This window comes from Ensifer sp. Root278 (genome assembly GCF_001429285.1).
Classification (GTDB): Bacteria; Pseudomonadota; Alphaproteobacteria; order Rhizobiales; family Rhizobiaceae; genus Ensifer.
Window position 1 is genome coordinate 112,595 of the sequence record NZ_LMJJ01000004.1, and the last position, 55,802, is coordinate 168,396.

At 61.8% G+C, this 55,802-nt stretch carries 53 protein-coding genes (1 of these 53 cut by a window edge); 27 read left to right on the plus strand and 26 right to left on the minus strand.

Annotation, left to right across the window (positions count from 1 at the left end):
- Positions 1-314 carry the 3' portion of a 2Fe-2S iron-sulfur cluster-binding protein gene (locus ASE60_RS06370; RefSeq protein WP_057248905.1) on the plus strand. Its footprint begins 7 nt before the window's first position, so the window shows 314 of its 321 coding nt (coding positions 8-321); its start codon lies beyond the left edge, outside the window; the stop codon is at positions 312-314.
- Positions 315-846: 532 nt separating this feature from the next.
- Here the strand turns inward: ASE60_RS06370 and ASE60_RS06375 are convergent.
- Positions 847-1,476: a DUF922 domain-containing protein gene (locus ASE60_RS06375; RefSeq protein ID WP_057248906.1), complete on the minus strand. Its 630-nt coding sequence runs from the start codon at positions 1,474-1,476 to the stop codon at positions 847-849.
- A gap of 107 nt (positions 1,477-1,583) precedes the next feature.
- On the opposite strand from ASE60_RS06375, the gene folP reads away from it, so the two are divergent.
- From folP to folK, 3 genes are all read left to right on the plus strand, one after another.
- Positions 1,584-2,435, plus strand: a complete 852-nt coding sequence (gene folP, locus ASE60_RS06380) for a dihydropteroate synthase (protein ID WP_057248907.1) — start codon at positions 1,584-1,586, stop codon at positions 2,433-2,435.
- Positions 2,436-2,560: 125 nt separating this feature from the next.
- Positions 2,561-2,929, plus strand: coding sequence for a dihydroneopterin aldolase (gene folB / locus ASE60_RS06385; protein ID WP_057248908.1), 369 nt, complete (start codon positions 2,561-2,563; stop codon positions 2,927-2,929).
- On the plus strand, positions 2,919-3,443 hold the full coding sequence (gene folK / locus ASE60_RS06390) for a 2-amino-4-hydroxy-6-hydroxymethyldihydropteridine diphosphokinase (RefSeq protein ID WP_057248909.1): 525 nt from the start codon (positions 2,919-2,921) through the stop codon (positions 3,441-3,443). The genes folB and folK overlap by 11 nt, the downstream gene beginning before the upstream one ends.
- A gap of 89 nt (positions 3,444-3,532) precedes the next feature.
- Here folK and ASE60_RS06395 read toward each other — a convergent pair whose 3' ends face one another.
- Positions 3,533-4,084: a hypothetical protein gene (locus tag ASE60_RS06395; RefSeq protein WP_057248910.1), complete on the minus strand. Its 552-nt coding sequence runs from the start codon at positions 4,082-4,084 to the stop codon at positions 3,533-3,535.
- A 237-nt stretch (positions 4,085-4,321) separates the two neighbouring features.
- Here ASE60_RS06395 and ASE60_RS06400 point away from each other — a divergent pair, with 237 nt between their 5' ends.
- Together ASE60_RS06400 and ASE60_RS06405 are read left to right on the plus strand one after the other, a co-directional pair.
- Entirely contained in the window at positions 4,322-5,185 is an 864-nt protein-coding gene (locus ASE60_RS06400; RefSeq protein WP_057248911.1) for a cytochrome b/b6 domain-containing protein, read from the plus strand.
- On the plus strand, positions 5,182-5,973 hold the full coding sequence (locus ASE60_RS06405; RefSeq protein ID WP_057248912.1) for a molybdopterin-binding protein: 792 nt from the start codon (positions 5,182-5,184) through the stop codon (positions 5,971-5,973). The genes ASE60_RS06400 and ASE60_RS06405 overlap by 4 nt, the downstream gene beginning before the upstream one ends.
- A gap of 120 nt (positions 5,974-6,093) precedes the next feature.
- Here the strand turns inward: ASE60_RS06405 and ASE60_RS06410 are convergent, their stop codons facing one another.
- The 3 genes from ASE60_RS06410 to ASE60_RS06420 all read right to left on the minus strand — a co-directional run bounded on the left by ASE60_RS06410 (position 6,094) and on the right by ASE60_RS06420 (position 9,322).
- Positions 6,094-7,179: a TIGR01620 family protein gene (locus ASE60_RS06410; RefSeq protein WP_057248913.1), complete on the minus strand. Its 1,086-nt coding sequence runs from the start codon at positions 7,177-7,179 to the stop codon at positions 6,094-6,096.
- Positions 7,176-8,672 (minus strand): YcjX family protein, encoded by a 1,497-nt coding sequence (locus ASE60_RS06415; protein WP_057248914.1) that lies wholly within the window; start codon positions 8,670-8,672, stop codon positions 7,176-7,178. Before ASE60_RS06415 ends, ASE60_RS06410 begins: the two co-directional genes overlap by 4 nt.
- A gap of 131 nt (positions 8,673-8,803) precedes the next feature.
- Positions 8,804-9,322 (minus strand): histidine phosphatase family protein, encoded by a 519-nt coding sequence (locus tag ASE60_RS06420; protein ID WP_057248915.1) that lies wholly within the window; start codon positions 9,320-9,322, stop codon positions 8,804-8,806.
- A 416-nt stretch (positions 9,323-9,738) separates the two neighbouring features.
- Between ASE60_RS06420 and dksA the strand changes: the two genes are divergently transcribed.
- Positions 9,739-10,158, plus strand: coding sequence for an RNA polymerase-binding protein DksA (gene dksA, locus ASE60_RS06430; RefSeq protein WP_034794589.1), 420 nt, complete (start codon positions 9,739-9,741; stop codon positions 10,156-10,158).
- A gap of 126 nt (positions 10,159-10,284) precedes the next feature.
- Here dksA and ASE60_RS06435 read toward each other — a convergent pair whose 3' ends face one another.
- Positions 10,285-11,286, minus strand: coding sequence for a flagellar biosynthetic protein FliO (locus ASE60_RS06435; protein WP_057248917.1), 1,002 nt, complete (start codon positions 11,284-11,286; stop codon positions 10,285-10,287).
- A gap of 264 nt (positions 11,287-11,550) precedes the next feature.
- Between ASE60_RS06435 and ASE60_RS06440 the strand changes: the two genes are divergently transcribed.
- A complete protein-coding gene (locus ASE60_RS06440; RefSeq protein WP_057248918.1) occupies positions 11,551-14,178 on the plus strand; it encodes a PAS domain-containing sensor histidine kinase in 2,628 nt (875 codons plus the stop codon).
- A gap of 99 nt (positions 14,179-14,277) precedes the next feature.
- Here ASE60_RS06440 and ASE60_RS06445 read toward each other — a convergent pair whose 3' ends face one another.
- Both ASE60_RS06445 and ASE60_RS06450 read right to left on the minus strand, forming a co-directional pair.
- Positions 14,278-15,207, minus strand: coding sequence for a pseudouridine-5'-phosphate glycosidase (locus ASE60_RS06445; protein WP_057248919.1), 930 nt, complete (start codon positions 15,205-15,207; stop codon positions 14,278-14,280).
- Between the two features lie 31 nt (positions 15,208-15,238).
- Entirely contained in the window at positions 15,239-16,186 is a 948-nt protein-coding gene (locus tag ASE60_RS06450) for a carbohydrate kinase family protein (protein WP_057248920.1), read from the minus strand.
- Positions 16,187-16,507: 321 nt separating this feature from the next.
- Between ASE60_RS06450 and recA the strand changes: the two genes are divergently transcribed.
- Positions 16,508-17,599, plus strand: a complete 1,092-nt coding sequence (gene recA / locus ASE60_RS06455; RefSeq protein ID WP_057248921.1) for a recombinase RecA — start codon at positions 16,508-16,510, stop codon at positions 17,597-17,599.
- A 228-nt stretch (positions 17,600-17,827) separates the two neighbouring features.
- Complete coding sequence (gene alaS / locus ASE60_RS06460; RefSeq protein ID WP_057248922.1) at positions 17,828-20,491, plus strand: alanine--tRNA ligase; 2,664 nt, start codon at positions 17,828-17,830, stop codon at positions 20,489-20,491.
- Positions 20,492-20,587: 96 nt separating this feature from the next.
- On the opposite strand, the gene ASE60_RS06465 is transcribed toward alaS, so the two are convergent.
- Entirely contained in the window at positions 20,588-22,246 is a 1,659-nt protein-coding gene (locus tag ASE60_RS06465) for a SulP family inorganic anion transporter (RefSeq protein ID WP_057248923.1), read from the minus strand.
- A 191-nt stretch (positions 22,247-22,437) separates the two neighbouring features.
- On the opposite strand from ASE60_RS06465, the gene ASE60_RS06470 reads away from it, so the two are divergent.
- Positions 22,438-23,289 carry a GyrI-like domain-containing protein gene (locus ASE60_RS06470; protein ID WP_057248924.1) on the plus strand — a complete coding sequence of 284 codons (852 nt, stop codon included), beginning with the start codon at positions 22,438-22,440 and terminating at the stop codon, positions 23,287-23,289.
- A gap of 237 nt (positions 23,290-23,526) precedes the next feature.
- On the opposite strand, the gene ASE60_RS06475 is transcribed toward ASE60_RS06470, so the two are convergent.
- Entirely contained in the window at positions 23,527-24,006 is a 480-nt protein-coding gene (locus ASE60_RS06475) for a GNAT family N-acetyltransferase (protein ID WP_057248925.1), read from the minus strand.
- Between the two features lie 128 nt (positions 24,007-24,134).
- Entirely contained in the window at positions 24,135-25,349 is a 1,215-nt protein-coding gene (locus tag ASE60_RS06480; protein WP_057248926.1) for an NADP-dependent isocitrate dehydrogenase, read from the minus strand.
- A gap of 275 nt (positions 25,350-25,624) precedes the next feature.
- On the opposite strand from ASE60_RS06480, the gene ASE60_RS06485 reads away from it, so the two are divergent.
- The 3 genes from ASE60_RS06485 (at position 25,625) to murI (ending at position 29,344) form a co-directional block, all read left to right on the plus strand.
- Positions 25,625-27,601: an FUSC family protein gene (locus tag ASE60_RS06485; protein ID WP_057248927.1), complete on the plus strand. Its 1,977-nt coding sequence runs from the start codon at positions 25,625-25,627 to the stop codon at positions 27,599-27,601.
- A gap of 65 nt (positions 27,602-27,666) precedes the next feature.
- Positions 27,667-28,512, plus strand: coding sequence for an RNA methyltransferase (locus ASE60_RS06490; RefSeq protein WP_057248928.1), 846 nt, complete (start codon positions 27,667-27,669; stop codon positions 28,510-28,512).
- Positions 28,499-29,344 (plus strand): glutamate racemase, encoded by an 846-nt coding sequence (murI, locus tag ASE60_RS06495; RefSeq protein WP_057248929.1) that lies wholly within the window; start codon positions 28,499-28,501, stop codon positions 29,342-29,344. The genes ASE60_RS06490 and murI overlap by 14 nt, the downstream gene beginning before the upstream one ends.
- Here the strand turns inward: murI and ASE60_RS34450 are convergent.
- Positions 29,341-29,526 (minus strand): hypothetical protein, encoded by a 186-nt coding sequence (locus tag ASE60_RS34450; RefSeq protein WP_156414594.1) that lies wholly within the window; start codon positions 29,524-29,526, stop codon positions 29,341-29,343. The genes murI and ASE60_RS34450 overlap by 4 nt on opposite strands.
- Positions 29,527-29,783: 257 nt before the next feature.
- On the opposite strand from ASE60_RS34450, the gene ASE60_RS06500 reads away from it, so the two are divergent.
- Positions 29,784-31,301: an ATP-binding protein gene (locus tag ASE60_RS06500; RefSeq protein ID WP_057248930.1), complete on the plus strand. Its 1,518-nt coding sequence runs from the start codon at positions 29,784-29,786 to the stop codon at positions 31,299-31,301.
- A gap of 62 nt (positions 31,302-31,363) precedes the next feature.
- On the opposite strand, the gene ASE60_RS06505 is transcribed toward ASE60_RS06500, so the two are convergent.
- Complete coding sequence (locus tag ASE60_RS06505; protein ID WP_057248969.1) at positions 31,364-31,699, minus strand: cupin domain-containing protein; 336 nt, start codon at positions 31,697-31,699, stop codon at positions 31,364-31,366.
- Positions 31,700-31,814: 115 nt separating this feature from the next.
- On the opposite strand from ASE60_RS06505, the gene ASE60_RS06510 reads away from it, so the two are divergent.
- From ASE60_RS06510 to ASE60_RS06530, 5 genes are all read left to right on the plus strand, one after another.
- Positions 31,815-32,342, plus strand: a complete 528-nt coding sequence (locus ASE60_RS06510; RefSeq protein ID WP_057248931.1) for a MarR family transcriptional regulator — start codon at positions 31,815-31,817, stop codon at positions 32,340-32,342.
- 227 nt (positions 32,343-32,569) lie between these two features.
- Positions 32,570-33,187, plus strand: a complete 618-nt coding sequence (gene rpsD / locus ASE60_RS06515; protein ID WP_057248932.1) for a 30S ribosomal protein S4 — start codon at positions 32,570-32,572, stop codon at positions 33,185-33,187.
- Positions 33,188-33,322: 135 nt separating this feature from the next.
- Positions 33,323-34,270, plus strand: a complete 948-nt coding sequence (locus ASE60_RS06520) for a glutaminase (protein WP_057248933.1) — start codon at positions 33,323-33,325, stop codon at positions 34,268-34,270.
- Positions 34,271-34,401: 131 nt separating this feature from the next.
- Complete coding sequence (gene ttcA / locus ASE60_RS06525; protein ID WP_057248934.1) at positions 34,402-35,286, plus strand: tRNA 2-thiocytidine(32) synthetase TtcA; 885 nt, start codon at positions 34,402-34,404, stop codon at positions 35,284-35,286.
- Positions 35,283-36,107 (plus strand): inositol monophosphatase family protein, encoded by an 825-nt coding sequence (locus ASE60_RS06530; RefSeq protein ID WP_057248935.1) that lies wholly within the window; start codon positions 35,283-35,285, stop codon positions 36,105-36,107. The genes ttcA and ASE60_RS06530 overlap by 4 nt, the downstream gene beginning before the upstream one ends.
- Before the next feature lie 79 nt (positions 36,108-36,186).
- Here the strand turns inward: ASE60_RS06530 and ASE60_RS06535 are convergent, their stop codons facing one another.
- The 8 genes from ASE60_RS06535 to ASE60_RS06570 all read right to left on the minus strand — a co-directional run bounded on the left by ASE60_RS06535 (position 36,187) and on the right by ASE60_RS06570 (position 45,040).
- Complete coding sequence (locus ASE60_RS06535; RefSeq protein WP_057248936.1) at positions 36,187-37,479, minus strand: multidrug effflux MFS transporter; 1,293 nt, start codon at positions 37,477-37,479, stop codon at positions 36,187-36,189.
- 49 nt (positions 37,480-37,528) lie between these two features.
- Positions 37,529-38,767: a multidrug effflux MFS transporter gene (locus ASE60_RS06540; RefSeq protein WP_057248937.1), complete on the minus strand. Its 1,239-nt coding sequence runs from the start codon at positions 38,765-38,767 to the stop codon at positions 37,529-37,531.
- Positions 38,768-39,228: 461 nt separating this feature from the next.
- Positions 39,229-39,567 (minus strand): Grx4 family monothiol glutaredoxin, encoded by a 339-nt coding sequence (grxD, locus tag ASE60_RS06545; protein WP_057248938.1) that lies wholly within the window; start codon positions 39,565-39,567, stop codon positions 39,229-39,231.
- 234 nt (positions 39,568-39,801) lie between these two features.
- A complete protein-coding gene (locus ASE60_RS06550) occupies positions 39,802-40,047 on the minus strand; it encodes a hypothetical protein (RefSeq protein ID WP_057248939.1) in 246 nt (81 codons plus the stop codon).
- A 6-nt stretch (positions 40,048-40,053) separates the two neighbouring features.
- Positions 40,054-40,287: a BolA family transcriptional regulator gene (locus ASE60_RS06555; protein WP_057248940.1), complete on the minus strand. Its 234-nt coding sequence runs from the start codon at positions 40,285-40,287 to the stop codon at positions 40,054-40,056.
- Between the two features lie 234 nt (positions 40,288-40,521).
- Positions 40,522-42,753, minus strand: coding sequence for a phosphoribosylformylglycinamidine synthase subunit PurL (purL, locus tag ASE60_RS06560; protein ID WP_057248941.1), 2,232 nt, complete (start codon positions 42,751-42,753; stop codon positions 40,522-40,524).
- Positions 42,754-42,948: 195 nt separating this feature from the next.
- Positions 42,949-43,530 (minus strand): acyloxyacyl hydrolase, encoded by a 582-nt coding sequence (locus tag ASE60_RS06565; protein WP_057248942.1) that lies wholly within the window; start codon positions 43,528-43,530, stop codon positions 42,949-42,951.
- Positions 43,531-43,621: 91 nt separating this feature from the next.
- Positions 43,622-45,040: a PLP-dependent aminotransferase family protein gene (locus tag ASE60_RS06570; RefSeq protein ID WP_057248943.1), complete on the minus strand. Its 1,419-nt coding sequence runs from the start codon at positions 45,038-45,040 to the stop codon at positions 43,622-43,624.
- Between the two features lie 103 nt (positions 45,041-45,143).
- Here ASE60_RS06570 and ASE60_RS06575 point away from each other — a divergent pair, with 103 nt between their 5' ends.
- Both ASE60_RS06575 and ASE60_RS06580 read left to right on the plus strand, forming a co-directional pair.
- The gene (locus tag ASE60_RS06575) at positions 45,144-46,526 is read left to right on the plus strand and encodes a hypothetical protein (protein ID WP_057248944.1); all 1,383 of its coding nucleotides are present in this window, start codon (positions 45,144-45,146) and stop codon (positions 46,524-46,526) included.
- A 772-nt stretch (positions 46,527-47,298) separates the two neighbouring features.
- A complete protein-coding gene (locus ASE60_RS06580) occupies positions 47,299-48,114 on the plus strand; it encodes a hypothetical protein (protein ID WP_057248945.1) in 816 nt (271 codons plus the stop codon).
- A gap of 827 nt (positions 48,115-48,941) precedes the next feature.
- Here the strand turns inward: ASE60_RS06580 and ASE60_RS06590 are convergent.
- From ASE60_RS06590 to ASE60_RS06605, 4 genes are read right to left on the minus strand one after another with little or no spacing between them, the layout of a single operon-like run.
- Complete coding sequence (locus tag ASE60_RS06590; protein ID WP_057248947.1) at positions 48,942-49,142, minus strand: hypothetical protein; 201 nt, start codon at positions 49,140-49,142, stop codon at positions 48,942-48,944.
- Positions 49,143-49,144: 2 nt separating this feature from the next.
- Positions 49,145-49,582 (minus strand): hypothetical protein, encoded by a 438-nt coding sequence (locus ASE60_RS06595; RefSeq protein WP_057248948.1) that lies wholly within the window; start codon positions 49,580-49,582, stop codon positions 49,145-49,147.
- 5 nt (positions 49,583-49,587) lie between these two features.
- Positions 49,588-50,520, minus strand: coding sequence for a hypothetical protein (locus tag ASE60_RS06600; protein ID WP_057248949.1), 933 nt, complete (start codon positions 50,518-50,520; stop codon positions 49,588-49,590).
- A gap of 5 nt (positions 50,521-50,525) precedes the next feature.
- Positions 50,526-51,320 (minus strand): hypothetical protein, encoded by a 795-nt coding sequence (locus tag ASE60_RS06605; protein WP_057248950.1) that lies wholly within the window; start codon positions 51,318-51,320, stop codon positions 50,526-50,528.
- 135 nt (positions 51,321-51,455) lie between these two features.
- Here ASE60_RS06605 and ASE60_RS06610 point away from each other — a divergent pair, with 135 nt between their 5' ends.
- From ASE60_RS06610 to ASE60_RS35125, 5 genes are all read left to right on the plus strand, one after another.
- Entirely contained in the window at positions 51,456-51,740 is a 285-nt protein-coding gene (locus tag ASE60_RS06610) for a hypothetical protein (protein WP_057248951.1), read from the plus strand.
- Between the two features lie 217 nt (positions 51,741-51,957).
- Positions 51,958-52,182 (plus strand): hypothetical protein, encoded by a 225-nt coding sequence (locus tag ASE60_RS06615; RefSeq protein WP_156414595.1) that lies wholly within the window; start codon positions 51,958-51,960, stop codon positions 52,180-52,182.
- A 156-nt stretch (positions 52,183-52,338) separates the two neighbouring features.
- On the plus strand, positions 52,339-53,121 hold the full coding sequence (locus tag ASE60_RS06620) for an AAA family ATPase (protein WP_057248953.1): 783 nt from the start codon (positions 52,339-52,341) through the stop codon (positions 53,119-53,121).
- Positions 53,112-53,474 carry a helix-turn-helix domain-containing protein gene (locus tag ASE60_RS06625; protein WP_057248954.1) on the plus strand — a complete coding sequence of 121 codons (363 nt, stop codon included), beginning with the start codon at positions 53,112-53,114 and terminating at the stop codon, positions 53,472-53,474. The genes ASE60_RS06620 and ASE60_RS06625 overlap by 10 nt, the downstream gene beginning before the upstream one ends.
- A gap of 1,572 nt (positions 53,475-55,046) precedes the next feature.
- Positions 55,047-55,301, plus strand: a complete 255-nt coding sequence (locus tag ASE60_RS35125; protein ID WP_192494708.1) for a DUF1127 domain-containing protein — start codon at positions 55,047-55,049, stop codon at positions 55,299-55,301.
- Positions 55,302-55,391: 90 nt separating this feature from the next.
- Here the strand turns inward: ASE60_RS35125 and ASE60_RS06645 are convergent, their stop codons facing one another.
- The gene (locus ASE60_RS06645; RefSeq protein WP_057248958.1) at positions 55,392-55,799 is read right to left on the minus strand and encodes a hypothetical protein; all 408 of its coding nucleotides are present in this window, start codon (positions 55,797-55,799) and stop codon (positions 55,392-55,394) included.
- Positions 55,800-55,802: the final 3 nt, after the last annotated feature.

A 55,802-nucleotide genomic window follows, 5' to 3' on the forward strand; every position in this document is an offset into this window, starting at 1 on the left:
AACTTACGATCGTTGCCTTTGATGGCGCGCGCCATGAACTTGATGTCGAAAACGGCTCGACGGTCATGGAAAATGCCGTTCGCAATTCGGTTCCCGGCATCGAAGCCGAATGCGGCGGAGCCTGCGCCTGTGCGACCTGTCATGTCTATGTCGACGACGCCTGGTCGGCTGTCGTTGGCGCGCCGGAAGCCATGGAAGAAGACATGCTGGACTTTGCCTACGATGTCCGGCCGACGTCGCGGCTTTCCTGTCAGATCAAGATGAGCGACGCACTCGACGGTCTCGTCGTGCATGTGCCGGAGCGTCAGGCCTAAAGCGCGCCGCGATCTTTTTTGTTTCGCTCCTCGCGCTTTCTCATGTCGTTGGCGCAAAACCGCTGCGCAGTTTTGCGCGACATGTCTTAGCCCTCCGCGCCGTACTGCGGCGCCTTGCCAATTTGTAGCTGACGCACAAAAAAAGCGCCTCGCCAGTCGTTGGACAAGCGAGGCGAGGAGGGCGCATCGCTGACAGATGAGGGAGGGGACATCTGCAGCACCAAGACACGCCAGGAGAACCCACGTTGGCCTCGCTGTTCAGTTTCTTCTTTTTAATATTGAACAACGCCGCCTAAACTAAAGTAACGGCAACATTTAAGCTCTTCGCAAAACTACTGCGCCGCGCTTAACCCGCTCATTCGGCGGAGGCTAGTCTTTATCCCGGCCCCTCGCTCCATGGTTTCAATATAGATGAGTCGGCGGCAGCCAGCCATCGTTATATTTCACCAATAAAATACTGTGGGTATTGCCGCTGAAATCGCGGCGAGCCCGACTATAGTCAGGCTCTTCTTCAGGGTATGGGCGCCGCTACCTATTGTTGCACTTTCTTCAGCGCTTCGAGCCGGTATTGCAAAAGCCGGATCATGCGCTTGTCGAAATTGGCGGCTTCGGTGCGATCAAAGCGCGCCTGATCCTTGTCGTGCGCTTCGATTGCCGTGATGCTGACCCGCGCGACGCTTGCCTGCATGCGTTCGCAATCCGCTTCCGGCTTCAGGGCGAGGAACATCTTTTCCATGCGGCGGGCGTGGTTGCGGGCAATTTCGGCGTGCCGCTCCTCATGGCGCTTGATGTCGCTCGAGAGTGTGTCCCAGACCAGAGCCAGGTCACGACCGGCCTGACGGCGGTATTTCCAGCGCGGCAGAATGATGCGGGTGCTGAGCGTTACGCGCGCCGAGCCGACCGCGCAGCGGCCGCCACGGTTGACGTAGGTGATGGAGCCGCCGAACTTTATCCGGGTGGCGCCCGGGTGGCGCGCGCCGGTGGATTTCATCATCGGGCCGCCGGCAGAAAGCGCCTTGTCGAGTTCCTCCGCAGTCCGTCCACCGATCGTGAAATAGGAAAAGCTCTTGTTGATCACGGTTTCGCCCGACGCAGCGCTCAAGGGGGCGGCGACCAGGAGAGCGAGGAGGGCGGCTTTGAACGGGACGAGTACTCGGGACATCAATGCGTGGTTCTCTTCAGTTGAACTTCGATCAAGCTTGGGGCATAGCCACGACCGGCGCAACAGCAAATCGAGGGCTCTCGGCCGAATGCGGATCGTGAGGGAAAATGACTTACAATCCATTTCAGAAAATTAGCTGGAAGCTGGCGCATGGGCGCAGCCTGGAACTCGGGCCGCGTGGCGTTTTGATGGCGATCGTCAATGTTACCCCGGATTCTTTTTCCGATGGCGGACGTTTCATCGATGCTGTTGCAGCGGCAGCGCAGGGCGTGCGGTGCCTTGAGGAGGGCGCATTGATCCTCGATATCGGCGGTGAATCGACCCGGCCGGATGCGGCGACAGTGAGCGCCGAGGAGGAGCAGGCGCGCATCCTGCCGGTGATCTCCGCGCTCAGCCGCGACACCGATGCGTTGATCTCGGTCGATACCTACAGGGCCTCGACGGCTCGGCTGGCGGTCGAGGCAGGCGCGCACATCGTCAATGACGTGCACGGCCTGCAGCGCGAGCCGGATATCGCGACCGTTGCCGCGGATACCGGAGCAGGGCTCTGCATCATGCATACGGGCCGCGACCGGCAAAAGCTCGCCGACGTGATCGACGATCAGTTCCATTTCCTCGAACGGTCCCTCGAAATTGCCGAAGCCGCTGGTGTCACGAGCGACCATATCGTCTTGGATCCGGGCTTCGGCTTTGCCAAGGATACGGATGAAAACCTCGAACTCATGGCGCGATTTGCCGAGTTGCACCGTTTCGAGCTTCCGTTCCTGGTCGGAACGTCCCGGAAGCGTTTCGTTGGGGCGGTGAGCGGCCGCGAGGCGGGCGACAGGGATGTGGCGACGGCGGCGACCACCGCGCTGCTGCGTGCTGCCGGCGCCTCGATTTTCCGCGTACACGATGTCGCAAACAGCAGGGATGCGCTGGCCATGGCCGATGCTATGCTCAAGGCCAGGGCGGAATGAGGAAAAGCGCGTGCGGCTCTTTTCCCGCATCCGACTGCAACTGACCAGAATCGATCACGTGATGAATTAGGTCGGCCTGACCCAATATCAGCGTGATCCCAGAAAAGCCGACGGGACGGAGAAGCATGAGCCCGACTTACACAATCACTCTCAAGAACTGTGCCTTCTTCGCGCGCCATGGCGTCTTCGACGAAGAAGAGCTCCTCGGGCAGCGCTTTTTTGTGGATGCCGAGCTCGAAGTCGAGCAGGGAACGGCGCTCGTCGATGATTCGATCGAAGACACCGTCCACTACGGTATTGCCTTTCAGGAGATCGAGCGCATCGTCACGGGGCGCCGCCGCTATCTGATCGAGGCGCTGGCGCTGGAAGTCGCCAAGACTCTCTGCGTGCGGTTTCCGCAGATCAAGCGCGCCAAGGTCTCGATCCGCAAGCCGAACGCGCCCGTGCCCGGCGTGCTCGACTATGTCGAAGTGACGGTCGAGCATGTCGTCTGAGGCGGGCTGGCGGGTCGCTACACTCGGCCTCGGCGGCAACCTCGGCGATCCGCGCAGGGCCATGGCCGAGGCGCTGCGGGCTCTCGATGCGCGCGACGACTGCGTCGTCGAGGCCGTGTCGCGGCTTTATCGCACACCGCCGTGGGGAAAGACCGATCAGGCCTGGTTCTTCAACGCCTGCGCTCAGGTCAGGACGACTTTGAAGCCCGAGGCTTTGCTCGATACGTGTCTCGACATCGAACGTTCGATGAAGCGGGTGCGTGACGAGCGCTGGGGACCGCGCACGCTGGATATCGACGTTCTGACCTATGAAGCGGTGGCCCAGGCTGAAACACGGCTGGAACTGCCGCACCCGAGAATGACGGACCGGGGTTTCGTGCTGATGCCGCTTGCCGACATCGCCGCCGACTTGCCGGTGCGCGGACGCACGGTCGGCGACTGGTTGGGTGGGGCGGACGTGGCAGGCATCGAGGTTGCCGATGGCGATATGACCTGGTGGCGCGCAGACACCTGACCGATCCCATCAAGTCGACGAGACCTTTTTAAAACGATAAAGCCCCGGCAAATACTGCCGGGGCTTTATTGTTTGACTGTGCTTTGGAGTTACTTGATCGAGCCGACGGCAATCGCATCGAGCTGGCGGTTGAGGCTGACGCCGATGACCGGCACCATCGTCTCCTCGACCTTGACCGAAATGGTGATGTTCATTGTCTGATCGTCCTGAAGGCGGGCGATCATGGCGCCGTTCAGCTTCTTGCGGTTGATGCCGACGACGACCTTGTCCTTGGCGACATTGCCGGAAACGACATCGAGACCCTTGCCTTCGGCGCCGTCGAGGAACTTGCCGCTGTAGCTGTTGCCCTTGCGGGTGATCACCGCCGACATAGGCTGCTTGAACACGCCGACGCGGCAGAAGCCGTCGAGCTTAATGCCCGTGTCGTCACCGGCAACCGGTTCGCCGGAGAGATCGCAGGTGAACTTGGTGCCCTTGTATTTGCCGGCGACGATCTCGCCCGGGCCTTTCCACTGGCCGGCAACCTTCTCGAAGAAGGCCTTGTCCTTGGCGCCGGAAAGGGCTGGCGTCGCAACGCCGACGGTAGCCGCAAGCGCGATGGCGGCTGTGCCGCGAGCGATCAAAGAGGGGCGCGAGAACATAAACGATCCTTGATGGGTCAACGTCCGAAACTGGAAGCCACATTTGCGCGAAAATGGTTAACGGACGGTTTCCGGGCACCTGATGTTGCGGCTTCTTTGTGGCCGTTGGAGCGATTGCTCACAGGGTTTGCGGCGTGTCGGATTGACCGGACGGAAGTGCTCTCGCGGGCGCAGCGGACGCGCGTGAAACTTGTCCCGACCGCCCTACGTATAGTCATGGGAAACGGGAGATTTCCCATGAACACGACGGAATATGATCCCCAGACGATCACGACACGCGCGCAGGCAAGACTGACGATCCGGCGGCACCGACTTGTCACGCGTCTTACCCATTGGGCGTGGGCGGTGGCCCTGTTCTTGCTGCTGCTCAGCGGCCTGCAAATCTTCAACGCGCATCCGGCGCTCTATATTGGCCAGCAATCCGGCTTCGCTTTCGACAACGGCGTCTTTTCAATCCAGCCGAGTCGCGACCGGAATGGCGAGGTCCGGGGTATAACGACCGTGTTGGGGCGAAACTTCGATACCACCGGCGTCCTCGGCGTCAGCGGGGCCAAGCAGGTACGCGCCTACAGGGCCTTTCCCGCCTGGCTGACTGTGCCATCTTACCAGGACCTTGCTACGGGACGGGTCGTGCATTTCTTCTTCGCCTGGGTCTTTGCGACGGTCTACGCCATCTGGTTCATGGCAAGCGTGATCAATGGGCACCTGAGGCGCGATATCCTTCCCGGCTGGGGCGATATCCGCGCGTTGCCGCACACCTTGACCGAGCACATTCGCTTTCACTTCGACCACGATGGGCGCTACAACAGCTTGCAGAAACTCTCCTACGCGCTTGTTCTCCTGTTGTTTTTCCCGCTGATGATCCTGACGGGCCTGACGATGTCACCTGGCATGAACGCTGCCTGGCCGTGGCTGCTCGACCTCTTCGGCGGGAGGCAGACGGCCCGCACGATCCACTTCGTCGTTATGCTCCTTCTCGTCGGGTTCTTCGTCGTGCACCTGTTCATGGTGTTTGCCGCCGGGCCGATCAACGAGATGCGGTCGATGATTACCGGCCGCTACCGTCTCGACGATCGACACAAGGGAGGGAATGCGAGATGACGCGCTTGTTCGTCAGTCGCCGTCGTTTCATGGGCATCGCCGGGGTGGCTGCATCCACCGTTCCGCTTGCCGGCTGCGATATGCTCGATGGGTTGCTTGCGGGCGACGATCCGGTGCGTGGCTTTCTCGCATCGGCCAACACACTGACCTACCGGTTGCAGCGACTTTTGATCCCCGTGGATCGGCTCGCACCGGAGTTCTCGGAAAGCGAGATCCGTCAGGGGCAGCGGCCGAACGGCTCGACGGACCCGACCGACCCGGCTTATCTCGCGCTGAAGGACGCGGAGTTTGCTGCCTATCGGCTCAATGTCTCGGGGCTAGTGGAGCGACCGATGCAACTGACGCTCGACGAACTCCGCAACATGCCGTCACGCACGCAGATCACACGGCATGACTGCGTCGAAGGTTGGAGTTGCGTCGCCAAGTGGACGGGCGTGCCGCTGGCCCGCGTGCTGGATGAGGCAGGCGTGAAGAGCGACGCACGTTACGTTGTCTTCCATTGCTTCGACAGCATGTCGCTCGGGCTTGCGGGCTCGGCAGCCTACTATGAATCGATCGACATGATCGACGCCCGCCATCCGCAGACGATCCTGGCCTATGGCCTGAACGGCTCTGCGCTGCCGGTCGCCAACGGCGCGCCGTTGCGCGTGCGCATCGAGCGCCAGCTCGGCTACAAGATGGCGAAGTACATCCGGGCGATCGAAGTCGTCTCCGATCTCTCGACGATTGGCGGAGGACGCGGCGGCTATTGGGAAGATCTCGGCTACGACTGGTATGCCGGTATCTAGAGCGCCGCGCGTTCAGATGAACGCACTAAGGTCGCCCTGGCACTTTGTTTCTGGAGCATCTTTCCGCTTTCACGTGATTCGACTTGAAAGCGGGATGCTCCAGTGTCAACCGAACATGCCCTATTTCTCGCCGCCTTCGCTGCCGGCGCGCCCGGCACCCGGACTTAAGTCGGCCAGAAAATCGCCGATACCCGGGCGTTTCAAGGCGCGGAACGGCATCGGACGGCAAAGGTCCATGGCCGCGATGCCGATGCGCGCTGTCATCAGGCCGTTGATCACGCCTTCGCCAAGACGCGCCGAGAGCTTCGAGGCGAGGCCGTGGCCAAGCACCTGCTGGATGAGGCTGTCGCCGGCGGCGATCGAGCCGGTGACGGCAAGGTGGGCGATGACGTCGCGCATGAGCCGCAGCAGACCGAGCGTGCCGGGGCGGCCGCCGTAGAGTTCGGCCATGGCGCGGATCAGGCGAGCGGATTCGTAAAGCACATAGCCGAGGTCGACCAAGGCACGCGGGCTGACGGCTGTGACGATCGATACGCGCTTCGAGGCGGCAAGAATGAGGCGGCGGGCCTCGCGGTCGAGCGGGCTCAGGAGTTCGCGTTCGGTGAGTTCGATCAGATGCGGCCCATCGATGATCTCGCCCTCGGTTTCCTTCAGCCGCGTGCGGCCGCGTGCCGTTCGTGGATTGCTGGCCAGCAGATGGACTAGCTTCGTCTGCGCCGACCGCGCGCGCTTGGTGTTGCCCGAGGTCGCTGCAGCCTCCGTTTCCGATTTCAGCTTCTGGATGGCGGTAAGCTGCATCATCCCGGAGAGCTCGCGGGCAACGACGATCAGCAGCGCCAGCAGTCCGATCGCGACGACGGCAAGGGCGGTGTAACCGAGCCAATCGGCGCGGGTGAAGAGATCGCGCAGCAGGCGGTCGACCCAAAGGCCGGCGGCCAGCGAGAGAATGATGCCGAGAGCGCCGATCGCGATCTTGCCGACCGACAGGCGACGCTTGCGCGGGCTTGCTTCCGGCAACGCGAGCGCCTCGACCGCCAGCGTGGTCTCGCGGAACGGATCTTCCGCATCCGGCGTCAGCACCACATTGTCATCGAAGCTCGCGGGCGAACGCGGGACGCGCGACTGTGGGGCGGCCTGGACAGGCTTCTCCTCTCCAACCGAAAAGGCGCCGGGTCGGCGGCTGCGGCCGTTACTATCGTCACTCATGCGAGCCGGTCTCCGAACAGAAATTGCATGGCTCGGTCGAGACGGATATGCGGTACCGACAGTTTTAAGCCGCCGCCGGTTTCTTCGAGATGCGGCGGGCGGAAGCGGACGAAGCTGAGCTCTGGCCGAGGGTGGGCGCTTTCGACGAAGGTCGTTCCGCCCGACTGCATCTCGATCGCCTTGAAGAGCACTTCAGGATCTTCCGGCAAGTCACCGGGAAATATTGCGGTTTTCTTCTCGCCGTCAAAGATTTCGCCGTTGATCTCCTCGCCGGCGATCGGGGTGCCGACGATCACCGGCAGCGCATGGCCGTCGTGGTTGACGGTCGCTTCGCGGGTCGCCCTGACGGATGCAAGCGCCATGACCTCGAGGCCGGCGCCGCTCATGCCGATGCTCTGCGCGGCGCGATCGACCAGGCGCGCGGCGATGCGCTCCAACCGGTCGTGGCTTTCGTGATGCAGATGATCCGCCTTCGTCGCGGCGATCAGCACCTTGTCGATCCGGCGTGTCAGGAAGGAGGAGAGCCAGCTGTTGGTTCCCGGGCGGAAGCAGGCGAGCACGTCGGCAAGCGCCTGCTCGAGATCGAGCAGCGCTTCCGGACCGTTGTTGATCGCCTGAAGCGCATCGACCAGTACGATCTGGCGGTCGAGCCGTGCGAAGTGTTCGCGAAAGAACGGGCTCACCACATGCTTCTTGTAGGCCTCGTAGCGCCGCTCCATCATCGCCCAGAGCGAACCTTTCGGTGCGCGGCCATCCGGGAGATCGGGAAGCGGCGAGAAGGTGAGTGCCGGTGACCCCTCGAGATCGCCCGGCATCAGGAAGCGGCCAGGCGGGAGGGTCGAAGGAGAGCGTTCGTCCGCCTTGCAGGCCCTCAGATAGCCCGTGAAACTTTCGGCAAGCCTGCGGGCGCTCGCCTCGTCGGCAACGGCCGTCGGTCCGGCCGAAGCGGCCAGCGTCAGCCACTCCGCCGAAAAGGTGCTCCGGCTGGCGGCATGGGCGCGTGCCACGGCGTTGTTGCTGAACGCGCGGAAATCCTGTGCCAGCAGGGGCAGATCGAGCAACCACTCACCGGGGTAATCGACGATATCGAGCGACAGGCGGCCGGGAGAGAACAGCCGGTTCCAGCCGCTGGCACTCTCATAGTCGATCGTGATGCGCAGTTGCGAAATGGCGCGGGTCGAATCCGGCCAGATGCGATCGCGCACCAGGGCAGCGATGTGGTCCTCGTATTGGAAGCGCGGTACGGCATCGTCCGGCTGCGGTTGAAGCCTGACCTTCGAGACCCGCCCGGAACGCACCGGCTCGAACACCGGCAGGCGTCCGCCGTTCAGGAGATTGTGCACCAGCGACGAGATGAAAACCGTCTTGCCGGAGCGCGACAGGCCGGTGACACCGAGGCGGATGGAGGGATTGACGAGGCCGGAAGCTCGGTCGGTCAGATTGTCGAGCGCAATCAGGGCGTCGTCTTTGAAGCTGGTCAGGTTGGGCGCCAAATCTTGCTCTTTCTTGCGGCGTAGTTCCGTGGGGCGTTCTGCTGGCGTCGTCCGGCAGAACTGTCGCACGCAGGCAGCCACCGCGATATAGGCAATATTTCCCCGGTCGCAACGAGGACCCGGCAATTCTTCTATTGGTTGGGCAGCAGGATCGAGACCAATGTCGCGACCGCTGCGCCATCTTTCGGCGCGACGGCGGGCAGGTCGAGGATCGAAAGCCCCGCCGGCGGATAACCGTAGGCAAACGCCTCACGCGCGGCGTCGTCTCCGACCAGCCGGTGAAGCAATTGCTCGATCATCGGGTTGTGCCCGACCAGCATCAGCGAATTCAGATGCCGATGGGCGTCGATGAGGTCGAAGTAGACCGTTGCCGGTCCCGAATAGAGTGCATCGATGTAACGAATATCGAGACTTTCGCTGACGGTGCGAAAGAACGGTTCGGCGGTTTCGCGGCAGCGCACGGCGGTGGAACAGAGGATGCGCTCGGGGCGGATGCCGCGGTCGACAGCCATCTGCGCGAGCCGTTCCGCATCGACATAACCGACCTCGTCCAGCGCCCGGTCGAAGTCGCGTTGCCCGGGCAACGCCCAGCCGGAACGCGCGTGCCGCAGAAGGTAAAGGCGAAGGGCCTTGGGGGCGCTGTCTTGCATCGAGCGGTTTCCGGTGGCTGCCTGTCGCTTGTGGCGGCAGGGTCGAATGGTGTTGTCCGGGCACAGCTTGCGCGTCGCCCGGCAGACCTCCACCTTTTCCCTCGGGAACCGCAAAGATCAAGCTGCCGGCTGCTTTTTTCCGGGGATCGGCAAGCTGCTGCGCTTTGCCGCGGTCGCGATCAGGCGATCCAATGACGCAAACACATCAGTCTCACTTTTCAGCGAGGACGGCCGGACGCAGCGGTACGTACAAGCAGGAATTCAAGTTCCAATGTGTAATTTTGATGAAATATTCGTCAGTTAGCCTGAATCGCGAGCAATATTAAAATACGGTTGAGTGCCTGTTCCGAGGCTTGAATCGAGGCTTCCATAGGTCTATACAGCGCCGCAATGAGATGTTCTTCAGGAGAATCGCGTTGAGTGAGAAGATCGATCTTAGTACCTTCGTCCTGTCCGAGGACGATGAATTCATGAATGCCAACCACCGGGCGTATTTCCGGGCCAAGTTGAATGCTTGGAAAAATGACATCCTTCGTGAGGCACGCGAGACACTGGATCACTTGGCAGAGGAGAGCGCCAATCATCCCGATCTCGCAGACAGGGCTTCTTCCGAAACGGATCGGGCAATTGAGCTCAGAGCCCGGGACCGTCAGCGCAAGCTGATCTCCAAGATCGACGCGGCGCTGCAACGGCTCGATGAAGGCACCTACGGCTACTGCGAAGAGACCGGTGAGCCAATCGGCCTGAAGCGGCTGGACGCACGGCCAATCGCAACCCTGTCGATCGAGGCGCAAGAGCGTCACGAGCGTCGGGAAAAGGTCTACCGGGACGAATAGGATATCCGACTATCGGAACTGTCTGAAAAAAGGCGCGGCTCAAACCGCGCCTTTTTCTTTTGGACCGATTGCTTACCAAGGGTGGACCGCTTCGCGATGCCCAGCGGCGTCACCCGCGAGGGGAAGCTATGGCTTCCGGCCGGCGGAGATATCGGCCAGCATACGGTTCATTTCTTCTTCGATGGTCGGCTCCTTGCGGCCGCCTTCGGCGCCGGGGGCGCCAAGCGTCGGCTCCTGACGGCCGGATGGCGCCAGGGAGCGGCTCTCCGGTGCCACCATGTTCGTGGAGGCAACGGTGCCTGGGTTCGGTACCGTGGCCGGGCCAAGACGCTGCAGGTCGCCGCTGATCTCCGCATCGAGCAGGCGCTCGAAATCCGTGAGGGCAGTGGCCGGCGCCGGCTGGGGCTGCTGGATGGTGGGGGCCGGGCGCTGCAACTGCACGGGTTGTACGGGGATTGGCTGCGCCTGGACTTGCTGGACCGCCGGTGCGGACCTGTTTATGGCGATTTCGAAGTTCGACTGGGGCGCCGAAGCGGCCGTGACAGCCGGGATTTCCGGAGCCTGCTGCACGGACGGACGGACAGGCGGACGTTGTTCGGCCGCAAGGACGGGTGCGGCGACCGGGCGCTGCTCCACGACAACGCGCGGCGGCGCGGCCGGCTCGATACGGGTGACCGGTTGTTCCCCCGGTTGGGCAACGGGGCGGACCGGCGTTACGGCGGCGACGGTTTCAGCTTCAAACGAAGGTGCGGCTTGTTGCGGAAGCTCTCGCGTTGCCGGCCGGCTGTCCACTGCCAGCGGTTCCGCTACCTTGCGCTCCGCGACGGCCGCACGCTCCTCGGGCGCACCGATCCGGCTCTCGATGACGATATCCGTCGGGCCGCCGATCATGATCAGATGCTCGACATCATCGCGGCGCACGAGCACCAGGCGGCGACGGGTGTCGACGGCAGCGGCATCGAGCACGGCAAGGCGCGGCTGGCGGTTCTTGCCGCCGCGAATGAAGGGCGAGGAGGGGCGATTGCGCATGATCCAGAGCACGGCCACGAGGCAGAGAAGTCCGATCGCGACGGCTGCGGCGGCGATGACGAACCGGCTGCCATTGTCTGCGATGATCGTTTCCATCATAGGCTGAACTCCTTCTGCCTTTCGAGTGCCAGTATTTGACGGCTTTTTTCGGGCCCGGACAAGGACTTCGCCGACATTCCCTGTGAATTGGCTGCAATGCTTCCGCAGAGGTGCTTTTTGCTGTTATCTCTGATTGTTAAAGATGATTCTTGTCCGAATGATCGAGGGCCTATCGGGAATGACCGATTTCGCCCGGCGGATTACGCGGATACCGGCCGGAAGTGCCGGCCCGCGCGCGCGGTGCCGGCCGCATAAGAGGATCCGATGACGAAATTGCGGCAGTCAGGCGACTACCAGATGCCGGTTGTTGACCGTGGCGTCAGGCCAGGCACCGTGCTGCGGATCGTTCTGCTCGCGATCGTCCTCACCGTGTCAGCCATCGCCTTCGTGATCTTCAAGAACGAGATGGAAAACGAGATCGTTCTCGGCATCCTCGGCGTTCTTGCCATGGTCGGCATCTTCTTCCTCGTCTCCTCCGTCATCGGCTTCATCGAGGTCATGCCGCAGTCGCGCCCGGACGAACTGGCGCGCGCCTTTCTCGATGCCCATGAGGACGGCACGATCGTCACCGACCGCAAGGGCCGGATCATCTACGCCAACGCCGCCTATGGCGCGCTGACGGGTGCCAAGAGCGCCGCCGGCATCCAGTCGCTGGAAACCATCCTATCGCGCAATCGCGAGGCGACGGAAGCGATCTATCGGCTGACGAACGGTCTACACGAGGGCAAGCAGGGGCATGAGGAATTCCGCCTGCTGAAGCCGCTCGCGACCAGCACCTCCAGCGGCTCCGGCGCCCATTGGTTCCGGCTGAAGGCGCGGGTGCTGCCGCTCGAAGACAGCGAGCGCAATCCGCTTTATCTCTGGCAGATTGCCGACATTACGGCGGAGCGCGACGACCAGGAGCGCTTCTTCAAGGAACTGCAGAACGCGATCGACTATCTCGACCACGCGCCGGCCGGCTTCTTCTCTGCCGGGCGCAAGGGCGAGATCTTCTACATTAATGCCACGCTCGCCGATTGGCTCGGCATCGACCTGACCAAGTTCCAGCCGGGGTCGATCAGCATCGGCGACCTGGTGGCCGGCGAGGGGCTGACGCTGGTTCAGGCCGTGCAGGCGGAGCCTGGCCTGAAGAAAACCAAGATGCTCGACCTCGATCTGCGCAAGCTGAACGGCCAGAGCCTGCCGGTGCGCATGATCCACCGGGTCTCCTCGACGCGCGACGGGGCACCCGGCGAAAGCCGCACCATCGTCATGTCGCGCGAAGGCGGCGAGGACAACGAGCAATCGGCGTCGAGCGCGGCAATGCGCTTTACCCGCTTCTTCAACAATACGCCGATGGCGATCGCCTCCGTCGATGGCAATGGCCGGATTCTGCGCACCAACGCGCCGTTCCTGAAGCTCTTCTCCGGCCTCGTCTCGCAGGACGACGTCGAGCGCGGGGCGCTGATCGAAGCCGTGGTGCACGAAACCGAAAAGGGCCGACTGCACGAGGCGTTGGCGGCAGCCAAGGACCGGCAGGGTGACATCGCGCCGATCGATGCGCTGCACCCGAAGGATGGCGAGCGCCACTTCCGCTTCTATATCAACGCCGTGATCGACCAGAGCGATCAGTCGCCAGAGGAAGCGGCAATCATCCATGCGCTTGAAATCACCGAGCAGAAGGCGCTCGAGAACCAGATGGCGCAGACCCAGAAGATGAACGCCGTGGGCACGCTCGCCGGCGGCATCGCGCACGACTTCAACAACGTGCTGACGGCGATCCTGCTGTCGTCCGACCACCTGCTTCTGTCGGCCCGTACGGCAGATCCGAGCTTTGCCGATCTCATGGAGATCAAGCGCAACGCCAACCGCGCTGCGGTGCTTGTGCGCCAATTGCTCGCTTTCTCGCGCAAGCAGACGATGCGGCCGACGGTGCTCAATATGACGGATGTGATCGGCGACCTGCGCATGCTGGTCGACCGCATGACCGGAACCAACGTCAAGGTCGAGGTGGACTACGGCCGCGATCTTTGGCCGGTCAAGACCGATCTCGGCCAGTTCGAACAGGTGCTGCTGAACCTGGCGGTCAATGCCCGCGACGCAATGCCCGAGGGCGGCACGATCACGCTTCGGACGCGCAACCTGCCCGCTGCCGAGGTTGCGTCCTTCGGACGACGCGAGTTGCCGGACGACGATTTCGTGATGGTCGAGGTCGCCGACCAGGGGACCGGCATACCGCCGGAGATCCTCGACAAGATTTTCGAACCGTTCTTCACCACCAAGGAAGTCGGCAAGGGCACTGGTCTCGGCCTGTCGATGGTCTATGGCATCGTCAAGCAGTCGGGCGGTTACATCTATCCGGAATCGGAAGTCGGCAAGGGCACCACCTTCCGCATCCTGCTGCCGCGCCACATCGAGGTGCCGGTAGTGGCCGAAGAGACCAATCTGGCGGCGACAACAACGGCGGAGGCGGCTCCGGCGCGGGTAGCGCAGGCGATTGCAGCACCGGCGGCAAAGACCGAGGAGCCGGCCGATCTCACCGGGGATTCAGCCGTCGTCCTGCTTGTCGAGGATGAGGAGGCGGTACGCCGCGGCGGCAAGCGCATGCTGGAAACGCGCGGCTACACAGTCTACGAGGCGGGCTCCGGCGTCGAGGCGCTCGATATCATGGACGAGCTCGACGGTGCGGTCGATATCGTCGTTTCGGACGTGGTGATGCCGGAGATGGACGGACCGACGCTGCTGACCGAGCTGCGCAAAAAGTACCCGGACCTGAAGTTCATCTTCGTTTCCGGCTATGCCGAAGACGCCTTTGCCCGCAACCTGCCGGCCGACGCGAAGTTCGGCTTCCTGCCGAAGCCGTTCTCGCTGAAGCAGCTCGCAGTCTCCGTGCGCGAAATGCTCGACTCCTAGATCAGCGATCTGACACTGAAATCATCAGCCGGTGGAAGTCGGACATGAAAAAGCCCGGCGCTTGCGTGCCGGGCTTTTTCGTCTGTTATCCTATAGGAATTACTTGGCGTTGAGCGCGACCGCGATCTCGCCGGCAAGGCGCGCATTGTTCTCGACCAGCGCGATGTTGGTCTCGAGGCTGCGGCCTTCGGTCATGTGGAAGAGATTGTCGAGCAGGTAAGGCGTGACGGCCTTGCCGGTGATCTCGTCGCTCTCGGCATTGTCGAGCGCGCGGGTGATGTAGATTTCCATCTCTTCGCGCGGGATTTCGCTTTCTTCCGGCACCGGATTGGCTACCAGCATGCCGCCGTCGACGCCGAGCAGTTCGCGCATGTTCTGGAAGTTGGCGATCGCCGCCGGGCTGTTCAGCATCAGCGGGCTCTTGAGGCCGCTGTCGCGCGACCAGAAGGCCGGGAAGACTTCGCTGTCGTAGGTGACGACAGGGACACCGCGGGTTTCGAGCACTTCGAGCGTCTTCGGAATGTCGAGGATCGCCTTGGCGCCGGCGCAGACGACGATGACGCCGGTGCGGGCAAGTTCGTCGAGGTCGGCGGAGACGTCGAAGCTGAGTTCGGCGCCGCGGTGCACGCCACCGATGCCGCCGGTCGCAAAGACGCGAATGCCGGCGCGGGCAGCGGCAATCATCGTCGCGGCAACGGTCGTTGCGCCCGTGCGGCGCTCGGCGATCGCGAACGCGAGGTCGGCGCGCGAGACCTTCATCGCACCTTCCGTCTTCGCCAACTCCTCGAGCTTGGCGTCATCAAGGCCGATATGCAGCACGCCATGGATGACGGCGATCGTTGCCGGCACGGCACCCTGTTCGCGGATGATCGCTTCGACGCTGCGGGCCATGTTCAGATTGCCGGGATAGGGCATGCCATGGGTGATGATGGTCGATTCCAGCGCCACGATCGGCGCGCCACGCGCCTTGGCGGCTGCGACCTCGTCGGAATATGCCATCGGCAGGGAGGGAGAAGCGGGTTTGGTCATGGTCTTTCCTTGGGAGTTCTGCTGGCAATTGTCATGACAGCATTTGGGGCGTGGGCACAAGAGCCAGCGCCTGTTCGAGATTGGCCGCGGACATCTCTTCGGATGCGGCCAAGGGAGAGCGCAATGTGATTCCGGCGGCTGCGATGCCGTGCCGCAGGCACTCGGTCAGATTGCAGCCGGCGAGGCGCGCGGAGAGGAAGCCGGAGGCAAGCGCATCACCGGCGCCGGTGACGTCGGCCAGTGCCGGGAGCGCCGGCGGAACGGCAACGCAGATGCTGTCGCCATCGAAGGCGACGACCGCGCGGCCGCCGCGTGTGACCACGCCGCCATTGAGGCCCGCGCTTCTCAAAAGCGCCGGCCATGCTTCCGCCTCGGCCGCGTCCTTGCCGGTCAGCGCCCGTGCCTCGGATTCATTCATGAACAGGAAGGAGAGATGCTGGAGGCACGGCCGGTAGCGGATGACCTTGGCGGGCGAAACGGCAATGCCGGCGACGAGGCGCCCGTTGCCCGCGGCCGACTGGACCAGCGCGGCGATCGTTTCCTCCGGCAGGTTGGCGTCCGTCAGCACGAGCCTGCTCGTGGCGACGACATCGCGGAGCGCCCGGCGTTGCAATTGTCGCGGCGAGAACAGCCGGTAGAGTTGCATGTCGGCGAGCGCGATCACCAGATTGCCGTCGTTTTCAAGGATCGCGGTGTAGCTCGGCGTCTGGCGATCGAGAAAAGTGAGGGGGCTGTCGATGACCCCTGCTGCGGCCGCCGCCGCCGTCACCATCTCGCCGGCGGCATCGCCGCCGCGAGTGCTGATCATGCGCACGCCATGGCCAAGGCGCGCAAGGTTGCGGGCCGCGTTGAAGCCGCCACCGCCAGCCTCTTCGAACCAGGTGCCGGGATTGCTGGAACCCGGTGCGGTCGTCCCCGATATGCGGCCGCGCCTGTCGATATGCGCTCCGCCGAAGACGGCGATTTCAGCTTCCGTCATGAATGTTCCTCTGCTTGGCCCATCGGCCGAAATATCTGTTGGCTTTCTGCAATGGCCGAGGTCCAAATTCCAAGGACCCATGCGCCCGATCTCTTCGTCTCAGGCGAATCGGCCAAGCCCTGAGGGGCAGGTTTGAAGACGTACTGCGCGCATTTGAGAACCTATGGTTTCAATCCCGTGAACATGAAAAGAACGAAACCAAGATAATCATTGTTTTTCAATATATTGTCCTGCTCTTGCAAATACGGAACAAAACATGTACAAAAACTCCTGCGGCGGCTTCATTGCCTCGGTAGCTTCAATAACCTAAAGGTGGACCAAATGGCACAAAACTCTTTGCGGCTCGTAGAGGACAAATCGGTGGATAAAAGCAAGGCACTTGAAGCGGCACTTTCCCAGATCGAACGGTCGTTCGGCAAGGGATCGATCATGAAGCTCGGTGGGAAGGACAGCATCATCGAGATCGAAACCGTCTCGACGGGTTCTCTCAGCCTCGACATCGCGCTCGGCATCGGCGGCCTGCCGAAGGGCCGCATCGTTGAAATTTACGGCCCGGAAAGCTCGGGTAAGACGACGCTGGCGCTGCAGACGATCGCCGAAGCACAGAAGAAGGGCGGCATCTGCGCCTTCGTCGACGCCGAACACGCGCTCGATCCGATCTATGCGCGCAAGCTCGGTGTCGATCTCGAAAACCTCCTGATCTCGCAGCCGGACACCGGCGAGCAGGCGCTTGAGATCACCGACACGCTGGTGCGCTCCGGTGCGATCGACGTTCTCGTCGTCGACTCCGTCGCAGCGCTTGTGCCGCGCGCCGAAATCGAAGGCGAAATGGGCGACAGCCTGCCGGGCATGCAGGCACGCCTGATGAGCCAGGCGCTGCGCAAGCTGACCGCGTCGATCTCCAAGTCGAACTGCATGGTCATCTTCATCAACCAGATCCGCATGAAGATCGGCGTCATGTTCGGTTCGCCGGAAACCACCACCGGCGGCAACGCGCTGAAGTTCTACGCCTCGGTCCGCCTCGACATCCGCCGCATCGGTTCGGTCAAGGAGCGCGAAGAGGTCGTCGGCAACCAGACCCGTGTCAAGGTCGTCAAGAACAAGATGGCGCCGCCCTTCAAGCAGGTCGAGTTCGACATCATGTATGGCGAAGGCGTTTCCAAGACCGGCGAACTCGTCGATCTCGGCGTCAAGGCCGGCATCGTCGAGAAATCCGGTGCCTGGTTCTCCTATAACAGCCAGCGCCTCGGCCAGGGCCGCGAGAACGCCAAGACGTTCCTGCGCGACAACCCGGACCTGGCGCGTGAGATCGAGACGGCGCTGCGCCAGAACGCCGGCCTGATCGCCGACCGGTTCCTCGAAAACGGCGGCCCGGAACCCGACGACGGCAGCGACGACGCCGCCGAGGCGTGAAACACCAGGAACTGAAGCTTCCGGAGAACCGGTCGTCCTATGACGGCCGGTTTTTTGCTGCCGTCTGGACAGTATGATACGTGAACGATAAAAGCCTTTGGTTCCGGCGACCGAGGGCGTTGGAGGGCGTGGCCATCATGGATGGCCACGGGGTTTAAGGACAATGGCTTAGTGGCGCGGCAGATGCCGGATCCGGGCCGGAATCGGTGCTTTAGAATAGGACGCAAGATGAGCGGCGTGAATGAAATCCGGTCGACCTTTCTCGACTATTTCCGCAGGAACGGTCATGAGGTCGTGTCGTCGAGCCCGTTGGTGCCGCGCAACGACCCGACATTGATGTTCACCAATGCCGGCATGGTGCAGTTCAAGAACGTCTTCACCGGCCTGGAACAGCGTCCCTATTCGACGGCCGTGACCGCGCAGAAATGCGTGCGCGCCGGCGGCAAGCACAACGACCTCGACAATGTCGGCTACACCGCGCGCCATCACACCTTCTTCGAAATGCTCGGCAACTTCTCCTTTGGCGATTACTTCAAGGAGAACGCCATCGAGCTTGCCTGGAACCTGATCACTAGGGAATACGGCCTCGACGCCAAGCGCCTGCTGGTCACGGTCTACCACACCGACGACGAAGCCTTCGATCTCTGGAAGAAGATCGCCGGCTTCTCCGACGACCGCATCATCCGCATTCCGACGAGCGACAACTTCTGGGCCATGGGCGATACCGGGCCCTGCGGCCCATGCTCGGAAATCTTCTACGACCATGGCGACCATATCTGGGGTGGACCGCCCGGCTCGGCCGACGAGGACGGTGACCGTTTCATCGAGATCTGGAACCTCGTCTTCATGCAGTACGAGCAGATCACCAAGGAAGAGCGGGTCAACCTGCCGCGTCCGTCGATCGACACCGGCATGGGCCTCGAGCGCCTGGCAGCGGTGCTGCAGGGCCAGCACGACAACTACGACATCGACCTTTTCCGCGCCCTGATCGCAGCTTCCGAGGAAGCAACCGGCGTCAAGGCCGAGGGCGACCAGCGCGCCAGCCATCGTGTCATTGCCGACCATCTGCGTTCGTCCGCTTTCCTGATTGCCGACGGCGTGCTGCCGTCGAACGAAGGCCGCGGTTACGTGCTGCGCCGCATCATGCGCCGCGCCATGCGCCACGCGCAATTGCTCGGTGCCCGGGATCCGTTGATGTGGAAGCTCTTGCCGGCGCTGGTCGGCCAGATGGGCCGCGCCTATCCGGAACTGATGCGCGCAGAAGCGCTGATCTCCGAGACGCTGAAGCTTGAGGAAACCCGCTTCCGCAAGACGCTGGAGCGCGGTCTGAACTTGCTTTCGGACGCATCTGCCGATCTCTCGGAAGGCGACCAGTTCAACGGCGAAACCGCCTTCAAGCTCTACGACACCTACGGCTTCCCGCTCGACCTGACCCAGGACGCCCTGCGCGCCAAGGGCATCACCGTCGATACCGACGCCTTCTCTGTCGCCATGGAGCGCCAGAAGGCCGAAGCCCGCGCCAACTGGGCCGGCTCGGGCGAAGCGGCGACCGAGACGATCTGGTTCGAGCTCAAGGAAAAGCACGGCGCCACCGACTTCCTCGGCTATGACACCGAGACCGCCGAAGGCGTGATCCAGGCGATCGTGCGCGACGGCGCCGTCGTCGCTTCGGCAGCCAAGGGCGACACGGTCCAGGTGGTGCTCAACCAGACGCCGTTCTACGGCGAATCGGGCGGCCAGATGGGCGACACCGGCACGATCACCACCGAAACCGGCAAGCTTGTCGTGACCGACACGCAGAAGCGCGGCGAGGGGCTCTTCGTTCATTTCGCGACCGTTGCTGAAGGTACGGTGAAGACCGGCGACGCCGCGCAGCTCGACGTCGACCATGCGCGCCGCTCGCGCCTGCGCGCCAACCACTCGGCAACCCACCTGCTGCATGAGGCGCTGCGCGAAGTGCTCGGCACCCATGTCGCCCAGAAGGGCTCGCTGGTAGCCCCGGAACGCCTGCGCTTCGACGTTTCGCATCCGAAGCCGATGACGGCGGAAGAGCTGAAGATCGTGGAGGAAATGGCCAACGAGATCATCGTGCAGAACACGCCGGTGACCACGCGCCTGATGAGCGTCGACGATGCGATCGCCGAAGGCGCGATGGCACTCTTTGGCGAGAAGTATGGCGACGAAGTGCGCGTCGTCTCGATGGGCCGCGGCATTCACGGTTCCAAGGCCAACCGCGCCTATTCCGTCGAGCTTTGCGGCGGTACCCACGTGTCGGCCACCGGTGACATCGGTCTCGTCCGTGTCGTTTCGGAAAGCGCAGTCGGCGCCGGCGTTCGCCGCATCGAGGCGCTGACCGGCGAAGCCGCACGCGCCTATCTCAACGAGCAGGACGAGCGCGTGAAGACACTCGCCAACACGCTGAAGGTTCAGCCGGGCGACGTGCTCGGCCGCGTCGAGGCGCTGCTCGACGAACGCCGCAAGCTGGAACGCGAACTGACCGAAGCCAAGAAGAAGCTGGCGCTCGGCGGTGGCGGCGAGGCGGGTTCCGCCGACGCAGCCCGCGACATCGCTGGCGTTCGTTTCCTCGGCAAGGTCGTCTCGGGCGTCGAGCCCAAGGATCTGAAGAGCCTTGCCGATGACGGCAAGAAGAGCCTCGGCTCTGGCGTCGTCGCTTTCGTCGGCGTGTCCGGCGATGGCAAGGCGAGTGCGGTCGTGGCCGTCACCGACGATCTGACCTCGAAGCTCAGCGCCGTCGACCTCGTTCGCGTCGCATCAGCCGCGCTCGGCGGCAAGGGTGGCGGCGGACGTCCTGACATGGCCCAGGCCGGTGGTCCGGATGGTGAGAAGGCGGCCGAAGCCATCGAGGCCGTGGCCGTTGCACTGGCCGGGTAACCGTCAAAGACAGAAACTAGAAGGGCGCCACTTCGGCGCCCTTTTTTGTTCGATGTCCTCAAATTGTTAGAAAACGTCGGCATCGCTCTGAATTCTCTATTCTTTCGTCGCACCGCGGATGTTGTCGAGAGCAAGTTCGATGGACGCAAACGTTGCGACACGTGGCTCGTGCACGTCGTGGCTCGCCAGCATGCGCCGGACTTGGTGCGAGGCGCCGGTAACGATGAAGCGCACGCCGGTCCGTTCGGCCTTTCGGACGGTGCCTTCGATCACGTTAGCCGCGGTTGAATCCATGAAAGGCACGTCGCTGCAATCAAGAATGAAGTTGCGGCGCTGGTCGGCAATCCGGTCCAGCACCGAGCCAACAGTTGCCGCGGAGCCGAAGAAGAAGACGCCGGAAATGTGATAGATCACCGTATCCGGGTCGTCGGCGGCAACGGGATGTTCCTCGGCGCCATTTTCTTCCGCGCTGGATCCTGGGCGCTTCGCTTTGCCGATGGCGATGCTCTTGGCCATACGGTCGATGAAGAGAACGGCTCCAAGCGCGAAGCCGACGACGATACCTTCGGTCAGATCGCGAAAGACGACGATGGCAAAGGTGGCGAGCAGCACCACGGCATCGCCGCCTGACGATCGCAACAACGCCATGAAGGCCGGCTTCTCGACCATGTTCCAGGCGACGATCGCAAGCATGCCGGCAAGGGCTGCAAGCGGGATATAGCTTGCAAGTGGAGCAGCCACGAGCATGAAAGCGAGAAGGAAAGCCGCGTGCAGCATGCCCGACACCGGACTGGTGCCGCCGGCCCGCACATTCGTCGCCGTGCGTGCGATGGTGCCGGTGACGCAGATGCCGCCGAAGAGTGCCGAGCCGATGTTGGCAATGCCCTGGCCGATCAGTTCGACGCTGGAGCGATGACGCCGGCCGGTCATGCCGTCAGCGACGACGGCGGAAAGCAGGGATTCGATGGCTCCGAGCAGCGCGAACGAAACTGCATCCGGGAAGACCGCAGCGACCCGGTCGAAGGATAACGGCGGCAGCGCCGGCCTCGGCAGGCCGCCGGGGATGCCGCCAAAGCGGGTGCCGATCGTTTCGGTCGGCAGGTGTAACAGGGCGACGGCGACAGACGCGACGGCGATCGCGATCAGCATGCCCGGCCAATGCGGCCTCAGCTTGCGCAGGGCGAAGATAACAGCAATCGTCAGTGCCGCGGTTGCCACGGTCGCCGGGTTGATCGTGTCGATCGCGGCAGCGAGGGCGGTGATCTTGTCGAGGAAGGGGCCGGGCTCATTGCCCTCAAGCGTGATCCCGAGAAGATCGCGCAGTTGGCTTGCGAAGATGATCACCGCGATGCCGGCGGTAAAGCCAACGGTGACGGGATAAGGAATGAACTTGATGTATTTGCCGAGCCGCAAATAGCCGGCAGCAATCAGCATCACCCCGGCCATCATCGTCGCCAGCAGGAGACCGTCGACGCCGTGGCGATTGACCGTGGCAGCGACCAGCACGATGAAGGCGCCAGCCGGACCGCCGATCTGGGAGCGGCTGCCGCCGAGGAAGGAGACAAGAAAGCCGCCGACAATGGCGGTATAGAGGCCGCGATCAGGCGTGACGCCCGATGCGATGGCGATCGCCATCGACAGGGGCAAGGCAACGATTGCGACAGTGAGGCCGGCGATCGCGTCGGCGCGCAGGCGGGCGCCGTCATATCCTTCAGTGAAAACGCTCACGATCTTCGGAACAAGAGTATCGGTCATCGGCTGGGCCTTCGGCCAGAAGAGTTCCGTATCCGGTGGATTCCGGGCGGAGCCTGCAAGACGGCAATAACATAGAGCTAGCTTGAGTCGCGGCGCTTGCAAAATTGTGGCGGTACGCCGGAGAAGTCCGCAGGATTTGTCAAATTGATCTATGGTCTACAGATCCGTGAGCAAAGCGCGAAAGGGTAGACATGGACGATCGGGTAGCGTGGGCGACCTATGAACGGCGCCTGCACAGGGTCAGCGACTACATTTATGGCCATCTCGACGGCGATCTCGACCTCGATCGTCTCTCCGAGATCGCCTGTCTATCGCCGCACCACTGGCACCGCATCTATCGTGCGGTCCATGGCGAGACGCTGGCCGCAACCGTGAAGCGGCTGCGACTGCAGCGGGCCTCGGCCGATCTCGCCCAGTCCGATCTTCCTGTCGAAGAGATCGCGCAGCGCTCTGGCTACCCCAATCTCCAATCCTTCAACCGCACCTTCAAGGGAGCTTACGGGCTGCCGCCGGCGCGCTACCGGAAGGAGGGCAGCCATGTCGCCTTTGAAACCGCGTCAACGGAAGGAATCCCTGATATGTATGAAGTCACCCTCAAGGAGGTCGAGGCCTTCGACCTCGTCGGCGTCGCCCATAGCGGCTCCTACATGGAGATCGGGCGGGCGTTCGAGACGCTCTACGGAACCTTGTTCTCGCGCCAACTGTTCCGGCCGGACATGGAAATGATCGGCATCTACCTCGACGACCCCGAACTGGTGCCGACCGACAAGCTGCGCTCCTTCGCCTGCGTCAGCGCTCGCGAACAGATGCCGGTGGAGACGCCCCTGACACAGCAGCACCTTGACGGCGGCCGCTACGCCGTGCTGCGCCACAAGGGTCCCTATGCGGATATGCCGAACGCGTACCAATGGCTCTACGGCACCTGGCTGCCACAGTCCGGCCGTGAGATCCGCGACAGCCTGATGTTCGAGAAATATCTCAACAATCCCCGCGAAGTGGCGCCGACGGAGCTGTTGAGCGAAATCTATCTGCCGCTGAAGTGAGGCTTGCAAGACGTCGGTGATCGGTTGCGATCGGCGAAGTGGAACACCTCTGAACGGCCGACAAGGTTTCAAGCCTTGTCGGCCTTTTCCTGATGGCACCTGCCGATCCAGGCGCAGACATCCGGCCACACAAACAAGAAGGCCGGCTGAGCCGACCTCTCTTCGTCCGCCGTTTTGCAGTGCCGGTACATCCGTGGCCAGCAATCGCAATGCTATTGAGCCGTCGGCTTTCGCCCCTCACGGCCCGCAAGGCTTGATCAACTTGCTCATATTGATGCCGGTAACGCGAAAACCTGCGACATCGTAGACGTGTTTGGCACGTCGATTGTTCTCGGCGACACGCAGCTTTATCTGCTTAAAGCCTTTCGCTGAAAGCTCGGTTTCGAGTGCATTGAGGGCCTGCTTGGCGAAACCTTGCCCCTGCTGGCTGGCAAGGATGTGGAAATCGCTGATGAAGACCGAATGGCCGGCGAGGTCTGGTCTATACCAGAGGTAGCCTATGAGGCTGGAATCGGTCTCATTGATCACACAGAGCAGCACGTTGCCCGGCGTCTTCACGCCCTGCGGCAGATCTTGTGCGATTTCACGTCTTGCCTGCACCAGCGCGTCAGCGTCGGAAAAACCGTAGTTAGCCGAAATTTCAATGGCGTAGTCCGGAATGAAATAGTCGAGATAGGCCGGGTATTCGCTATCAAGCATCGGTCTGAATGAGATCATCGGTCGTTCCCGTAAGGGGTTGCCGCCGCGGAGACCAGCTGAGCGACGGTACTGGTAAAGACGGTGCTGGTAAAAAAGAAACCCGGCGCATGGCCGGGTTCCTTGTTTTTCGACGTGTCTGGCGCCGATCAGGCAGCCATGGCCTTCTGCAGGTTCTCGTCGATCTTGTCGAGGAAGCCGGTGGTCGAGAGCCAGGGCTGATCGGGACCGATGAGCAGCGCCAGGTCCTTGGTCATGAAGCCGGATTCGACGGTGTCGACGCAAACCTTCTCGAGCGTGTCGGCGAACTTCGCGAGTTCGGCATTGCCGTCGAGCTTGGCGCGGTGGGCGAGGCCACGGGTCCAGGCGAAGATCGAGGCGATCGAGTTGGTCGAGGTTTCCTCGCCCTTCTGGTGCTGGCGGTAGTGGCGGGTAACCGTGCCGTGGGCAGCTTCGGCTTCGACCGTCTTGCCATCCGGCGTCATCAGAACCGAGGTCATCAGGCCGAGCGAGCCGAAGCCCTGGGCGACGATGTCCGACTGCACGTCGCCGTCGTAGTTCTTGCACGCCCAGACGTAACCGCCGGACCACTTCAGGGCGGAGGCGACCATGTCGTCGATCAGGCGGTGTTCGTACCAGATCTTCAGTTCCTTGAACTTCTCGGCGAATTCTTCCTCGAAGACCTTCTGGAAGATGTCCTTGAAGCGGCCGTCATAGACCTTGAGGATGGTGTTCTTGGTCGAGAGGTAGACCGGAACCTTGCGCTGGATGCCGTAGTTGAACGAAGCACGCGCGAATTCGGTGATCGAATCGTCGAGGTTGTACATGCCCATGGCAACACCGGCCGACGGTGCGTCGAAGACGTCGTATTCGATTTCCTTGCCGTCTTCGCCGACGAACTTCATCGTCAGCTTGCCCTTGCCCGGGAACTTGAAGTCGGTGGCGCGGTACTGGTCGCCGAAGGCATGACGGCCGACGATGATCGGCTTGGTCCAGCCCGGAACCAGGCGCGGAACGTTCTTGCAGATGATCGGCTCGCGGAAGATAACGCCGCCGAGGATGTTGCGGATCGTGCCGTTCGGCGACTTCCACATCTTCTTCAGCTTGAATTCCTCGACGCGGGCTTCATCCGGCGTGATCGTGGCGCACTTGACGCCGACGCCGTGCTTCTTGATCGCGTTGGCAGCATCGACCGTCACCTGGTCTTCGGTGGCATCGCGGTTTTCGACGCTGAGGTCGTAATATTCCAGATCGACGTCGAGGTAGGGATGGATCAGCTTGTCCTTGATGAACTGCCAGATGATGCGGGTCATCTCGTCGCCGTCGAGCTCGACGACCGGATTGGCGACCTTGATCTTTGCCATGAATATGCCTCGTAGCTTATGCGGGACAGCGGGAGCGATGTCCCTTCCTCTCTGAAAAATCCTGTGCCCTATAGCACTCAGAACCGGCAAGGCAAAGCATGCTTGGCTGAAACTTTGGACGGAGGTTGAAACTGGCCTCGCACAAGGCTTCGGCACGCCTTTCCGGCTGGGCTTTCAGCGCGCCGGCCTTGCAAAGATCGCGCCTGCCGCTATGCAGAAAGAACCCCGCGAAGCGACGCGCACGTGAGGCGAACGCAGACAGATAAAGGCATCCGATGGCATTTCGTTCCCGTATGCGCGATTGGCTTCTTGCCAACGATCCGGCCTTCTCCCGCCTGCGGCAGGCCTCCCGCATCACCGCGACGATCGTCGTTTCCATTCTGCTGCTGATGGCGTTTCACTATCTCGTGGCGCCGCTGCCGCCGGCCGCCTTCGGCCTCGCTGCGTCGCTGTCGATCGAAGGCGGTCTCGCCGTTCGCGACACGACGGTGGCAGGCCAGCGCCTGACGCGCATTATCGCCGTCGCCGTCGGTGTTTGCATGGTCGGGCTTGCATCGGTTCTAGAGACTCATCGCTACGCATCTGATGTCGTTTTCCTGCTGATCATATTTCTCGCCGTCTATGGCCGGTCCTTCGGGCCCCGCGGCTTTGCCGTCGGCATGTTCGCCTTCATGTCCTATTTCACCGGCGCCTATCTGCGACCGACGCTCGACCAGCTGCCGGCGCTGTTCTTCGGCGCGGCGGTGTCAGCCACGGTCGCGCATCTTGTTCGCACACGGCTGCTGCCGGATGATCGCTACCAGGACCTGTTGCGCGCGACGGCCAGCGTGCAGCGCCGCGTCGACCAGATGCTGCAGCAACTGGCGGAGATCGCCCGCAAGCCGGTTCTCTCCGAGGTCGACCGGCGTCGGCTGCACACGACGGAAGAACGGCTGAAGGAAGCGGTGCTGATGGCCGAAAGCTTCATTCCGACCGAGAACCGGCGGCCGGAACCGGAGCCGGGCCTCGCCTCGGCCGATGTCGTCGTCAATCTTTTCGACCTGCATCTCGCGGCCGAAAGCGTGATCGTGGTGAGTTTCCAGTCGATGCCGCCGCCAGCACTGGTCGAGGCGATGCTGGCGCGTGACGGCGAGCGGATCGACGAGGAGATCGCGCGGCTCGGCGATGCCGCACCACGCCGCGCGGAAACGGTGAAGGCGCTGCTCTGGCTTCGCAATGTCAGGCAGAGGCTTGCCCGCAGCCTTGCAAAGCTGACGCCGGCCGACCTCGAAGAGCCGCAGGCACACATGAGTGGCGGACCAAGCCGCTGGAAGCCATCGCTTACTGACCCGGCGCTGAAGGCAGCGATCCAGATCACGCTTGCTTCCGGCATCGCCATGGTCTTCGGGCTGATGCTGTCACGCGAGCGCTGGTTCTGGGCGGTGCTCGCGGCGTTTCTGGTCTTCACAAACACACGTTCGCGTGGCGACACGGCCGTCAAGGCGCTGCAGCGCTCGGCAGGCACCCTCTTTGGCATCGTGGTCGGCATCGTCGTCGGCACGCTGGTTGGCGGCAATATCTATCTCGTTCTGCCGCTCTGCGCCCTCTGCGTCTTTCTTGCCTTTTATTTCCTCGCCGTTTCCTACGCGACGATGACCTTCTTCATTTCCGTCGTGCTGTCGCTGGTCTACAGCCTCATGGGCGTGCTGACGCCGCATCTCCTGCAGCTTCGTCTCGAGGAAACCATGATCGGCTCGATCGCCGGTGCGGCCGTCGCCTTCGTCGTTTTTCCGACGCGCACCCGCACCACGCTCGATGCAGCTGTCGCGACCTGGTGCGACGAACTGATCGGCCTGTTGCAGGCTGCGCGGGACGGCACTTCCGGCATGGTTCTCGTTGCCCGCTCTCAGGCGCTCGACCGGGCCTATCGCGAGCTCGCGGCGGCGGCAAAACCGCTCGGGCTTCCGTGGCAGCTGGTGACGCGCCCCGGCCATGTGCGCCAGGCGCTGGCAATCTTCATGGCCTGCACCTACTGGGCACGGGTCTTCGCGCGACGCGTCGGCACGGATGCGGAGCTGGAGGGCACCGATTTCAAAGAGGACATCGACGCCAATCTCGAACTCGTTCGGTCGGTGCGCGACAAGGCGTCCGCCTATTTCTACGAGGTCGGCCGGATCGGTGCGCCGGTCGATCGGCACCTGCCGATCTCGAAGGACGATGCGGAGCTTGGTCTCGAGATGATCGGCGTCTCTCTCAACCGGCTTCATTTGTAGTGGACTTTAATTTCCGCGGTATTTGTGCAAGGGAAGCGCCGAACGACAGGCGAAGGCACGGGAAAATGGCAGGTACGAACAGCGAGCGCGAACTTCTGGTGGAAGGACCGGCGATCATTCTCGCCTATCCGCAGCTCGGCGAAAACATCGGCATGGTTGCGCGAGCGATGGCGAATTTCGGTCTGGCAGAGCTTCGGCTCGTGAATCCGCGCGACGGCTGGCCGAGCGAAAAGGCGCGCTCGGCTGCGAGCCGCGCCGACCACGTCATCGACAGCGCCAAGCTCTATGGTTCGGTCGAAGAGGCTATTGCCGACCTCAACTTCGTCTATGCGACGACCGCTCGCGACCGCGACGGCTACAAGCCGGTCCGCTCTCCGATTGTCGCAGCGCGCACGCTGCGCCAGCGCTTCCAGGGCGGCGAGAAGACCGGGATCCTGTTCGGGCGCGAGCGCACCGGGCTTACCAACGAGGAAGTGGCGCTTGCCGACGAAATCGTGACCTTTCCGGTCAACCCGGCCTTCGCGTCGCTCAATCTCGCTCAGGCGGTGCTGCTCATGTCCTATGAGTGGCTGAAGACCGGCATGGAATCGGAGGACCAGACCTCCTTCCAGGCGATCGAGCAGCGGCCGGCAACCAAGGAACATCTGCAGGGGCTCTTCGAGCATGTCGAGGAAGCGCTCGACGCGCGCAACTATTTCCGCTCCGCCGACAAAAAGCCGAAATTGGTCGAAAACCTGCGCGCTGTTCTGACCAGACCATCCTTTACCGAATCCGAAATCCAGGTGCTGCGCGGCGTCATTTCTTCGCTCGACCGGTTCACGCGGGAAAACCCGCGGGGCTCCGGCGCTCCGGGTGATCACAGCAGGGGCGAGCACAACAGGAAAGCGCGAGACAAAGGTGACAGCGAGTGAACTGAAACCCATTCTCGTCTTCGACAGCGGCATCGGCGGCTTGACCGTGCTGCGCGAGGCGAGGGTGCTGATGCCCGAGCGGCATTTCATCTATGTGGCCGACGACGCCGGCTTTCCCTATGGTGGCTGGGAAGAGGCGGCGCTGAAGGCGCGGGTGATCGAGCTTTTCGGCCGGCTGCTTTCCGAGCATGATCCGGAAATCTGCGTGATCGCCTGCAACACCGCCTTCACGCTGGTCGGCGCCGACCTTCGCGCCGCCTATCCTCAGATGACCTTCGTCGGCACAGTGCCTGCGATCAAGCCGGCAGCCGAGCGCACACGTTCCGGTCTTGTGTCTGTTCTGGCGACGCCGGGCACCGTCAAGCGCGCCTATACGCGTGATCTCATCCAGTCCTTCGCCAGCCAATGTCACGTGCGCCTCGTCGGCTCGGAGAACCTCGCCAAGATGGCGGAGGCCTATATTCGTGGCGAGAAGCTGGATGATGAGACGGTCCTTGCCGAAATCGCCCCGTGTTTCGTCGAGATGGACGGCAGGAAGACCGATATCGTCGTGCTGGCCTGCACGCACTATCCCTTCATGGCCAATGTCTTCCGAAAGCTCGCGCCATGGCCTGTCGACTGGCTGGATCCGGCCGAAGCGATTGCCCGGCGGGCGCGTTCGCTCGTGCCGCTGCCGAACGGCTTCGAGCCGTTGAATGGCCAGGATCCGGCAATTTTTACCTCCGGCAAGCCAGATTTTGCGACCCGGCGGCTGATGCAGGGATTCGGCCTGACGGTAACGCCCGACGCAGCCGTGGAGCACCGGGCGAGACGGACTGAGGCGATCGGCTAGAAGAAGATCGCCAGGGAAATGCCGATCAAGACAGCCAGCACGCAGGCGGTCCGGAAGTGCATGCGGCTGGTGCGTGCGGCTTCATCCCTTGACGTGATGCGTTGCGTATCCTTGTAAGCGTCGCGCATGCGCTGATCGAGATTGTTCATCTCCATTTGCTGTTCTGTTTCGTAGTGTTCCATCACTGCCCCTGGCAAAACGCTTCGACCATAACCGATATGGGCATTCGCCTTTGCTCGCAAAAGTACGAACTTCAGCCAACCTCAACTTTATCTTGCGGCGAGCGGATTTGTGCATCCGGTTCTTTCCGGGTGACTTTCCGGCATGTATTCCCTGTGGGTTTTCTGCGTCGGAGGCACGCATTCCGGCAAAAGCGTGCTAGGTGTCGCCGGCTCGGCGGTCTGCGCCCGAGCGCGAATCAATTCAGCAAGAGGTGGAAATGAAGGTCGGCATCGACATGGGAGCGACGTCCGAAGGGACATCGGCCTCGCTCGATATCGAGGAGCTTCTGGCCACCCGTCTGCTGGTGCAGGGTAATTCCGGTTCGGGCAAGTCGCACCTGTTGCGTCGGCTGCTGGAGCAGTCGGCACCCTGGGTGCAGCAGTGCATCATCGATCCCGAGGGCGATTTCGTCACGCTCGCCGACAAGTTCGGCCATGTGGTCGTCGAGGGCGAGCGGACCGATGCGGAGCTGATTGGCATCGCCAACCGCATTCGCCAGCACCGCGTCTCCTGCGTGCTCTCGCTCGAAGGCCTCGATATCGAGCAGCAGATGCGCAACGCCGGCGTGTTCCTCAACGCCATGTTCGATGCCGACCGCGAGTTCTGGTATCCGGTGCTCGTCGTGGTCGACGAAGCACAGATGTTTGCGCCGTCCGTTGCCGGCGACGTCACCGAAGAGGTGCGCAAGATTTCGCTCGGCGCCATGACCAACCTGATGTGCCGCGGCCGCAAGCGCGGACTTGCCGGCGTGATTGCCACGCAGCGTCTGGCGAAACTTGCCAAGAACGTGGCGGCCGAAGCCTCCAACTTCCTGATGGGTCGTACCTTCCTCGACATCGACATGCTGCGTGCGGCCGATCTGCTCGGCATGGACCGGCGCACGGCGGAAATGTTCCGTGACCTGAAGCGCGGCTCCTTCGTCGCACTCGGCCCGGCGCTGTCGCGCAGACCGCTGAAGGTGACGATCGGCACGGTCGAGACATCGGCCCGTTCGACGAGCCCGAAGCTCATGCCGCTGCCGGAGGCGCCGCAGGACGTCGAGGATTTGATCTTCACGCCGGACCCGGACGAGTTGACCCGGCCGATCATGCGCCGCGCGGTCGCGCCGCCGCGCCCGACAACGGACATCCTCGCCGAACTATCACGCCCGCGGCCGGAAGCAGCAGCGCCAATCGAGGCGAGGCCGGTTCAGCCGGAGATGACCGCTGACGAGAAAGAAAGCCTGCTCGACAGCGTCTTCGCGGAAATCCTCACCAATCCGGAGGCGGCCTTCCGTCCCGATGCAGAACTGTTCCAGGACTTCCTGGTGCGTTGCCGCATTCGCCGCCTGCCGTCAGGTGCAGCACTTTCCCTCAGTGCCTTCCGCCGCAAGATGGCGGTTGCCCGTTCCGGTGTCGACGCCGAGACGGCGGCGACCGAGACCTGGGCGCAGGCCTTGCAGCTTGCCGATCGTGTGACCGAGGATCTTCAGGCCGTGTTCCTGATGATGGCGCAAGCAGCCGTCCGCCGCCTGCCGTGTCCTTCGGACGCGATGATTGCGCGCGCCTATGGCACGCATTCGGCCCGTCGTGCGCGCCGCCTGCTCGGATATTTCGAGGAACACGGGCTGATCGTCATCCATGCGGACTTCTCCGGTAAGCGCATCGTCGCCTTTCCGGACCTTGGCAGCGAAACCGCGCCGGGGGATGCGAACGGACCGGATATGGGCAACACGACGGCCACGGCGGCCGAGTAAGCCGCCTCCATTCCCGATTCCCGCGCCTTTGGGCTACTGTCACAGCCAAAAGCGCACGAATGCTAGAGCCAGGTCTGAACCACCCGATCCGACGCGTGGATGCAAGTCATCTGCAGCCGGCTGGTGCCAGTGTTGACGAAACGGTGCGGCGTCTCGGGATCGACGACGATGATGTCGCCGGCCTTGCCCATGATCTTTTGCTCACCGACAGTGAACTCCGCTTCGCCGGAATGCACGATCCAGGTCTCCGGATAGGGATGGATGTGAAGGGCGGGCCCCTGGCCGGGCTCGGCATCCATCAGGAACAGCGAGATGGGTGCGCCGTATTGCCCGCCTTCAAACAGGATGGTTCGGTTGGGGCTCTGCTTCTGCTCTGCACGCGGAATGACATGAAACATGCTGGCCTCCATCTCCGGTCGGGTTGGCTTCCCGTTGCGGATGAATTATCTTCACGAGAAGATATTATCCGAAACTATCTTCTCGTCAAGATATATTGATGAAATGAGGTGAGCAATGCAGAATGAGAACGAGGCGAGGGATCACGTCGACCGGCTGCAGGCGCAGTGGGCGGCAGAACTGCCCGACCTCAATACCGAGCCGATGACCATCCTTGGGCGCGCCTACCGCCTTTCCAACCTTGTGCGCCCGTCGATCGAGGAGACGTTCGCCTCCTTCGGCCTCGACCGCGGCGAGTTCGATGTGATCTCGACGCTTAGGCGTTCAGGTTCGCCTTATCGCCTGACGCCGACCGACCTTTATACATTGCTGATGATCTCGTCGGGCGGGCTCACGCACCGGCTCGATCGACTGCAAAAGGCTGGGCTAATCGTGCGCGAGCGCTCGGCCTCCGATGGCCGAAGCAGCGTCGTCGGACTGACCGAGAAAGGAATAGCGCTTGCGGAAACGGCGATTCGCGCGGATATGACCAGCGAGGCGCAGTACCTCGAAGGGCTGAGCAAGGAGGATCGCGCCGCATTGGCGGCGCTCCTCAGGAAACTGCTCGTCTCGCTGGAACGGGCCGAAGCCGTTGATCCGGCTTGAACGGATGCCGGTTTGTCACAATTTCGTTGACAATAGGGGCCGGACGCACTAAAGCCGCCCCAACGCCGGGCAGAAATGTCCGGTGTTTCATTTGACATGTCCCGTGGCTTCTCCGTCAGCGTGATCGTGAGAAACCTGTCAGAATCCCGAAAATGGGTTCAGAGGAGGGCGTGTTTCCTTGATCCGGTTTGGAAACAGACCGGTGTAACTGTTTGAAAGGAAATGCGATGAGCAAGCGCGAATCGTCCAAGTACAAAATTGACCGCCGTATGGGCGAAAACATCTGGGGCCGTCCGAAGTCCCCGGTAAACCGCCGCGAATACGGCCCGGGCCAGCACGGCCAGCGCCGCAAGTCCAAGCTCTCGGACTTCGGTGTACAGCTGCGCGCCAAGCAGAAGCTCAAGGGCTACTACGGCGACATCCGCGAGAAGCAGTTCCGCGCGATCTTCGCTGAAGCTTCCCGCCGCAAGGGCGACACCCCGGAAAACCTGATCGGCCTGCTCGAGTCGCGTCTCGACGCGATCGTCTACCGCGCCAAGTTCGTTCCGACGGTCTTCGCAGCCCGTCAGTTCGTCAACCACGGCCACGTCAAGGTCAACGGCGTCCGCGTCAACATCGGTTCCTACCGTTGCAAGCCGGGCGACGTTATCGAAGTCAAGGAAAAGTCCAAGCAGCTCGTAACCGTTCTGGAATCGGTTTCGCTCGCTGAGCGTGACGTTCCGGACTACATCGAAGCCGACCACAACAAGATGGTTGCGACCTTCGTCCGCGTTCCGGGCCTCTCTGACGTTCCGTACCCGGTCGTCATGGAACCGCACCTGGTCGTCGAATTCTATTCGCGTTAATCCGGGGCTCACGCCTTGTGACGTATCGAAAACCGCCCGGAAACGGGCGGTTTTTTTTTCGGTAGCGATTACCTTGCGCTGCCGTCCATGGCGCGATTTCATCCCTTCGACAGGCGATGAGTGAGAGGGAAGCCGATGCCCGAGCAGAACGCTGCGCAGGACCTGCAGGCGATTATCGACGATATCCACCGGGAGCTGAGCCCAAGGTTCGGCCAGGGCAAGGTCGCCGACTACATTCCGCAACTCGCGCGCGTCGATCCCAAACATTTCGGCATGGCGATCGTGACCACCGACGGCAAGATCTACCGGGTCGGCGATGCCGAAGTGCCGTTTTCGATCCAGAGCGTCTCCAAGGTATTCACACTGACGCTGGCACTCGGCAAACACGGCGAAAACATCTGGCACCGTGTCGGCCGCGAGCCATCCGGCTCGGCCTTCAACTCCATCGTCCAGTTGGAGCAGGAAGGCGGAAAGCCGCGCAATCCCTTTATCAATGCCGGCGCCATCACCATCAGCGACCTGATCCTCGCCGGCCATACGCCGCGGGAACTGATCGGCGAAATCGTGCAGTTCATCCGTTACCTTGCCGACGACGACGAGATCGTCATCGACCACGAAGTTGCGCGTTCGGAGACGGCCACCGGCTACAGGAACTTCGCCCTTGCCAATTTCATGCGCTCCTTCGGCAAGCTCGACCATCCGGTGGAGCATGTACTCGGCGTCTATTTCCACCATTGCGCCTTGGCGATGACCTGCAGCCAGCTGGCCAAGGCCGGGCTGTTTCTGGCCGCTGGCGGCAGCAATCCGCTGACGGGCCATAACGTCGTCTCGCGCCAGCGGGCGCGACGCATCAACGCGCTGATGCTGACCTGCGGCCACTATGACGGCTCGGGCGATTTCGCCTACCGCGTTGGCCTGCCGGGCAAGAGCGGCGTGGGTGGCGGAATTCTGGCGGTGGCGCCGGGCAGGGCGTCGGTTGCCGTCTGGTCTCCTGGTCTCAACGAAAACGGCAACTCGCTGCTCGGCTCGCTGGCGCTTGAGATGCTGGCAGCGCGCACCGGCTGGTCGGTCTTCGGGTCCTAGGACCTTCTGCGGCATCGCAACCAGCACAATCCGGCCGATTTCCCTTGATCTTGACGGCCGGAGCGGGCAAGTGCAGGCCAAGATTTGCCGGGCGCGGGTTGCGCCCGTGCCTACCGCACAGGATCCCCGCCATGGACCTTTCGCTTAACGTGTCGCAAGACCAGGCCGAAATCACTTTCGATGAGGGCGAGATCGACGCCGGCACGCATCCGCTGTTCAGCCGCATGCCGTCCTCCGTCTCGTTCAACAAGCTGCGCAAGCGCCTTCTGCGCCAGACCCGCCAGGCGCTCGACGACTTCGGTATGCTGAAGGGCGCGAAGCGCTGGCTGATCGGCCTTTCCGGCGGCAAGGACAGCTACAGCCTGCTTGCGCTCTTGATGGACCTGCAATGGCGCGGGCTCTTGCCGGTGGAGCTCATCGCCTGCAATCTCGACCAGGGCCAGCCGAACTTCCCGAAGCACATCCTGCCGGAATACCTTGCATCGATCGGCGTCAAGCATCGCATCGAGTATCGCGACACCTATTCGATCGTGAAGGAAAAGGTGCCGACGGGGGCGACCTACTGTTCGCTCTGTTCGCGGCTGCGCCGCGGCAACCTCTATCGCATCGCGCGCGAAGAGAGGTGTGACGCGCTGGTGCTCGGCCACCACCGAGAAGACATCCTCGAAACCTTCTTCATGAACTTCTTCCATGGCGGAAGGCTCGCCTCGATGCCGGCGAAGCTGCTGAACGATGAAGGCGATCTGATGTTGCTTCGCCCGCTCGCCTATGCGGCCGAGGACGATCTCGCCAAGTTTGCCTCCGCGATGGAGTTTCCGATCATCCCCTGCGACCTCTGCGGCTCGCAGGATGGTCTCGAGCGCAATGCGATGAAGGCGATGCTGGCCGATATCGAGCGGCGCATGCCCGGCCGCAAGGACACGATGCTGCGCGCGCTCGGTCACGTGAACCCGTCGCATCTGCTCGATCCCAAGCTGTTCGATTTCCTGTCCCTCACACCGGAGCCCAAAGAATGAGCCATTCCGTTGACATCGCCGGCCTTGCCAACCTCCTGCAGGAAGCGGCGGTCAAAGAGATCCTGCCGCGGTTCCGCAATCTTGATGCAGGCGATGTCCGGATGAAGTCCGAAGCGATCGATCTCGTGACCGAAGGCGACGAGGCGGCCGAACGGCTGATCAAGTCACGTATCGAAGAGGTGGCACCGGGCGCTCTGTTCGTCGGCGAAGAATCGGTAGCAGCCGATCCGACCCTTCTCGACAAGCTCAACGAGACCGATCTCGCCGTCGTCGTCGACCCGATCGACGGCACCTTCAACTTCGCCGCTGGCCTGCCGCTCTTCGGCGTGATGGCGAGCGTGGTCTCCAAGGGTGAGACGGTCGCTGGCATCATCTACGATCCGCTCGGCAACGACTGGGTGATCGCGGAGAAGGGCTCGGGCGCCTGGATGTGCCGCCCTGACGGCTCGCAGGAGCGTATGTCGGTGACGGCGGGCGTGCCGCTGGAAACCATGGTCGGCGGTGCCTCGACTGGCTTTTACCAGCAGGAAGCACGGCGCGAAGTCATGGCCAATATGGCCAAGGTGCGTATGGCCACCAGCTACCGCTGTGCGGCGCACGAGTATCGCATCTTCGCGGCTGGGCATCTGCACTTCCTGATGTACCAGAAGTTGATGCCCTGGGATCACTTGGCGGGAACGCTGATTTCGCAGGAAGCCGGTGCCTATGCGGCCCGCTTCGACGGTTCGCCCTATCTGCCTGCCCATCTCAACGGCGGCCTGCTGCTCGCGACCGACAAGGAGAGCTGGGAGACGCTTCGCCGCGAGGTCTTCACGGTCTAAGCCGTTTGAAGCCGACTGCAAATGAAAAGCCCGCCCGGATCGCTCCGGGCGGGTTTTGTTTTTGCCATGCGGCTGCCAATCACATATGGCCGCCACCGTGATCCATGGTGACGTCCTTGTCGCCAGGATGGGTGAAGAGCTTCCCCTTCTCGGCCCAGAGCGTCGCCAGAACCGTCAGAATGCCGAAGAGGGCAAAGCCGCCAAAGAGCGGCTGCAGCGTACCGTTGAAGAGCTGGCCGACGGTGCCGCCGATCAAGGCGCCACCGGTGGTCGAGACAAAGCCGGTGATCGCCGTCGCCGTGCCGGCAAGGTGCCCCATCGGCTCAAGGCTGATCGCGGTGAAGTTCGTCGCGATCACCGCAAAGAACATCAGGAGCACCGAGAACATCAGGTAGCTGACGACGAAGGCCGGCGTGCCGGAGAGCGACATCACGAAGCCGACGACCGAAAGCAGCGTGAACAGGATCATCGAGACGTGCGAGATCCGGCGCATGCCGAAGCTGCGGACGAAGAAGCCGTTGGCGAAGTTCGCGACCGCGATGCCGCCGGCCGTGCCGGCAAAGGCGATCGGCAGCCAGTCACCGAGGCCATAGACCTCGCCGAAGATCTGCTGAACCGTGACGATGTAGGCGCAGATGACCGCGGTGAAGAGCGTCATGCCGATCATGTAGCCGCAGGTGATGCGGTTGGTGAGAACGGTCTTGAAGCCCGAGGCAACCGCCCCGACGGAGAGCGGCATGCGCTCCTCGCGCGGCAGGGACTCCTTCATGCGGGAAAAGGCCCAGACGAACAGGATCGCGCCGATGACGCCGATCAGGATGAAGATCCAGTGCCAGTTGGCATAAAGGATCACGAGCTGGCCGATCGAGGGTGCAACGATCGGAACGATCATGAAGACGATCATGACATAGGACATGACGCGCGCCATCTCGCGGCCGCCGAAGCAATCGCGCACGATCGCCATGGTGGTGATGCGGATCGCGGCCGCGCCGATGCCCTGAATGAAACGCAGGATGAGCAGCGTCTCGAAGCTCTGGGTGAGAGCGGCGGCGAACATCGACACGGTAAAGAAGGCGAGGCCGCCGAGCAGCACGCGGCGTCGGCCGAAGGCATCGGAGAGGCTGCCGAAGAAGATCTGCGAAATGCCGAAGCCGAGGAAGAAGACGCCGATCACCAACTGGCTATCATTGGTGTTGGCGACGTTCAGAGACTGGCCGATCGCCGGCAACGCCGGCAACATGCTGTCGATGGCGATGGCGACACTCGCCGTCATGACGGCGATGGTGATGATGAACTCGACGATGCCCATGTTGAGGCGCTGAGCCCCGGAAACCCCGTCGATATGTTCGGATTGATTGGTGATGGTGGTCATTGGGTGAGCCCGTAAATTCTTCAAAAATGAGGACTGGCCGGTTCTGGGATCAACCGGCCGGCTGATGGTGCGGTTTGAAGAGCTTGCCGCGTTCGGCAATCAGAACGAAAACGAGACCGATTGCGGCGACAGTGAAGTAGCCAGTGGCGAGCGGCGTGGCTGTGCCGTCGAAGGACTGGCCGATGAAGGCTCCGATCACGCTGCCGCCGATCGTCTGCATGAAGCCGAGTACGGACGACGCTGTACCGGCAACGTGGCCGAGCGGCTCCATGGCCATGGCGTTGAAGTTCGGCGCGATCAGCCCGAACTGGAACATCGTGGCGCAGTAGAGGACCACGAAGACCGGGAAGGGCAGCGGCGCATAGAGCGAGGCCGACATCCAGACGAAGCTCGCCAGCGTGAAGCCGATGAGTGCCGCATGGGATAGCGGCCGCATGCCGAAGCGGCGGACGAGGCGGGAATTGGTGAAGGAAGCGACCGCCATCATACTGGCAAAGGCGGCGAAGACAAGCGGAAACCACACGCCGAGGTCGTAGACGCCGACGAGCACCTGCTGCGCCGAGTTGATGAAGCCGAACAGTGCACCAAGGATCACCGAGGTCGCGAGCGTGTAAAGCAGCGACACCCGGTTCGTGAGCACGATGCGGAAACCGCTGAGGATGACCGCCGGCGTGAAGGCGCGGCGATGGGCCGGATCGAGCGTCTCTCCGAGTTTCGACACGACGATTGCAATGTTCATCACGGCATAGAGTGCGACGACGACAAAGATCATGTGCCAATCGGCAAGGCTGATGATGAGCTGGCCGATCGAAGGCGCCACAACTGGCACGATCATGAACACCATCATGACCAGAGACATGACCTCAGCCATCTGTCGGCCGCCATAGACGTCGCGGACGATCGAGATGGTGATGACGCGCGTCGCCGCAGCACCGGCGCCCTGCACGAAGCGCAGCGCCAGCATGAGGCCGAAGCTCGGTACGATCGCGATCGCCAGCGCGCAGAGCGCATAGAGGGCAAGGCCGGCAATCAGCGGTGGCTTACGCCCGAAGCGATCCGAAAGCGGGCCGAAGAACAGCTGTGCCACCCCCATGCCGAGCAGATAGGCGGTGATGATGTACTGCCGCTCATTTTCAGAGGCGACGCCGAGGCTGGCTCCGATCTGCTGCAGACCTGGCAACATGATGTCAATCGAGATGGCGTTGGTTGCCATCAGCATGGCCATCAGCGCGATGAACTGGAATTTCGTGACCCCGGGCCGGGCGTCTTCGTTGGTCGTGCTGGTCATTTGCAAAAAGTCCTAGCGGCGCACCGGGCGCAAGCGAAACAGGTTGGTCCGGAGCAAATCCGGAAAAGAAGGGTGTCGGCTGACGCCATGCCAGCAGACATATCGAAATTGAGCGGGGGCAGCCGGGGCGATTGGAAACCAACCGCATGGACCGGGCCGGCATGAAGCGTAGGAAGCGTCGAGCGGCAGGGACCGGACTTTCCGGGCGCCAAGGGGCGAGGCGAGACCCTCTACAGGCAGCTTATGCCGAACGATCGCAACCGATTCATGACAGGCCGGACATCCGGCCCTTCGCTCCCCGAAGGAAGCACGCTCTGAACGTATCTTGGCGGCACCTGCGCGAATCGCACGCGCAAGTCCTTCTGAAGGACAACGAAAATTAGGCGATGCGGAATTACGGCCAGAATCAAAAAAGGCGGTTGCCCGCCTTCTCCGAAAGATCGGGACGAGGCGTCCTTAGATCAGGCGGCGGCGCCCTTGACGGCAACGCCCTGCGCCTCAAGGTGAGACTGCAGTTCTCCGGCCTGGAACATTTCACGCACGATGTCGCAACCGCCGACGAATTCGCCCTTGACGTAGAGCTGCGGGATCGTCGGCCAGTTGGAGTAATCCTTGATGCCCTGGCGCAGGTCAGCATCGGCGAGCACGTTGACGCCCTTGTAGTCGACACCGATGTAGTCGAGAATCTGGACAACCTGACCGGAGAAGCCGCACTGCGGGAACTGCGGCGTACCCTTCATGAAGAGCACCACATCGTTTGTCTTGACTTCGTTGTCGATGAATTCGTGAATTCCGCTCATCTCGTCTTCCTTCCTGCGCCGGCTTCAAGGGCCGGATATCGATTGGGTTCTAGATAGCATGCATATTGGTGATTTTCACCACCCAATCGCAACAAATATTGATGGGCCTCAAGATGTGGTTTTATTACCACTACAGCGCCGCGCGTCTTCTCAGGCGCGCAAAGGTCGCTGTAGCACTTTGATTTTCTGCATGTTTTCGTCCATAAATCCGCGACGAGTTAAGGAAACATGCAGTCAAGCGGTGCGGCGCCGGGTCTTGCTGCGCGCCGCAGCCGTTTTGCGACGGCTGACCTGCTTCTTGGCCGGCTTGCGAATGGCCGCTTCGAGGATATCCGCGAGGATGCCGCCGCCGGACGAAGTCGTCCGCGTCCGGCGCTTTGTCCGCTTGGTCGAGGTTCGCTTGACGCCGGTCTTCTTGAGGATTTCCTTCAATGCACTGTCAACGACGCCGCTGACGAGTTCCTTGATCAGGTCAGCCATTCCGGCTTACTCCGGCGCGCTCGTCTGCAGGGCGAGGGCGTGTAGAACACCGCCCATGTTGCCCTTGAGTGCGTTGTAGACCATCTGGTGCTGCTGCACGCGGGTCTTGCCACGAAACGCCTCGGCCACGACTTCGGCGGCATAGTGGTCGCCGTCACCGGCCAGATCGCGGATCGTGACCTTGGCACCGGGAATCCCTGCCTTGATCATGTCTTCGATGTCGCCTGGTGTCATGGGCATGATACGCCAACTCCCTTTTTATTCTGCAACGTCAGCAGCCTGCCGACGCCATCCATGAAATTAGGGAACCACGATTCAGGGGCGGAACGCAATTGCTGAATTGGGTGAGGGCGGCCAGTTGCTGGCGCCGGTACGATCAGATGATCACGCTTGATCGCGTCCCCAGATGACACCTTTCGAGGCATGCGAAGAGCCAGACGGGAGCCGCCGATCAGCGGTTCCCGTCGTCGTTTCTCAGTTCTCGGGAGCGAGATCGCCCTGCATGAATTCCGGGAACCAGCCTTCGTGGGTCGAGCGCAGCTCAGCGACCGAAACCGCCCTGGCATCGCCGAGCTTGACGGCATCGCCAGCGGTCTTGCCGATGACGGGCAGGGCAACGCCTGCGGCCTTAGCGCGGGCGGTAACCGCGTCGAGTGCGCCAGCGGCAACAGTTACGACGTAGCGGCCCTGATCTTCGCCATAGAAGGTCGCGATCGGGTCGTGACCGGCGACGGCATCAACCGTGGCGCCAATGCCCGAGGCCATCGCCATTTCGGCGACCGCAAGCGCCAGGCCACCCGACGAGCAATCGTGAACGGCCGTCACGAGGCCATCGACGATGAGGCCGCGGACGAAATCGCCCACCTTGCGTTCATGCGCCAGATCGACATGCGGCGCCGGACCGTCGGTGCGGCCGTGAACGTCTCGCATGTAGACCGACTGGGCGATGTGGGTGCCCAGGCCAACAGGTGCACCGGCAAGCAGGATCGTTTCGCCTTCCGCAGCAAAGCGGATGCGCGCCATCTTCGACCAGTCCTTGATCAGGCCAACGCCGCCGATCGTTGGGGTCGGCAGGATCCCTTGGCCATTGGTCTCGTTGTAGAGCGAGACGTTGCCGGAAACGATCGGAAAGTCGAGCGCGGTGCATGCTTCGCCGATGCCCTTGATGGCATGGACCAGCTGGCTCATGATTTCCGGGCGTTCCGGGTTGCCGAAGTTGAGGTTGTCGGTGGCTGCCAGCGGCAGCGCGCCGGTTGCCGTCAGGTTGCGCCAGCATTCGGCGACCGCCTGCTTGCCGCCTTCGAACGGATCGGCTTCGACGTAACGCGGCGTTACGTCGGAGGAGAAGGCCAGCGCCTTGGAGACGTGACCCTCGACGCGCACGACGCCAGCGTCACCGCCCGGAAGCTGCAGCGAGTTGCCCTGGATCAGGGTGTCGTACTGTTCGTAGACCCAGCGGCGCGAGGAGTTGTTGGCCGAACCGACGAGCTTCACGAGTGCGTCGGCGACGTCAGCAGCCGGGATGTCGTTGGTTGCCAGCGGAGTCGAGGTCTTGGCAGGGGTCCAGGGACGATCATATTCCGGCGCTTCGTCGCCCAGTTCCTTGATCGGCAGGTTCGCGACTTCTTCGCCCTGGTGCAGGATGCGGAAGCGCAGGTCGTCCGTGGTCTTGCCGACGATCGCGAAATCGAGGCCCCACTTGACGAAGATCGCCTTGGCGACTTCTTCCTTGGCGGGCTCCAACACCATGAGCATGCGCTCCTGGCTTTCCGACAGCATCATCTCGTAAGCGGTCATGCGTTCTTCGCGAACGGGAACGCTATCAAGGTTGAGCTCGATGCCGAGGTCGCCCTTGGCGCCCATTTCGACGGCCGAGCAGGTGAGGCCGGCCGCACCCATGTCCTGGATGGCGATGACGGCGCCGGTCTGCATCAGCTCGAGGCAGGCTTCCAGCAGGCATTTTTCGGTGAAGGGATCGCCGACCTGCACGGTCGGGCGCTTCTCTTCGATCGACTCGTCGAACTCGGCCGAGGCCATGGTCGCGCCGCCGACGCCATCGCGGCCGGTCTTGGCGCCGAGATAGACGACGGGCAAGCCGACGCCTTCGGCCTTGGAGTAGAAGATCGCATCGCTCTTGGCGAGACCGGCAGCAAAGGCGTTGACGAGGATGTTGCCGTTGTAGCGGGCATCGAACTCGACTTCGCCGCCGACGGTCGGAACACCGAAGGAATTGCCGTAGCCGCCGACACCGGCAACGACGCCGGAAACGAGGTGGCGGGTCTTCGGATGATCCGGCGCGCCGAAGCGCAGCGCGTTCATGGCAGCAACCGGACGGGCGCCCATGGTGAAGACGTCGCGCAGGATGCCGCCGACGCCGGTCGCCGCGCCCTGGTAGGGCTCGATGTAAGAGGGGTGGTTATGGCTCTCCATCTTGAAGACGACGCAGTCGCCATCATCGATATCCACCACACCGGCGTTTTCGCCCGGCCCCTGGATGACGCGCGGGCCCTTGGTCGGCAGCGTGCGCAGCCACTTCTTCGAGGACTTGTAGGAGCAGTGCTCGTTCCACATCGCCGAAAAGATGCCGAGCTCGGTGAAAGTCGGCTCGCGCCCGATCAGGCTCAGGATGCGCTCGTATTCGTCGGGCTTCAGCCCGTGCGATGCGATGAGGTCCGGGGTGATGGGGCGGGTGTTCGAAATCGTCATCGTCGACCGTCAAATCCTTCGGGCGGCGCGCAATCCACTTAAGAGGAATATGGCGCGTGCGAACCGCAACAGACACAGGGAGCGCTTTGCGGCTTCTTTAGCCTATGCTGCGGCGCGGCGCGACAGAAAAATACGGGCGATCAACAGCGGTTGACGCCCGTATAAGCTTTGCAGAAGGCAGTGCGGCGACCAGCGTCAGAACTTGTAGCCGAGCGCAAGGCCGGCGCGTGTCAGGCCGTTGTTCGGACCGTCGCACAGATTGGCATGCGAAGCATGTTCCACGGTCGCCGAGACGTTCCAGTGCTCGTCGAGGCGGACGCCGGCAGCGGCGTATTCGCGGAAGAGGACGCGGCAGCCGAGTTGGGGACCGGAACCATTGGGTTCATCGAGGTCGCCGTCATGAATCGTGCCGCCGGCGCCGAACTCGACGAAGAGGCGCTGGGTCATGTCGAAGGTCCAGCTCAAACCGCCATAGGCCTGATTGACCCCATTAGACGACGTCGCAACCGCCGCGCCGGTATAGACCCGTGGGCGCAGCAGTTTTTCGCCGAGGTCGGTCGCCCCATCGGCGTCGAACGGGTCGAAATACACGGTGAACGACGGGAAGACCCCGTCTTCCTGCTTGTCGCCGGCGGCGATCGACGTCGTCACGCCGAAGCGCATTTCGTCGAAAACACCGTCCGCGGCAAGGGCCGGGGCGGCGGCGGTCAACGTGGTCGTGGCGAGAAGAAGATAGGCAATGCGACGCGATGAGGCGGGGCTGAACGGTAGCGGCATGCGGAATCCTTAGAGGCGAATCATGTGCGCAAACTGCTAAAGTAGTATGTTGCTCAACCTTGCCCGAAAGTCACCCCGTGGATTTCTATAGTCACTCAAAACTGTCGTAGCCCGCCCGCCCGCTGTCGAGAAGCCGCTTCAGCGCCTGAAAACCTGCTCTTACCTGGGCTCGGTCCGGCGGCGAGGAAAAACCGATGCGAATGCGATGGAAAACGCGGTCGGTTCGTCCGGCCTTGAACTCGTCCTCGTCGTCGACAAGCACACCCTCCTGCAAAGCCGCCTGCTTGAAGGTACCTGAAAGCCAGGGGTCGGGCAGCTTCATCCAGAGGAACGGAATACAGGGGTGCGAGGTGAACTCGATGCCTTCGAAAATTTCGCGGGCCATCGCCTCGCGGGCGCGCACCTCTTCAATGCCCTTGCTGCGCAGGATTGCAGCCGAACCGGAAAGCACGAGGCGCGCGCAGAGCTCAGCGAGAATGAACGGCAAGCCGCCGCTCACCATTTTGTGGGCAATGCGAATACGCTGGCTGAAATGCGGAGGGCAGGCGACCCAGCCGCCACGGACACCGGCAGCGACCGACTTCGAAAGACCGCCAACCAGGAAGGTGCGTTCCGGCGCAAGCTCGGCCAAGAGCGGCGTCTGATCACCGGTCATTGCGCCATAGAGATCGTCCTCAACAAGCCAGACACCGTATTTGCGGGCGATGTCGGCGATCGCCTGGCGGCGCGCAAGCGGCATGACGGCAACCGTCGGGTTTTGTGCGCTCGGCATCAGGAACGCGAGCTTCGGATGCTGCTGCGCGCAGACGCGCTCGAAATCCTCGGGGATCATCCCGAACTCGTCGCTTTCGACCAGCGTCGTCCGGCGACCGACCAGGCCGGCGCTGCGGCTCACCTGCGAATAGGTGAGCGTCTCGAAGGCGATACGGTCGCCAGGCGCGGTAACCGCAGTGATGACGGCAACCACACCCGCATGGGCACCGAGCGTCGGCACGATGTTTTCCGGCTTCGGGCGGAAGCCGCCGCGCGCCAGCCATAGGCAACCCGCCTCGAACCAGTGATCCGGGAAGTTGCGGGCGTAGCTTGCGATGTCCGCATGGTGGTCGTGACTGATCTCGCCAAGCACCTCGCTCAAGACCGTGCCCTGGCCGATATCGGGCGCCGCTGTGCTGTCGAACCTCAACTTGCCGGCAGGCGCCACAAGCGGCCGGGTGCCGGCGAGCGAAGTCGTCAGCGGATCCGCCTGCTCCGGCGGACGGCTTTCGGGATGATCTAGTACATAGGTGCCGCGACCGACTTCACCGCTCACAAGTCCGCGTTCGCGGACGACGTTATAGGCGCGTCCAATCGTGCCGATTGTCACGCCGATGTCGTAGGCGAGGTTGCGCTGCGGTGGCAATTTGGCGCCGACGGGCAGGGCGCCGTTGCCAATTGCCTGTTCGATCTGGTCAGCAATCCGCGCATAGAGCGGACCGTGACCCTGCTGAATGTCTGGGAGCCAACTTGTCATAGTGTCAGATAAATTTCCAATGAAACCCTTATTTTCCCGTGCTTTCAGCCTCACATAATGGTAGATTTGTTTACCCCAATCTTACCCCGAGGAGGCCGGGACCATGACCGTATCGAAAGCAGCGATCGAAGGTGCCAAGCTTGCGAGACAATCCGGTAAGCGTGACGAGACACGAATAAAGGATTGTCCCGGTTTGTATGTAATATCTCAGCCCCCGAACAAGCAAGGCAGTGTCAATCAATCGTGGGCTTATCGTTACCGTTCCCCTGTGACCCACAAGCCCGCCAAGCTCACTCTAGGCCCTCTCAGCCTGACGGTAGGCGGCATTGATGTGAATGTCCCCCAACCGCTCGTGGAGCCGGTCTTTGGTGAACCGCTCGACCTCGACGGTGCGAAAGAACTGGCGCAAGTCTGCCGCAAGATGCTCAAGCAGCGCATTGACCCCGCCATAGCGGTCAAAGAGTTAAAGGACGGTACGGCTGGAATTGTGCAGGCTGCCAAGGTGGATGGGTGGACGTTTGAGGAACTGCTGACGAAGTTCATGCAGTGGTATCAGCCCAATCGCGATACCACCAAAATCCAAACGGCCTATTGGCTCGGTCTCAAGTCGGACGGCAAGGGCGGCTGGCTGCCAAGGGGCGTTGGCAAAGGCGTGCTCGGCACATGGCGGGGCAGGGTCTTTAGCCGCCATGACGGGGCGCCAGTGCTAACGAAGGTCGACGCTAACGACGTCCTAAGTGGCATGCCGAAGGTTTCCCGCAACCGCACCCGCTCAGCGCTCAAGATTTTCAGCGGCTGGGCCTCTGAGCACGGCGCGAACGGCACACCCTATGTCACCATGGACCCTTTTGCCGGGTTGAAGCGTAAGACCCAGGATCAAGAGAACCCTGACCGTCATGTGCTCAAGCCGTGGGAGATAGCCGCCCTGTGGAAGGCCGTCATGGCCGACCCGGACCCGTATGGACTGGGGGCGCTGTTGATCCTCATCACTGCGCAGCGCCCGGAAATGACCTTTGACGCCCGGTTTGGCCAGTTCGATTTCGTGGAGCGGGAATGGCACATCAAAGCGGCAGACGTGAAGGTTGAAAGCATGGGCGACCACATGGTGCCGTTGTCTGAGCGGGCCTTGTGGCTGATTGCTCAGCTGCCGACGACAAGCGGCTATTTGTTCCAGCCGAGCGGCAATGAGAAGCGGCCATTGAACCGTCACTGGCGACCAAAGGACAAGCTAGACGCCAAGGCTAACAGGGTCGCGCATGCGGCGGGCAAGCCGTCGCTGGACCACTGGACCTACAAGGATTTGCAGCGCACGGCCATCACGATGATGGAGGAAGTGTTGCATGTGCCGTCGCACGTAACGAAGGCCATCCAGCAGCACGCTATCGGATCGAAGAGCGATCAGGCGTACCGGACGGGCAGCTATGCCGAACAGCGGGCAGGGGCACTTGAGCGGTGGGGGCAGTACCTTGCCGAGATAACCGCCTAACGGGCATTTCACGGGGTCGGGCGTGTAGGCGTACCGACCCTTTTCTTTGTCATTGACGGGCCCGTAGCGCAGCGTGGAAGCTGACACGGCAGAGAGTTACAGGCCGGTCGGTGATTGGGTCGGTTTTATCTAGTCGTAAGTATCTGACCATGTTGTGTAATTCATACAAATTGACGTATACGTCAATGCAGAAATGCCCCCATGTGCGCACTCCGTGCATGTCTCCACGAAAATCCATGTTCTAGGCGCATAGCTCCGGGTATTCGTGTCGGCTTACCGTCCCGGTTATGAGGCGTGACAAGGAGCGGGACAGACGTGTATTTGTCGATGTGTCAAATAGGCGTGTGCAGGTATATCTAGTGATATCAACAATTTAGCTTCTCATTCGTTTACCCTGCTGCGCCACTCGGGTAAAAAAGGCACCGTGTCCGGGTAGTCGTCGCCCGGTGTGGCCGTGGCCCGGAGGGGGCCGGGCTTCCCCCCAAAGGGGCCCCGCAGGGGGAGGAGGTACTAGCCCCACCACATGGACACTAGGTCAATTCCAGAAAAAGCGTTCGCCCCATAAGTGATTGATAAAGCAGGCCTTTTCCCGTTTGCCGTGCCTGCACCCGAAATCCATGCGAAAACAACCCGTAAGCCGTTGTTTCAAATAGCTTTCCTACGTTTTCCTGATGGGTGGGGCCGGGAGCAGTCTCAAAAAAAAGCCGCGTGTAGCGTCTCGCGTTGAGCCTACAACTCAAGCTAATCTTCCTCTGCAACCACGGGGGAATAGATGTCGCGAGTCCGCAAGAAGAAAGAAAAAGTCGATCTTGAATCCGCAAAGGCTGCGTATGCCGACTTCGAGCGGGCTACCAGCAACGCGGTGACCATATCCCAACGCAACCTTGGCATGGTTCACACCGGGCGTCAAAGACGTGCCTTGTCGGTGTTCACAAAGCTGATTATGCACAATATGTCGATATCGGTTCTTGCCGACCGCTTCTTTGATAATCCTAGCGGATCGGCCCTGCTTGACCATTATTCACTAGCTGTGCTGGCTCGGGCTTCAATAGATGCTAGCCTGATGACGATGTACATTTCGGAGCCAAGCCTCAGCACTAAGCAGTGGGATTTGCGCCGACAGCTTCTGTTTTTACACGACGACAGCAACCGAAAACGGTTCTTAAAGCCACTCAAAGCCTACGGGGTGCAGGCCAGCGACCCGGCTAACGATGGTGTCAGACTCGGCATTCAAACGCGCATACGCGAGCTAGGGGCTGCACTTCTGTACAGCGAACCGAAGATTGCGGAGTTTCAGAACGGTATGTTCTTATTCTTGGATGGCGTTCGCGGCGCGGTTAGAGAGGCGGGATGGAGCGTCGACGACTTCGATTTCAATCAGTCTTACCTTTCGGCATATGTGCACACGCACCCCGTGAGCTTCATGAGATTTGACGAACAGTTGCGCGTTGGGGGCATTTCACCATTTCAAGCCGATTTCTGCCATTACCTTTTCAGTATGTTGCAAGAGTACACGCAATCCGTAGTCGACAGGATGGACGTCTTTAGCGTTCCCGATAAGGGTGACCCCAACGGACACATAGAATAGAAGACACCGAGCGGCGCAGAGTGGGCCACCGGCTTAACGCCGGGATCGATGGCCAGCTTGTTCCGGGGCTCACTCCGGTCAAGGGCACGCAAGCTCTCGGGCTTCGCCCTCGACCCTATGACCTGCGTTCACTCCTCACGGCACGCCATCTCGCTTCCGGCTAAAGCTACTGTGGCCCGACCGATCATCGGGGACGCGGGCCGGCGTGTGAGGGCCAATTTCCGGGCCGAAACCCTTGCGCCGCAGGGCATTGAGCCCCTAACCCGACTAGTCGGGTGCAAATAAGCGGCCACTGGCGAGTGTTTCTTGTGGCCGCCATCACCCATCAGATTATCTTTCCGAAGGGCCTTGCTGGCCAACGTCGTCAGAGCGTGGGCGCATCAATGACGGGTGGCGGGCGGTTGCTCAGCGGTCGACGCCGTGTCGTACACGAAGGTGCGGCGTGGGGTCCTGGCTTTAACGACCCGGTGGAAATTGGTGATAGCCATAGCCCGCATCTTGGGGGTGTAGGGGCCGCCGACGATCTCGGCCCGCCGTGTCCCGATCAGCGTAGATGTGAGGACAAGGCGACCGTCTGGAAGCTTGCGCAGCTTGACCACGGACGGCCCGGCTAGAGCGCTAAGCAATGGGGTAGAGGCCAGACGTTCAGCGTTTGTGAGATGGGCCATGGGTGACCTCCTCAATGGCCGGGACAAACCGGCAAGTGTAATGCGTGGGTGGTGGTGGTGGTGGTGGCCGGAGGAGACTGAGACCGGCCACCTTGCTAACGGCGGCACAAACACCGTCAGCGGCCCGGCTAGGAAACACTGCCGGGATGGGTTTGGCCGTTAGCCTGCCTCAGGGCCGGACGCGTCGTCGTCGTCACCCTCGTCAGCGGCGTTTAGCAGGCGTTTGGCGATTGCGAGGGCTGCGGCTTCGGCGTCGGTTTCGTCGGCCTCATCGAACAGGTCTAGCAGGTCGTCGGCCAGATCCTCGGCTGTCTCGGCGTTGTCGATGGCCTTCTGGAGCTTGCGGTCGATCGAACGCATGGTCAGGCATCCTGTTGCGTGAGGAGTTCAAACAGGCGATCGGCGTCCTCTTTGTTGAGGGGGCGTGGCGAGATCATGGTCCCGTCGACGTCAACGATTTTAAATCGACCGCCGCCGAGCCCCAACATCGTGAAGCCCGTCTCTGACGAGGCGACGACCTCTTCCGTCAGCGATCCAGCCGCTTCCTTGAGAGCGGCATCAATTTCAGCCTGGAATTGTGCCTTCTTATCGCTCAAAAACTTGACCCGTCCGAGGGCCACGACGTCAAAGCCAGCTGCGGCTGCCACGGCTTCACTGACCGAGCGCCCAAAGTCATCGTAGAACGAACCTGGCTCGTCCTTGTACATGTAGACCCGAGTGGCCGAGATGTAGGATTGTTTCATTGTGACGCCACGGTCGAGGTCGATTTTACCAACGTAGCCGGGTTGTGTAGTGCTCATAATATTCACTCCTGAATTGGGGTTGTGGCTGCGGGGATCGGGTCACCGCGTTTGGCTGTGGACTTGGATTTGACGTTCGCGGCGATCGTGGCCGCTTCACCTGCGGTGAGGGGCTGCCCGTGTTGTTCGGTGGCCTTCGCGTTGAAGATGGCAGCATCGATCTTCTGGGCGACACGTGCTTTGGCCTTGGCTGCGCGCAACGCGACCGTGTAACTGTCGACAAGGGCCACGTCTGCAATCCGCCCCTTCTCAATGCCGGTCACGTCGCTCTTAGACAGGGCTGCGTGTCCGAACTTCACGACCAGCTTGCCAGCGTCCTCAGGCGACAGGGCAAGTTCCTCACGGATGGTCTTGAGTTGCTTACCGAGTGCCGGGTCGCCCTTCGCGGCAGGTTTGTGGCCGCCTGTGAGCAGCGAGGCGACGTCGATGCCGTTGGCCATCATGGAGTTTACCAAGGACTTGCGGACTTCCTGTTCGTGCTCCTGACGTTCGACCATCCGGGACGCGTACATGGCATCGATTTCAGCCGACAGACGCGAAGCCCTTTCTTCAAGCGGACGAAACGCACTCGCAACGACGCGCAAGAGGTTCAGGTCGAGCCCGGACGGAAGATCCGCGATGACGAGCCGTGCGCCGCTTGCGACCAGTTTGGACGCGTTGACGACAAGGGACGTCGGCGTGGTCCCAAGGCTTCCAAGCGTGGCTGTGACGAACGCATCGTCAGGCCCGATAGCCGATAGGATTTGCTGGAGCGTCCTTTCACCGCCTGCGGGCTCTGTCATCGTGCGGGCTACGAGGGCTAGGCCGTCGCCGTCCCGTTGCGAGGGCAAACCCGCTTGGATGCCCGCTGCGTTCGCCGCTGCGTGCTGTTGCTTGACAATGTGATCGGCGGATTGGCCGGGGGCCGGTTGTGGCCGCAAGTAAACAATTGTGTTCATGTTCGTTAATCCTGATCGCGCATGCGCTGGAGAAGGGCACTAAGGCTGCCCGGTTCATGGGAATTGTGACTTTTGGGCTGGTGGCCCGTGGAATAGGGCGAGTGGCCGCCTGCACCACCGCCGAGCATGTCCGTGCGATCGTCGTATGTGTCGGCTTGGCTCCGTAGCTCGCGGACCTCACGTTCACCGGCCACCTGATCTACGGCGTTGGCGAGCGTCTCAAAGGCCGCCGCACGGTCGACCGGGTCTTCGTAGATACTTTCCAGATCAGCCGCGCTGGCACCGGTTTGCTGCATCAGCCCGCGTAGTGCCTCCTCGACGTCGCGCGGGTCATCGTAGGGATGGGCCAATTGGTACGACGTCCACATTCGCCCGGAAATGCGTTGGTAGCTCTCGTTTTCGGCCTGTCTGCGAATGATGTCGTCGCTCGTCTTGATGAGCGGCTTGGCCGGAACGAAGGTCCCTGCAAGAGCACCGGGTTGATAGGCTTGGCCGTCTGCGCCAAAGACCGTGTCATCGGGCCAGCGCTCCTGTGAGCGCCTGAGGTTTTCAACTGCGGAATTCCATAAAAGGTTCTGGTTGCCGACACTGAGGCGGTCATTCTGATCGGGTTCGATCAAACCGCTCGCGACCTGAAACGCCGTAATTCCGTCCGACAGCGATGCCTCGTTGTATCGAGAGGGCAGGGTCGACGCTGGCAGGGCTGAGATGCGGTTTTCGATATCGGCTAGCTGCCGGGCGTATTCATCATTTGCGCGCTGGAGCAGTTCGGCCTCGCGCTTTTCCTTCCGTGTACCCATTCCTCTGTTCTCCTGAACTTTTCACTTGACAGCCTTTGCTGTCTCTGAGTGCCCCTACTATCCCACGGCCACACGACCGTGTAAAGTGGGTGTGTCAAGGCATGATTTTCTATTGTTTGGAAAGGAGGGAAACAAATGCCTAACGAATACATCAATAACCCACTAAACGAGCACCGGCTTTCCATCAAAGCCTTCGCGGCAATTTCGGGCTATTCTCGCCAGTGGCTATACATCCTGAGCAAGCAGCACGTCGGCCCCGTGCTCCTCACGACCTACACGCAGACGGGAGCCCAACGCCGTTTTTATAATGCGCTCAGTGCGCTGCGATGGCTCAACGAGCAACGGCCCGAGCGTGCTGATGCGTACTTGAGAGTGCTTGAGGCCGCCGACCCGTCGATTGATTGGAGGGCGGGCCTGTGAGTACCAGCCAATCCAAGCGGTCATATCTCGCGGGCAGAGCAAAAGTCCCCGTCGACCGCAATTCAAAGGTCCGCGTGGCTAGGCCGTGGCACGATCCGCTAGAGGACGGCGACCCGGAGTGGGCCGCACGCAAGTCTTTGTGGAAGGCCGCCCTTCAGCCCTACGTGGACCGTTTCGCCCCTCGCAATGATGGTCCGGGCCAGCGGGGTGAATGGTGATGGCCCGCCGTGTCGTCAGGTCCAGCATCGATGTGGCCGCCCTCGTTGAGCAATTGGCCATAGGCTCGGCCAAGGTCGATGGGTGGACCGCCGCCGAGAAAGCCGCCGTTGACGCGTATCTGCGCCGGGAACGTGACCGGCTGGAGGCTCAACTCGCCATCGAAAAACGGATTAATTGGCAGGCACAGACGTGGGCCGAACTGCGCGGACGGACACGACTATGACCCGGCAAACCATTAGCACCCTAATATCTCGACGTCGAAATCAGGGGGCTAGTACATGCCGGGTGAGGGCGTATCCTGAACGATGGATAAAAAAAGCGGCCACAAAGGACCGCTCATTTCACAGACACTCAAACACTCAGGGAAAGGAACCCATGAATGTCGACACAAAGTACACCGGCCACGGCCACAGAGCAACCCGATCACGAGACGGTGTGGGTCCGTGACGCGTCCGGCAACCTCAAACCAAAGCAGCTCCGTAGCGCCGAGGTCTACAAGCTATACCCGCTCAAAACTGCCGAGGTTGTCTCCAAAAAGACCAAACTCCGCATCGTTCAGGCGGGTGAATGGCTCCATGACTGGAAGCCAGCACAGTCGCTGATAAATGGGCTCTTTCGCCGCAAGTACGTTTACAGCCTCACCGCTCCAGCCGGGTCCGGCAAAACCGCCGTGGCCCTGACGATCGCTGCACATGTGGCCGAGGGGCGGGACCTAGGCGACCACGTCACAACCGACGGGCGGGTGCTTTACCTCGCGGGCGAGAACGATGGGGACGTAATGGAGCGACTGCACATGATGGCGGAGACGATGCAGTTCGATTTAGCCTCGTTGCCTCTCGACTTTCTGCCATTCGTTGGCGGCATGGACGACATCAAAGCCACGATACGGGCAACCGGCCATGAATACAGTCTCGTCATCGTAGACACATCGCAAGCGTACTTCAGCGGTGACGACTTCAATGACAACCGCGCGGCCAAAGATTGGGCACAGGAGCTGCGGACGCTCGCAGATGACCTGCCCGGTGGGCCAACCGTGGTTGTGCTCAGCCACCCACCCAAAAGCGCGGACCGTGGGCCGTACGTGCATTCGGCGGCAGCACCTTCCGGAACGAAATTGATGGCAACACGTACCTGGACCGATATGACAACATTGTGCTGTTGACCCGTGATCCGTTGAAGTTTCGCGGCGCTCAGTTTGAGCCGTTGGCGTTTAAGCTGGAGGTGGTTACGTCCCTCCAGACGATGGATGCAGACGGCAACCCGCTCACGACCGTGGTCGCGTGGCCCCTCACGCAGGCTGAATATGCCGAGATCCGCGATAGCGGTAAGGGGCTGAGCCCAACTCAAGCCGTGGTCCTAAAGGCAATTACGGATGAGGGCGGGCAGTCGCTTCAAACCTATGCGGACGGGCTCGGCCTGAAGAAAGGTCAAGTGCAGACGGCTCTAAATGCACTGGTGAAGCGCGGGTTAGTCGAAAAGCGCGAGGGCGATAAGCCGTGGGCCGTTGCCGTATGAGCCTCATACGCTCAACCTCTGTACGCCCCTGCAAACCAAAGGATGCAGGCCGGTGGGAGAGAATTTATTCTCCCCACCTACTCATGGTCCCATACACCGTATGAAGCGTATGAAACCTTAAGCATACGATTTTTCATACGGTCGAAAACCGGGCAGCAACAGGCGAACGCGGTTGCATACCTTCGACTATTCCCGTCATATCGAAGTCGGCTCTGCCGAAGTAGCGTCAGTGACCGGGAGGCAATTCATTGTATCGCAGCGGGATCGCGGTAGCTTTATCAGCGGTAATAACCACCAGCGCACTAGCAGCGAATGACGAGAGCGCTTGCCTTGCCGCCGCTTTAGACGCCTACACCAACGCAAATCTAACCTTGATCGGATCGGCTGGCGTACCGATGCCAGCGAACGCCCTGATTGCCCAGCGGAGACTGGAAGAGGAATATTGCACTCGCGCAACCGAGTGCCTTGCCGCACGCCTTCCGGGAGATCAAAGGGCTATGCAGTCTGACGTGCTGTTCTCCAGTTGCTTGCGGGCCAAAGCCAAGGACAAGTACCAGGATTAGAACATTCGCCTCTCAGTGGCCCGCTAAATCGACGCGACTAGTCGAGTGTTGAGCCGAGCCGAGCGCACCTCTCAGAGCACTAGGTTCGCGGATGCCGTCTTGGAAACAGATGATAAGTCGTCTTGCTATATCCTCTGCGGTTTCGCAATCCCTCGACAACCTCCGCTCCCGGAGAATGTCGGCGAAGACCTGTTCGATTTGATCCATTTCGTGGGGGAGAAGTGCTTTCCAGCTGGGTGCGGAGAACATCGCGCGACCTCCTGACTTGGGGCGAAAGCGCGGATGATCTTCCAGTCGTCGGGGCCCTGATAACTGCCCAGCGATACCAACAGTATGCGCCGTTCTGGCCGCAATGCAACGAAATCGGAAGATCCTGAGTGAGGACCCACCCCATTCGACACGCCTCAGGATGGCCCTCTAAATCGGCCCGTCTAGTCGTCTCTTTGGCCGGGTCCGATCGTCCACCGTTGAGCCGAGCCCGAGAGGGCGTGCAGGGACCCTGACCCGACTTATGCCCATTGACGGCGAGAGGCCCCCAGTAAGATCCCGCCGGGCCTCAGCCCCCGTCGGGGCTGGGCACGAAATAGCGGGGTCTGGGGGACGCGATGCTAGTCATGGGCTGGATGGCGGGATAGGGGGCACGCTGGGCGCAGGCGTTGCCCGTGCGTTTAAACGCGAATTGTACCCATTGTGACGATTGCATTGTTTTGATCCGCCCACCGCAGGACCGCCGCGAGGGGCCAGAGGAGCCGAATCTTACCCGCTCTGGGGAGCTAGAAAGGCTCCTCCAAGGGGAAAATCAGGCCGAAAGCGGCCCTCCGAGCGCGCTCTGAGCAGCTAAAATCGCTACCCCGTGTATACCCCAACTCTGGGTAACGCCTTAAATCTCTGACGTTATTAGCATTTCCGAATGAATAGTTTTGTCATAGTGACAATTCTTTAGATTACAGCGCGAAATATGTCAATTATCACCGATACAACGATAGCAATCGCTGCATTGAGGTTATCAATGAGTACAATCGATACAATTTGTTTGTCCCGCGCGGAAGCGAAGTCCGTCGAGCGCACCAGCACATTGCTGGGCGGCGACTATTCGGACGAACGCGAAGGCCTGTTGAAGCGGTTTTGGGGGCTCTATCGCGAACTGGCGGCGAAGCGACGCGGTCGCATGGCGCTCGGGGAAATGAGCGATTGGCAGCTTAGGGATATCGGTGTTTCCGAGAAGGACGCGCGCCAGGAATCGACTGTCCCGTTCTGGCGCTAGCTCGGATTAGAACGACTGTCCGACAATGCACAATGGCCGGCGCCCTTTGAGGTCGGCGGCCATTGGTCAATTCGCCAATTTGACTGGGGTCTACTTGCAGCCCTGTCCGCCGGCAGCCCAGCGCTTGATATCGGCGGCCATCCGCGTGCCGACGGGTTCGCTCATCAACGGTCCGAAGGCCTGCAGGCGTGCCGGGTTGCCCTCGGCCTGAACGACGGCGAGCGGGCGTGCTTCCGGCGATTTGCGCGGCACGATCAGTATGCGCGGGCGGCCCGAGAAGGAATTAAGCTCCGGCGCCAGGCGATAGGACTTGAACTCGGAATCGCCCGATTTGAACCAGCAGCCGTTGGCGCCAAGCGCCACGCGCTCCATGGTCGGCAGTGCGGCCGTGTTCGGGCTCGGCGCCGGCGGCTTCGGCGATTGGCACGAAGCGAGAAGGGCCAGGCCAAACGTTGCGCAGGCAAGGCCGGCCAGGCGTGCAGGGACAAATGAAGGCATCGA

What these genes read in the sequence shown, in the direction of transcription:
- ASE60_RS06485 (WP_057248927.1), top strand. Translation starts at nt 25,625, where the DNA reads ATGGCATTTCGTTCCCGTATGCGCGATTGGCTTCTTGCCAACGATCCG.
- ASE60_RS06620 (WP_057248953.1), top strand. Translation starts at nt 52,339, where the DNA reads ATGTCGACACAAAGTACACCGGCCACGGCCACAGAGCAACCCGATCAC.
- ASE60_RS06580 (WP_057248945.1), top strand. Translation starts at nt 47,299, where the DNA reads ATGTCGCGAGTCCGCAAGAAGAAAGAAAAAGTCGATCTTGAATCCGCA.
- ASE60_RS06410 (WP_057248913.1), bottom strand. Translation starts at nt 7,179, where the DNA reads ATGAGTGACGATAGTAACGGCCGCAGCCGCCGACCCGGCGCCTTTTCG.
- ASE60_RS06480 (WP_057248926.1), bottom strand. Translation starts at nt 25,349, where the DNA reads ATGGCAAAGATCAAGGTCGCCAATCCGGTCGTCGAGCTCGACGGCGAC.
- ASE60_RS06435 (WP_057248917.1), bottom strand. Translation starts at nt 11,286, where the DNA reads ATGATGGAAACGATCATCGCAGACAATGGCAGCCGGTTCGTCATCGCC.
- ASE60_RS06535 (WP_057248936.1), bottom strand. Translation starts at nt 37,479, where the DNA reads ATGACCACCATCACCAATCAATCCGAACATATCGACGGGGTTTCCGGG.
- ASE60_RS06550 (WP_057248939.1), bottom strand. Translation starts at nt 40,047, where the DNA reads ATGGCTGACCTGATCAAGGAACTCGTCAGCGGCGTCGTTGACAGTGCA.
- ASE60_RS06490 (WP_057248928.1), top strand. Translation starts at nt 27,667, where the DNA reads ATGGCAGGTACGAACAGCGAGCGCGAACTTCTGGTGGAAGGACCGGCG.
- ASE60_RS06605 (WP_057248950.1), bottom strand. Translation starts at nt 51,320, where the DNA reads ATGGGTACACGGAAGGAAAAGCGCGAGGCCGAACTGCTCCAGCGCGCA.
- ASE60_RS06555 (WP_057248940.1), bottom strand. Translation starts at nt 40,287, where the DNA reads ATGCCCATGACACCAGGCGACATCGAAGACATGATCAAGGCAGGGATT.
- ASE60_RS06440 (WP_057248918.1), top strand. Translation starts at nt 11,551, where the DNA reads ATGACGAAATTGCGGCAGTCAGGCGACTACCAGATGCCGGTTGTTGAC.
- recA (WP_057248921.1), top strand. Translation starts at nt 16,508, where the DNA reads ATGGCACAAAACTCTTTGCGGCTCGTAGAGGACAAATCGGTGGATAAA.
- ASE60_RS06610 (WP_057248951.1), top strand. Translation starts at nt 51,456, where the DNA reads ATGCCTAACGAATACATCAATAACCCACTAAACGAGCACCGGCTTTCC.
- folB (WP_057248908.1), top strand. Translation starts at nt 2,561, where the DNA reads ATGAGCCCGACTTACACAATCACTCTCAAGAACTGTGCCTTCTTCGCG.
- ASE60_RS06375 (WP_057248906.1), bottom strand. Translation starts at nt 1,476, where the DNA reads ATGTCCCGAGTACTCGTCCCGTTCAAAGCCGCCCTCCTCGCTCTCCTG.
- ASE60_RS06505 (WP_057248969.1), bottom strand. Translation starts at nt 31,699, where the DNA reads ATGTTTCATGTCATTCCGCGTGCAGAGCAGAAGCAGAGCCCCAACCGA.
- purL (WP_057248941.1), bottom strand. Translation starts at nt 42,753, where the DNA reads ATGACGATTTCGAACACCCGCCCCATCACCCCGGACCTCATCGCATCG.
- ASE60_RS34450 (WP_156414594.1), bottom strand. Translation starts at nt 29,526, where the DNA reads ATGGAACACTACGAAACAGAACAGCAAATGGAGATGAACAATCTCGAT.
- ASE60_RS06400 (WP_057248911.1), top strand. Translation starts at nt 4,322, where the DNA reads ATGAACACGACGGAATATGATCCCCAGACGATCACGACACGCGCGCAG.
- ASE60_RS06450 (WP_057248920.1), bottom strand. Translation starts at nt 16,186, where the DNA reads ATGACGGAAGCTGAAATCGCCGTCTTCGGCGGAGCGCATATCGACAGG.
- ASE60_RS06510 (WP_057248931.1), top strand. Translation starts at nt 31,815, where the DNA reads ATGCAGAATGAGAACGAGGCGAGGGATCACGTCGACCGGCTGCAGGCG.
- ASE60_RS35125 (WP_192494708.1), top strand. Translation starts at nt 55,047, where the DNA reads ATGAGTACAATCGATACAATTTGTTTGTCCCGCGCGGAAGCGAAGTCC.
- ASE60_RS06420 (WP_057248915.1), bottom strand. Translation starts at nt 9,322, where the DNA reads ATGCAAGACAGCGCCCCCAAGGCCCTTCGCCTTTACCTTCTGCGGCAC.
- ASE60_RS06405 (WP_057248912.1), top strand. Translation starts at nt 5,182, where the DNA reads ATGACGCGCTTGTTCGTCAGTCGCCGTCGTTTCATGGGCATCGCCGGG.
- ASE60_RS06540 (WP_057248937.1), bottom strand. Translation starts at nt 38,767, where the DNA reads ATGACCAGCACGACCAACGAAGACGCCCGGCCCGGGGTCACGAAATTC.
- ASE60_RS06595 (WP_057248948.1), bottom strand. Translation starts at nt 49,582, where the DNA reads ATGAGCACTACACAACCCGGCTACGTTGGTAAAATCGACCTCGACCGT.
- ASE60_RS06465 (WP_057248923.1), bottom strand. Translation starts at nt 22,246, where the DNA reads ATGACCGATACTCTTGTTCCGAAGATCGTGAGCGTTTTCACTGAAGGA.
- folK (WP_057248909.1), top strand. Translation starts at nt 2,919, where the DNA reads ATGTCGTCTGAGGCGGGCTGGCGGGTCGCTACACTCGGCCTCGGCGGC.
- grxD (WP_057248938.1), bottom strand. Translation starts at nt 39,567, where the DNA reads ATGAGCGGAATTCACGAATTCATCGACAACGAAGTCAAGACAAACGAT.
- ASE60_RS06500 (WP_057248930.1), top strand. Translation starts at nt 29,784, where the DNA reads ATGAAGGTCGGCATCGACATGGGAGCGACGTCCGAAGGGACATCGGCC.
- ASE60_RS06565 (WP_057248942.1), bottom strand. Translation starts at nt 43,530, where the DNA reads ATGCCGCTACCGTTCAGCCCCGCCTCATCGCGTCGCATTGCCTATCTT.
- ASE60_RS06645 (WP_057248958.1), bottom strand. Translation starts at nt 55,799, where the DNA reads ATGCCTTCATTTGTCCCTGCACGCCTGGCCGGCCTTGCCTGCGCAACG.
- ASE60_RS06520 (WP_057248933.1), top strand. Translation starts at nt 33,323, where the DNA reads ATGCCCGAGCAGAACGCTGCGCAGGACCTGCAGGCGATTATCGACGAT.
- ASE60_RS06575 (WP_057248944.1), top strand. Translation starts at nt 45,144, where the DNA reads ATGACCGTATCGAAAGCAGCGATCGAAGGTGCCAAGCTTGCGAGACAA.
- ASE60_RS06445 (WP_057248919.1), bottom strand. Translation starts at nt 15,207, where the DNA reads ATGACCAAACCCGCTTCTCCCTCCCTGCCGATGGCATATTCCGACGAG.
- ASE60_RS06615 (WP_156414595.1), top strand. Translation starts at nt 51,958, where the DNA reads ATGGCCCGCCGTGTCGTCAGGTCCAGCATCGATGTGGCCGCCCTCGTT.
- ASE60_RS06470 (WP_057248924.1), top strand. Translation starts at nt 22,438, where the DNA reads ATGGACGATCGGGTAGCGTGGGCGACCTATGAACGGCGCCTGCACAGG.
- folP (WP_057248907.1), top strand. Translation starts at nt 1,584, where the DNA reads ATGACTTACAATCCATTTCAGAAAATTAGCTGGAAGCTGGCGCATGGG.
- rpsD (WP_057248932.1), top strand. Translation starts at nt 32,570, where the DNA reads ATGAGCAAGCGCGAATCGTCCAAGTACAAAATTGACCGCCGTATGGGC.
- ttcA (WP_057248934.1), top strand. Translation starts at nt 34,402, where the DNA reads ATGGACCTTTCGCTTAACGTGTCGCAAGACCAGGCCGAAATCACTTTC.
- ASE60_RS06600 (WP_057248949.1), bottom strand. Translation starts at nt 50,520, where the DNA reads ATGAACACAATTGTTTACTTGCGGCCACAACCGGCCCCCGGCCAATCC.
- ASE60_RS06475 (WP_057248925.1), bottom strand. Translation starts at nt 24,006, where the DNA reads ATGATCTCATTCAGACCGATGCTTGATAGCGAATACCCGGCCTATCTC.
- ASE60_RS06395 (WP_057248910.1), bottom strand. Translation starts at nt 4,084, where the DNA reads ATGTTCTCGCGCCCCTCTTTGATCGCTCGCGGCACAGCCGCCATCGCG.
- ASE60_RS06590 (WP_057248947.1), bottom strand. Translation starts at nt 49,142, where the DNA reads ATGCGTTCGATCGACCGCAAGCTCCAGAAGGCCATCGACAACGCCGAG.
- ASE60_RS06570 (WP_057248943.1), bottom strand. Translation starts at nt 45,040, where the DNA reads ATGACAAGTTGGCTCCCAGACATTCAGCAGGGTCACGGTCCGCTCTAT.
- ASE60_RS06530 (WP_057248935.1), top strand. Translation starts at nt 35,283, where the DNA reads ATGAGCCATTCCGTTGACATCGCCGGCCTTGCCAACCTCCTGCAGGAA.
- alaS (WP_057248922.1), top strand. Translation starts at nt 17,828, where the DNA reads ATGAGCGGCGTGAATGAAATCCGGTCGACCTTTCTCGACTATTTCCGC.